Origin of the sequence: Streptomyces sp. NPDC005202 (assembly GCF_040608235.1) — a bacterium.
Classification (GTDB): domain Bacteria; phylum Actinomycetota; class Actinomycetes; order Streptomycetales; family Streptomycetaceae; genus Streptomyces.
The window spans coordinates 36,686-94,356 of record NZ_JBEXHW010000004.1; the positions used below are offsets into that span (position 1 = coordinate 36,686).

Annotated in this window: 48 protein-coding genes, 5 pseudogenes and 1 riboswitch (1 of these 54 cut by a window edge); of the genes and pseudogenes, 36 read left to right on the plus strand and 17 right to left on the minus strand. The window is 70.3% G+C overall.

Annotation, left to right across the window (positions count from 1 at the left end):
• Positions 1 to 176 precede the first annotated feature (176 nt).
• Together ABZV31_RS09130 and ABZV31_RS09135 are read right to left on the minus strand one after the other, a co-directional pair.
• Positions 177 to 491, minus strand: a complete 315-nt coding sequence (locus ABZV31_RS09130) for an AzlD domain-containing protein (RefSeq protein ID WP_355890234.1) — start codon at positions 489 to 491, stop codon at positions 177 to 179.
• A 40-nt stretch (positions 492 to 531) separates the two neighbouring features.
• On the minus strand, positions 532 to 1,239 hold the full coding sequence (locus tag ABZV31_RS09135; RefSeq protein WP_355890237.1) for an AzlC family ABC transporter permease: 708 nt from the start codon (positions 1,237 to 1,239) through the stop codon (positions 532 to 534).
• 68 nt (positions 1,240 to 1,307) lie between these two features.
• Here ABZV31_RS09135 and ABZV31_RS09140 point away from each other — a divergent pair, with 68 nt between their 5' ends.
• Positions 1,308 to 1,889 (plus strand): XRE family transcriptional regulator, encoded by a 582-nt coding sequence (locus tag ABZV31_RS09140; protein ID WP_355890240.1) that lies wholly within the window; start codon positions 1,308 to 1,310, stop codon positions 1,887 to 1,889.
• 137 nt (positions 1,890 to 2,026) lie between these two features.
• Here the strand turns inward: ABZV31_RS09140 and ABZV31_RS09145 are convergent, their stop codons facing one another.
• Positions 2,027 to 2,230 carry a cold-shock protein gene (locus ABZV31_RS09145; RefSeq protein WP_004984723.1) on the minus strand — a complete coding sequence of 68 codons (204 nt, stop codon included), beginning with the start codon at positions 2,228 to 2,230 and terminating at the stop codon, positions 2,027 to 2,029.
• A gap of 301 nt (positions 2,231 to 2,531) precedes the next feature.
• Between ABZV31_RS09145 and ABZV31_RS09150 the strand changes: the two genes are divergently transcribed.
• From ABZV31_RS09150 to ABZV31_RS09165, 4 genes are all read left to right on the plus strand, one after another.
• Positions 2,532 to 3,380, plus strand: a complete 849-nt coding sequence (locus tag ABZV31_RS09150; RefSeq protein ID WP_355890244.1) for a menaquinone biosynthesis protein — start codon at positions 2,532 to 2,534, stop codon at positions 3,378 to 3,380.
• Positions 3,381 to 3,663: 283 nt separating this feature from the next.
• Entirely contained in the window at positions 3,664 to 3,816 is a 153-nt protein-coding gene (locus tag ABZV31_RS09155) for a hypothetical protein (RefSeq protein ID WP_355890247.1), read from the plus strand.
• Between the two features lie 301 nt (positions 3,817 to 4,117).
• On the plus strand, positions 4,118 to 5,317 hold the full coding sequence (mqnC, locus tag ABZV31_RS09160) for a cyclic dehypoxanthinyl futalosine synthase (protein WP_355890250.1): 1,200 nt from the start codon (positions 4,118 to 4,120) through the stop codon (positions 5,315 to 5,317).
• A gap of 7 nt (positions 5,318 to 5,324) precedes the next feature.
• Positions 5,325 to 5,771, plus strand: a complete 447-nt coding sequence (locus ABZV31_RS09165) for a hypothetical protein (protein WP_355890252.1) — start codon at positions 5,325 to 5,327, stop codon at positions 5,769 to 5,771.
• 11 nt (positions 5,772 to 5,782) lie between these two features.
• Here the strand turns inward: ABZV31_RS09165 and ABZV31_RS09170 are convergent.
• Positions 5,783 to 6,806: pseudogene (locus ABZV31_RS09170) on the minus strand (chitinase).
• Between the two features lie 307 nt (positions 6,807 to 7,113).
• On the opposite strand from ABZV31_RS09170, the gene ABZV31_RS09175 reads away from it, so the two are divergent.
• The 4 genes and pseudogenes from ABZV31_RS09175 (at position 7,114) to ABZV31_RS09190 (ending at position 11,818) form a co-directional block, all read left to right on the plus strand.
• Entirely contained in the window at positions 7,114 to 7,560 is a 447-nt protein-coding gene (locus ABZV31_RS09175; RefSeq protein WP_355890255.1) for a hypothetical protein, read from the plus strand.
• Between the two features lie 17 nt (positions 7,561 to 7,577).
• Positions 7,578 to 9,965, plus strand: a pseudogene (locus ABZV31_RS09180) (bifunctional polysaccharide deacetylase/glycosyltransferase family 2 protein).
• The gene (locus ABZV31_RS09185; RefSeq protein WP_355891186.1) at positions 9,911 to 11,092 is read left to right on the plus strand and encodes an acyltransferase; all 1,182 of its coding nucleotides are present in this window, start codon (positions 9,911 to 9,913) and stop codon (positions 11,090 to 11,092) included. The pseudogene ABZV31_RS09180 and the gene ABZV31_RS09185 overlap by 55 nt, the downstream one beginning before the upstream one ends.
• Before the next feature lie 30 nt (positions 11,093 to 11,122).
• On the plus strand, positions 11,123 to 11,818 hold the full coding sequence (locus ABZV31_RS09190; protein ID WP_355890262.1) for a demethylmenaquinone methyltransferase: 696 nt from the start codon (positions 11,123 to 11,125) through the stop codon (positions 11,816 to 11,818).
• 133 nt (positions 11,819 to 11,951) lie between these two features.
• Here ABZV31_RS09190 and ABZV31_RS09195 read toward each other — a convergent pair whose 3' ends face one another.
• On the minus strand, positions 11,952 to 12,290 hold the full coding sequence (locus tag ABZV31_RS09195; RefSeq protein ID WP_355890264.1) for a PASTA domain-containing protein: 339 nt from the start codon (positions 12,288 to 12,290) through the stop codon (positions 11,952 to 11,954).
• A 93-nt stretch (positions 12,291 to 12,383) separates the two neighbouring features.
• Complete coding sequence (locus tag ABZV31_RS09200; protein WP_355890267.1) at positions 12,384 to 12,890, minus strand: GNAT family N-acetyltransferase; 507 nt, start codon at positions 12,888 to 12,890, stop codon at positions 12,384 to 12,386.
• 99 nt (positions 12,891 to 12,989) lie between these two features.
• Between ABZV31_RS09200 and ABZV31_RS09205 the strand changes: the two genes are divergently transcribed.
• Together ABZV31_RS09205 and ABZV31_RS09210 are read left to right on the plus strand one after the other, a co-directional pair.
• Entirely contained in the window at positions 12,990 to 14,273 is a 1,284-nt protein-coding gene (locus ABZV31_RS09205; RefSeq protein WP_355890270.1) for a geranylgeranyl reductase family protein, read from the plus strand.
• Between the two features lie 124 nt (positions 14,274 to 14,397).
• Entirely contained in the window at positions 14,398 to 16,233 is a 1,836-nt protein-coding gene (locus tag ABZV31_RS09210; protein ID WP_355890273.1) for an FAD-dependent oxidoreductase, read from the plus strand.
• A gap of 198 nt (positions 16,234 to 16,431) precedes the next feature.
• Here ABZV31_RS09210 and ABZV31_RS09215 read toward each other — a convergent pair whose 3' ends face one another.
• On the minus strand, positions 16,432 to 17,244 hold the full coding sequence (locus tag ABZV31_RS09215; protein ID WP_355890276.1) for a C40 family peptidase: 813 nt from the start codon (positions 17,242 to 17,244) through the stop codon (positions 16,432 to 16,434).
• A 1,171-nt stretch (positions 17,245 to 18,415) separates the two neighbouring features.
• Here ABZV31_RS09215 and ABZV31_RS09220 point away from each other — a divergent pair.
• From ABZV31_RS09220 to nuoN, 14 genes are read left to right on the plus strand one after another with little or no spacing between them, the layout of a single operon-like run.
• Positions 18,416 to 18,775 carry an NADH-quinone oxidoreductase subunit A gene (locus ABZV31_RS09220; protein WP_007383963.1) on the plus strand — a complete coding sequence of 120 codons (360 nt, stop codon included), beginning with the start codon at positions 18,416 to 18,418 and terminating at the stop codon, positions 18,773 to 18,775.
• 13 nt (positions 18,776 to 18,788) lie between these two features.
• Positions 18,789 to 19,343, plus strand: a complete 555-nt coding sequence (locus ABZV31_RS09225) for an NADH-quinone oxidoreductase subunit B (protein WP_023547484.1) — start codon at positions 18,789 to 18,791, stop codon at positions 19,341 to 19,343.
• On the plus strand, positions 19,340 to 20,110 hold the full coding sequence (locus ABZV31_RS09230) for an NADH-quinone oxidoreductase subunit C (protein WP_355890279.1): 771 nt from the start codon (positions 19,340 to 19,342) through the stop codon (positions 20,108 to 20,110). Before ABZV31_RS09225 ends, ABZV31_RS09230 begins: the two co-directional genes overlap by 4 nt.
• Positions 20,107 to 21,447, plus strand: coding sequence for an NADH-quinone oxidoreductase subunit D (locus tag ABZV31_RS09235; protein WP_355890282.1), 1,341 nt, complete (start codon positions 20,107 to 20,109; stop codon positions 21,445 to 21,447). Before ABZV31_RS09230 ends, ABZV31_RS09235 begins: the two co-directional genes overlap by 4 nt.
• Positions 21,444 to 22,367 (plus strand): NADH-quinone oxidoreductase subunit NuoE, encoded by a 924-nt coding sequence (nuoE, locus tag ABZV31_RS09240; protein WP_355890285.1) that lies wholly within the window; start codon positions 21,444 to 21,446, stop codon positions 22,365 to 22,367. The genes ABZV31_RS09235 and nuoE overlap by 4 nt, the downstream gene beginning before the upstream one ends.
• Positions 22,364 to 23,713, plus strand: coding sequence for an NADH-quinone oxidoreductase subunit NuoF (gene nuoF / locus ABZV31_RS09245; protein WP_355890288.1), 1,350 nt, complete (start codon positions 22,364 to 22,366; stop codon positions 23,711 to 23,713). Before nuoE ends, nuoF begins: the two co-directional genes overlap by 4 nt.
• The gene (locus ABZV31_RS09250; protein WP_355890291.1) at positions 23,710 to 26,214 is read left to right on the plus strand and encodes an NADH-quinone oxidoreductase subunit G; all 2,505 of its coding nucleotides are present in this window, start codon (positions 23,710 to 23,712) and stop codon (positions 26,212 to 26,214) included. The genes nuoF and ABZV31_RS09250 overlap by 4 nt, the downstream gene beginning before the upstream one ends.
• Positions 26,211 to 27,575 (plus strand): NADH-quinone oxidoreductase subunit NuoH, encoded by a 1,365-nt coding sequence (gene nuoH, locus ABZV31_RS09255; RefSeq protein WP_355890293.1) that lies wholly within the window; start codon positions 26,211 to 26,213, stop codon positions 27,573 to 27,575. The genes ABZV31_RS09250 and nuoH overlap by 4 nt, the downstream gene beginning before the upstream one ends.
• Entirely contained in the window at positions 27,568 to 28,209 is a 642-nt protein-coding gene (nuoI, locus tag ABZV31_RS09260; protein WP_355890296.1) for an NADH-quinone oxidoreductase subunit NuoI, read from the plus strand. Before nuoH ends, nuoI begins: the two co-directional genes overlap by 8 nt.
• On the plus strand, positions 28,206 to 29,048 hold the full coding sequence (locus tag ABZV31_RS09265) for an NADH-quinone oxidoreductase subunit J (protein WP_355890299.1): 843 nt from the start codon (positions 28,206 to 28,208) through the stop codon (positions 29,046 to 29,048). The genes nuoI and ABZV31_RS09265 overlap by 4 nt, the downstream gene beginning before the upstream one ends.
• The gene (nuoK, locus tag ABZV31_RS09270) at positions 29,045 to 29,344 is read left to right on the plus strand and encodes an NADH-quinone oxidoreductase subunit NuoK (RefSeq protein WP_003974374.1); all 300 of its coding nucleotides are present in this window, start codon (positions 29,045 to 29,047) and stop codon (positions 29,342 to 29,344) included. Before ABZV31_RS09265 ends, nuoK begins: the two co-directional genes overlap by 4 nt.
• Before the next feature lie 15 nt (positions 29,345 to 29,359).
• The gene (nuoL, locus tag ABZV31_RS09275) at positions 29,360 to 31,306 is read left to right on the plus strand and encodes an NADH-quinone oxidoreductase subunit L (protein WP_355890302.1); all 1,947 of its coding nucleotides are present in this window, start codon (positions 29,360 to 29,362) and stop codon (positions 31,304 to 31,306) included.
• 5 nt (positions 31,307 to 31,311) lie between these two features.
• Positions 31,312 to 32,883, plus strand: a complete 1,572-nt coding sequence (locus ABZV31_RS09280; RefSeq protein ID WP_355890304.1) for an NADH-quinone oxidoreductase subunit M — start codon at positions 31,312 to 31,314, stop codon at positions 32,881 to 32,883.
• Positions 32,880 to 34,529: an NADH-quinone oxidoreductase subunit NuoN gene (gene nuoN, locus ABZV31_RS09285; RefSeq protein ID WP_355890307.1), complete on the plus strand. Its 1,650-nt coding sequence runs from the start codon at positions 32,880 to 32,882 to the stop codon at positions 34,527 to 34,529. The genes ABZV31_RS09280 and nuoN overlap by 4 nt, the downstream gene beginning before the upstream one ends.
• A gap of 85 nt (positions 34,530 to 34,614) precedes the next feature.
• On the opposite strand, the pseudogene ABZV31_RS09290 reads toward nuoN, so the two are convergent.
• Positions 34,615 to 35,215, minus strand: a pseudogene (locus tag ABZV31_RS09290) (Uma2 family endonuclease).
• Positions 35,216 to 35,418: 203 nt separating this feature from the next.
• On the opposite strand from ABZV31_RS09290, the gene recQ reads away from it, so the two are divergent.
• On the plus strand, positions 35,419 to 37,422 hold the full coding sequence (gene recQ / locus ABZV31_RS09295; protein WP_355891189.1) for a DNA helicase RecQ: 2,004 nt from the start codon (positions 35,419 to 35,421) through the stop codon (positions 37,420 to 37,422).
• Positions 37,423 to 37,514: 92 nt separating this feature from the next.
• Here recQ and ABZV31_RS09300 read toward each other — a convergent pair whose 3' ends face one another.
• The 6 genes and pseudogenes from ABZV31_RS09300 to fahA form a co-directional block, all read right to left on the minus strand.
• Complete coding sequence (locus tag ABZV31_RS09300; RefSeq protein ID WP_355890310.1) at positions 37,515 to 39,077, minus strand: HEAT repeat domain-containing protein; 1,563 nt, start codon at positions 39,075 to 39,077, stop codon at positions 37,515 to 37,517.
• 104 nt (positions 39,078 to 39,181) lie between these two features.
• A pseudogene (locus tag ABZV31_RS09305) lies at positions 39,182 to 39,388 on the minus strand (ABC transporter substrate-binding protein); the annotation flags it as partial.
• A 16-nt stretch (positions 39,389 to 39,404) separates the two neighbouring features.
• Positions 39,405 to 39,632, minus strand: coding sequence for a ferredoxin family protein (locus tag ABZV31_RS09310; RefSeq protein WP_355890313.1), 228 nt, complete (start codon positions 39,630 to 39,632; stop codon positions 39,405 to 39,407).
• 44 nt (positions 39,633 to 39,676) lie between these two features.
• Positions 39,677 to 40,448: pseudogene (locus ABZV31_RS09315) on the minus strand (GntR family transcriptional regulator).
• A gap of 275 nt (positions 40,449 to 40,723) precedes the next feature.
• Positions 40,724 to 41,662, minus strand: coding sequence for a M56 family metallopeptidase (locus ABZV31_RS09320; protein ID WP_355890316.1), 939 nt, complete (start codon positions 41,660 to 41,662; stop codon positions 40,724 to 40,726).
• Between the two features lie 440 nt (positions 41,663 to 42,102).
• Positions 42,103 to 43,314, minus strand: a complete 1,212-nt coding sequence (gene fahA / locus ABZV31_RS09325; protein WP_355890319.1) for a fumarylacetoacetase — start codon at positions 43,312 to 43,314, stop codon at positions 42,103 to 42,105.
• Between the two features lie 251 nt (positions 43,315 to 43,565).
• On the opposite strand from fahA, the gene ABZV31_RS09330 reads away from it, so the two are divergent.
• From ABZV31_RS09330 to ABZV31_RS09345, 4 genes are all read left to right on the plus strand, one after another.
• Positions 43,566 to 44,813: an ATP-grasp domain-containing protein gene (locus ABZV31_RS09330; protein WP_355890322.1), complete on the plus strand. Its 1,248-nt coding sequence runs from the start codon at positions 43,566 to 43,568 to the stop codon at positions 44,811 to 44,813.
• A 169-nt stretch (positions 44,814 to 44,982) separates the two neighbouring features.
• Positions 44,983 to 46,185, plus strand: coding sequence for an FAD-dependent oxidoreductase (locus ABZV31_RS09335; RefSeq protein ID WP_355890324.1), 1,203 nt, complete (start codon positions 44,983 to 44,985; stop codon positions 46,183 to 46,185).
• Positions 46,186 to 46,281: 96 nt separating this feature from the next.
• Positions 46,282 to 46,740 carry a carboxymuconolactone decarboxylase family protein gene (locus ABZV31_RS09340; protein ID WP_355890327.1) on the plus strand — a complete coding sequence of 153 codons (459 nt, stop codon included), beginning with the start codon at positions 46,282 to 46,284 and terminating at the stop codon, positions 46,738 to 46,740.
• A gap of 109 nt (positions 46,741 to 46,849) precedes the next feature.
• Positions 46,850 to 47,662, plus strand: a complete 813-nt coding sequence (locus ABZV31_RS09345; protein ID WP_355890329.1) for an HAD family hydrolase — start codon at positions 46,850 to 46,852, stop codon at positions 47,660 to 47,662.
• Positions 47,663 to 47,759: 97 nt separating this feature from the next.
• Here the strand turns inward: ABZV31_RS09345 and ABZV31_RS09350 are convergent, their stop codons facing one another.
• Positions 47,760 to 48,248 carry a transglycosylase SLT domain-containing protein gene (locus tag ABZV31_RS09350; RefSeq protein WP_355890331.1) on the minus strand — a complete coding sequence of 163 codons (489 nt, stop codon included), beginning with the start codon at positions 48,246 to 48,248 and terminating at the stop codon, positions 47,760 to 47,762.
• Positions 48,249 to 48,252: 4 nt separating this feature from the next.
• Positions 48,253 to 48,441, minus strand: a riboswitch (cyclic di-AMP (ydaO/yuaA leader).
• Between the two features lie 686 nt (positions 48,442 to 49,127).
• On the opposite strand from ABZV31_RS09350, the gene ABZV31_RS09355 reads away from it, so the two are divergent.
• The 5 genes from ABZV31_RS09355 to ABZV31_RS09375 all read left to right on the plus strand — a co-directional run bounded on the left by ABZV31_RS09355 (position 49,128) and on the right by ABZV31_RS09375 (position 54,787).
• Entirely contained in the window at positions 49,128 to 50,138 is a 1,011-nt protein-coding gene (locus ABZV31_RS09355; RefSeq protein ID WP_355890334.1) for a polyprenyl synthetase family protein, read from the plus strand.
• 265 nt (positions 50,139 to 50,403) lie between these two features.
• On the plus strand, positions 50,404 to 51,399 hold the full coding sequence (locus ABZV31_RS09360) for a CHRD domain-containing protein (RefSeq protein WP_355890336.1): 996 nt from the start codon (positions 50,404 to 50,406) through the stop codon (positions 51,397 to 51,399).
• Positions 51,400 to 51,690: 291 nt separating this feature from the next.
• A complete protein-coding gene (locus ABZV31_RS09365; protein ID WP_355890338.1) occupies positions 51,691 to 52,890 on the plus strand; it encodes a DUF2092 domain-containing protein in 1,200 nt (399 codons plus the stop codon).
• Positions 52,891 to 52,923: 33 nt separating this feature from the next.
• A complete protein-coding gene (locus ABZV31_RS09370; RefSeq protein WP_355890341.1) occupies positions 52,924 to 53,904 on the plus strand; it encodes an ABC transporter ATP-binding protein in 981 nt (326 codons plus the stop codon).
• A complete protein-coding gene (locus ABZV31_RS09375) occupies positions 53,891 to 54,787 on the plus strand; it encodes an ABC transporter permease (RefSeq protein WP_355890343.1) in 897 nt (298 codons plus the stop codon). Before ABZV31_RS09370 ends, ABZV31_RS09375 begins: the two co-directional genes overlap by 14 nt.
• 6 nt (positions 54,788 to 54,793) lie before the next feature.
• Here the strand turns inward: ABZV31_RS09375 and ABZV31_RS09380 are convergent, their stop codons facing one another.
• Both ABZV31_RS09380 and ABZV31_RS09385 read right to left on the minus strand, forming a co-directional pair.
• On the minus strand, positions 54,794 to 55,378 hold the full coding sequence (locus ABZV31_RS09380) for an NAD(P)H-dependent oxidoreductase (protein WP_355890345.1): 585 nt from the start codon (positions 55,376 to 55,378) through the stop codon (positions 54,794 to 54,796).
• Positions 55,379 to 55,446: 68 nt separating this feature from the next.
• Positions 55,447 to 55,968, minus strand: a complete 522-nt coding sequence (locus ABZV31_RS09385) for a DUF6668 family protein (RefSeq protein ID WP_355890346.1) — start codon at positions 55,966 to 55,968, stop codon at positions 55,447 to 55,449.
• 276 nt (positions 55,969 to 56,244) lie between these two features.
• Here ABZV31_RS09385 and ABZV31_RS09390 point away from each other — a divergent pair, with 276 nt between their 5' ends.
• A protein-coding gene (locus ABZV31_RS09390; RefSeq protein ID WP_355890349.1) for a tetratricopeptide repeat protein crosses the window boundary here: on the plus strand, positions 56,245 to 57,671 show its 5' portion. It continues 241 nt past the right edge of the window; 1,427 of the gene's 1,668 nt are visible here — the first part of the coding sequence; it begins with the start codon at positions 56,245 to 56,247; the stop codon falls past the right edge of the window.

Here is a 57,671-nt window from a genome sequence, read left to right on the forward strand (position 1 = left end):
CCCTACAGCCGACCGCCCCTGACGGGCCATGCCCGCCTACAGCCGACCGCCCCTGACGGGCCAGCCCGCCTACAGCCGACCGCCCCTGACGGGCCATGCCCGCCCACAGCCGACCGCCCCTGACGGGCCATGCCCACCTCCCGACAGGCCACGCCCGCCTACAGCTGACCGCCCCCTCACGTCACCCCGACCGCCCGTAGCGCCGCCGTCGTCACCGCCGCGCCCAGCACCACCACCGCGAACGGCGCCCGCCGCCACGCCAGAACGGCGCCCGCCAGCACCCCGGCCGGCCGCGCCCACCCCGCGAAGCCGCCGCCCTCGGTCAGCGCCCCCGTGGCGAGCAGGGCGACGAGCAGGACGACCGCACCGGCGGACAGCAACTCCTGCACCCGTACGGGAAGCTCGATCCGCCCGTGCAGCATCGGCCCCACCAGCCGGAAGGCATACGTCCCGACAGCCAGGGCCAGGATCACGGCCACCGTCGAGCTCACGCGGCCCACCTCCGCCGGCGGAGGACGAGCTCGGTCACCCTCACGCCGCCCGCCTCCTGCCGTACGAGCCGTACAGGACGAGCCCCGTCAGCGCCAGCAGCACCGGCACCCCCGCCGGGACGGCCGGCGTCGCCGCCAGGGCCACCGCCGCGCCGAGCAGTGCGGCCCGTCGTACGGCCCCGTCCTTCCGCAGGACCGGCAGCACCAGGGCGACCAGCACCGCCGGGAAGGCGGCGTCCAGGCCGTACGTGTCCGTGTCGCCCAGCGCGCTCCCGGCGAGCGCCCCGGCCAGCACGCCCGTGTTCCACACGGCGAACAGGCCGAGCCCGGAGATCCAGAACGCCGCCCGCCGCCGTACCGGGTCCGTCTGGGCCAGCGCGAAGGCCACTGTCTCGTCGGTCACGAGGTGGGCGCCGAGGAGGCGGGCCAGGCGGACCCGGCCGAGGATGTCCGCGACGGCGAGGCTGAAGGCGGCCGTGCGGGTGTTCAGCAGCAGGCCCGTGGCCGCCGCGGCGAGCGGGCCGCCGCCGGCCAGCAGCACGCCGACCGCGCTGAACTGGGCCGAGCCCGCGTACACCACCAGCGACATCACCACCGGGACCCAGACCGGAAGGCCGCCGGCGACCGCGATGGCGCCGAACGACACGCCGACGACCCCGCCGGCGACGCAGACGAGGGCCACGTCACGGAGCAGCTCGGGGTCACGGGCGGCCGTGGGGACGCGGGATGTTCGCTGTGCCGAACGCATGTTTTCTGCAATGGACAGCAACCGTCGCGTTCGTCAAGCCGAACAGTCGTACTTCTGGAGCGAACGACATGTCCGATACCCCGGCGCCCTCACCGCCCCCCTCCCGCCTTCCGCTCGACTGGATCGCCGCCTCTCTCCGGCGCGAGCGCACCCGCGCCGGGCTGTCCCTGACCGAGCTGGCCAAGCGGGCCGGCATCGCCAAGTCCACGCTGTCGCAGCTGGAGGGGGCGGGGGGCAACCCGAGCATGGAGACGATCTGGGCGCTGGCGGTGGCGCTCGGCGTGCCGTTCAGCGCGCTGGTGGAGCCGCCGGCTCCGGCCGTTCAGGTGATCCGCGCGGGCGAGGGGCCCACCGTCCACTCCGAGCAGTCCAGCTATCTCGCGACGCTGTTGTCGGCGAGCCCGCCGGGGGCGCGGCGCGACCTTTATTACGTATGGCTGGAGCCCGGCACCGTCCGCGATTCGGATCCGCACATTCCCGGGACGGTGGAGCACATCGTGGTCAGCGCGGGGAAGGTGAAAGCGGGGCCACGTGGGGAAAGCGTGGAGCTCGAGGCCGGCGATTACATGTCGTATCGCGGTGACCTGCCGCACGCGTACGAGGCACTGGCGCCGGGGACGAAGTTCGTGCTGGTTATGCAGCACGTGTGAGAGACGAAGGATTTCGCGGAGAATTCACCGAACGGACGACAGGGATTCCCGCAAGGCAGGAGCCCCGTCGCCTGATGGCGCGGGGCTCCTTGGGTTCTGCTATCCGTTCCGGATCAATGGTCGGAGACTCGGGAGTCTCAGACCGGGGTGACGTTCTCCGCCTGCGGGCCCTTCGGGCCCTGGGTCACGTCGAAGGAAACCTGCTGGTTCTCTTCGAGGGAGCGGAAGCCGGTCGCGTTGATCGCGGAGTAGTGGACGAAGACGTCGGGGCCGCCGCCTTCCTGGGCGATGAAACCAAAGCCCTTTTCGGCGTTGAACCACTTCACGGTTCCGGTAGCCATAAGCCCTCCTTGGGCCCAAAGGGTCGCCCTGCTCCAGAACCTGCAAGTGTGATACCGGCACCGCCGCACCAACTGCATACGTCTGAAAACGACCAGAGCCCGCGGTCACATGCTCCGCAGGCTCTGTACTGCAAGGGAAACCAAACTGCAACTTGCGGCGAGCCTAGCACGCGGGCACGCGAAAGCAATAGAGGCCAAGATCACGTCACCCAGATGTTTGAAGGCTCTGGGGAGAGGTTGACGCAGAGGGGGAGGAGGGGGTGGAGGCCGGTCCGGGCGGCGCACGGTCTAGCCTCCCGATGTGGACAATTCTCGCACCCGGCCGCGTGTCGGCCACATCCAGTTCCTCAACTGCCTGCCCCTGTACTGGGGGCTCGCGAGAACGGGCACGCTCCTCGACTTCGAGCTCACGAAGGACACCCCGGAGAAGCTCAGCGAGCAGCTGGTGCAGGGAGACCTCGACATCGGACCGATCACCCTCGTCGAGTTTCTCAAGCACGCGGACGACCTCGTCGCCTTCCCCGACATCGCCGTCGGCTGCGACGGCCCGGTGATGTCCTGCGTGATCGTCTCGCAGGTCCCGCTGGACCGGCTGGACGGCGCCCGGGTCGCGCTCGGCTCGACCTCCCGCACGTCCGTCCGCCTCGCCCAACTGCTGCTGGCTGAGCGCTACGGTGTACGACCGGACTACTACACCTGCCCGCCCGACCTGAGCCTGATGATGCAGGAGGCGGAGGCCGCGGTGCTCATCGGGGACGCGGCCCTGCGCGCCAACCTGCTCGACGGGCCCCGTTTCGGGCTCGACGTGTACGACCTGGGCGCCCTGTGGAAGGAGTGGACGGGGCTGCCGTTCGTGTTCGCGGTCTGGGCGGCGCGCCGGGACTACCTCGAGCGTGAGCCGGTCATCACCCGCAAGGTGCACGAGGCCTTCCTCGCCTCCCGCAACCTGTCGCTGGAGGAGGTCGGCAAGGTCGCCGAGCAGGCGGCCCGCTGGGAGGCCTTCGACCAGCAGATCCTCGAGCAGTACTTCACCACCCTCGACTTCAGCTTCGGCGGCCCGCAGCTGGAGGCCGTCGCGGAGTTCGCCCGCCGGGTCGGGCCGACGACCGGCTTCCCGGCGGACGTGAAGGTGGATCTGCTGCAGCCATAAGGGGGGCGGCCCTTCGGCACTACCCTGCTGGGAGAGGCGTACGGGGGAGGGGTGGACGCCATGCAGCCGCTCGAAGTCGACGAACCCACCGTCGTGGGGCCCTACCGGCTGCTCGGCCGGCACTGTCACCGCGCTCGGACAGGATCTGCCCGGCGGCACCTACGACATCGTCATCCGTCAGGGCAGGCTCGGCGGGGTCGTCGGTTCGGTCACCCAGACCGACGCCCTCGGGGGCGCGTGCGTCGACGTACTCACTCTCAAGTCGGCCACGGTCGGGGAACTGGTGGCCGTCGGGCGCGGGAAGCAGGGCAATCCGTCGCACTGCGTCCAGGACGCCCACCAGGTGCGTCTGCGCCCCGACGGCAAGGCGCTGGAGTTCACCTCCGTCGACCCGAAGGCCGGCAACCCGAAGGCCCGCGTGGAGCGCTTGGACTGAGCTCGGATTCGAGTGCCCGGTGACCCGGAGATGGGCCGGTGGACCCGGAGACGGCCTGGTGGACCCGGAGACGGGCCCGTGAGCCCCGAGACGGGCGATCCCCTCTGCTTCGACTACGTCGCGGTCTCCGACGAAATGCCGTACTGAGCCGCCTGATCGGCGCGTATGCGGCCTGACGTCGGCCCGGGAAACGGCTGGCGTAGTCTGGATCGGTCCGTCCGCCCACCGTCTCCCACCACCACCCTTGTACAGAGCGCTTCGCGCACAGTCCATGATCAACCCTTACGAAAGGGACGCTCCGGTGACCGAGAAGGCCGACCTCCAGTCCGTCCTCGACCGTGCCGCCGCGGGCGGGCGGATCACCCCCGAGGAGGCGCTCGACCTCTACCGTCACGCGCCGTTGCACGCCCTCGGCGCCGCCGCCGACGCCGTGCGCCGCCGCAAGTACGCGGGCACCGAGCACATCGCCACGTACATCATCGAGCGCAACATCAACTACACGAACGTGTGTGTCACGGCGTGCAAGTTCTGCGCCTTCTACGCGGCCCCCAAGGACACCGAGAAGGGCTGGACGCGGGACCTGGACGACATCCTGCGCCGCTGCGCCGAGACCGTCGAGCTCGGCGGCACGCAGATCATGTTCCAGGGCGGTCATCACCCGGACTACGGCGTGGAGTACTACGAGAAGCACTTCCGCGCCATCAAGGAGGCGTTCCCGCAGCTGGTGATCCACTCGCTGGGCGCGTCCGAGGTGGAGCACATGGCGCGGATCTCCGGCGTGAGCGTCGAGGAGGCCATCAGCCGGATCCACGCCGCCGGTCTCGACTCCTTCGCCGGCGCCGGCGCCGAGCTGCTGCCGGAGCGGCCGCGCAAGGCCATCGCCCCGCTGAAGGAGTCCGGCGAGCGCTGGCTGGAGATCATGGAGACGGCGCATCGGCTGGGCGTGGAGTCCACCTCCACGATGCTCATGGGCACCGGCGAGACCAACGCCGAGCGCATCGAGCACCTGCGGATGATCCGTGACGTCCAGGACCGCACGGGCGGCTTCCGGGCCTTCATCCCGTACACCTACCAGCCGGAGAACAACCACCTGAAGGGCCGCACCCAGGCCACGATCTTCGAGTACCTGCGGATGATCGCGATCGCGCGCCTCTTCCTCGACAACGTGATGCACATCCAGGGCTCGTGGCTGACCACCGGCAAGGACGTCGGCCAACTGACCCTGCACTACGGCGCCGACGACCTCGGCTCGATCATGCTCGAGGAGAACGTCGTCTCCTCGGCCGGCGCCAGGCACCGTTCCAACCGACTGGAGATCATCGACCTGATCAGGAAGGCGGGGCGGGTTCCGGCGCAGCGCTCCACCACGTACGAGCACCTCGTCGTGCACGACGACCCGGCGAACGACCCGGTCGACGACCGCGTGATGTCCCACATCTCCTCCACGGCGATCGAGGGCGGGACGGCTCACCCGGAGCTGAAGCTGCTCGCGTCCAACTGACCGGCCCGTGCTGACGATTCACGCCGCGGACGAGGTCCGGTACACCTGGGACTCCGAGCCTGTGAAGGAGGGTGCCGTCGCCGTCGAGGGCACCCGGGTCGCCGCCGTGGGACCGCTCGCCGAGCTGACGGAACGTTTCCCGTCGGCGCGCGTACGGCGCTGGACGGGCGTCCTCGGGCCCGCGCGCGTCCACGAAGGGCCGCTCCCCGACGCGCCGAGTCCGCGTGAGCGCGTCCACGCGGTGCTGAAGCTCGGGGCGACGGCGGTCCTGGAGGAGTACGTCGACGCGCCCGAACTCCGGGCCGCCGCCGAACGGAACGACGTCGGTGTCCTTCCGCGTACGCGACCGGCGGTCGTCGGGGAGGGCGGCCGCGCCGACCTCGCCGCCTTCGACGAGACCGGCGCCTGCATCGCCACGGTCTGCGCGGGGCGGCTCGTCCACCGCCGCCGCTGACGCCTCAACCCTCATCCCGAGAACGCCTCCGCGAACGCCCCCGAACTCTGCGTCACCCCGCTGCAGTCGGTGGCCGCGCCGTCCGACTCGCCCTCCGTGCACTGCTGGTCCCGGAAGGCCGACCACATCGACACCCAGGCGATCTTCTTCTCCTCGGCGAAGGAGCGCACCTGGGCCGCGTCGGAGAGCGTGAAGGTCTCGCCCCGGATGTCGTTGACGCCGATCATCGAGGTGAGCGCCATGCCCTGCCAGGCGCCCTCGTCCGACAGCCCGAAGGCCTTCTTCAGCTGGGTGTGGGCGGCCTTGGCCGCGGTGACGGCGTAGTCGCCCATGTCGCCGGTGTACGACTCGCCGTAGTTCATGGTCATGAGGTCGACGGTGGAGACCTGGACGTCGTACTTGTTCGCGGACTCCAGCAGGGCCAGGCTGCCGGCGTCCAGGCCGGACGGCATCACCGGGAGCGTGAAGGAGACCTTCAGGGCGGGACGCTCCTCTGCAACTGCGCGATCGCCCGGGAACGCAGGGCGACGGAGGCGGAGTCGGTCAGCTCGTCGCCCTCGACGTCGAAGTCGGCCTGGGACGAGCCCGCCGCGTCCAGCGCCTCGCCGTAGGCCTCGGCCAGCGCGGACGCGCTGTCACAGGTCGCCGCCAGCTCCTTGCCGGAGGCTCCGCCGAAGGACACGCGCACCGTGGCGCCGGACTCCTTCAGCTGCGAGATCCGGGACTTCACCGCCGGGTTGCCGATGGCGTGGGTGCCCCGTTCCACTTCGGGGTGCAGCCGCTGCCGTCCGAGACCACGAAGGCGAGGTTGTACGTCGTCGGGGAGCCCGCGGAGTCGGTGTCGGACGCCGTGGTGGCGCTGACGTAGGGGGCGTAGGAGGTGCTCGACGCCGCCGCCTGGGACGGCGCGGCGCTGGTGTGCTCCGGCGCCGCGGGGGCCGCGTCCGAGGTGCCGCCGGAACCCGAGGAGCACCCCGTGACGGTCAGGGTGAACAGGCAGGTGAGCCCGGTTGCCGGCTTCAGGAAAGTCCTCATTGCGCATGCACCAGCTCTCGTGATGTCCGTCTCAGGATCGAAACAAAGTGGGATTCCGAAGTGGAAATGTCTCACACGGGGCTGGGGGTGCCGGGCACAGGAATCGCATGGCCGCCACCTGAATGAGTGGCTGCAAATCGGGCAAATCGAGTGCGCGAATAGGGTGTTTCGGGTGTATCGGTCGGGCTGCGGTTGTGCAGGTGTTCATGGATTCTCTTGGCGAAGAGACAGGTTTCCGGTTTTTTCATGGACGGCTCACAAGAATCCCAGAGATATGGAAAAACAAAGCCTGCCTAATATCCGTGGAATGAATTCCGAGCCTGCCATCGATAACCGCGCCGCAGCGCGCGGGCGCCGCCGCAAACGCGGCAACGGGTCCACCGAGGGGCCCGTGTTCGTTGACACCTCCGGACGCCGGTCGAAGGTGCTGCGCCGGATCGGCCTCCTCGTGGGCCTCGCATGCCTCGCGTACGCAGTCGTGCTCGGCGCGGCCTTCATGGGCTGGGGGACCTCGCTGAACCCCTCCTCGCTGCTGCCCTTCGGAGGTGCCCGGAGCGGCGAGGGCCCGGGCGGCTTCCGGCCGCAGGGCGGCCTGGGCCGCCAGGCCGGCCTGCCCAGCGGCACCCCGTCCGCGCCGCCCTCGGGCGCCGCCACCCCGTCGGCCCTTCCCACGGGCGCCGCCACCTCGTCGGCTCCTTCCACGGGAACCGCCACCCCGTCCTCGTCCGCGTCCGCCGCCGCGGCCGCCAAGTGACCGGAACGCAGCTCCTCATGACTACGACGACGTCCTCACGCGGCCGCAGGCGTGCCCCCACCCGCATCGAGCGGGCGGCAGGCAAGGCCGCGGCGCTGCAGAAACCGCGTGTCATCCTCGCCCTGCTGCTCCTGCTGGCGCTGACCTGCGTGATGCTGCTCGACGGCTATCTGCGCGCCGAGGTCGGCGGCGACCAGCGGGTGCGCACCGGCGCCGGCTCCGGCAACGTGCCGGACATCCTCGACGGCGGACCGATCCTGACCTTCCGGGGCGGGCAGGCCACGACCGTCTCCGTGCCGGACAGGACGATCGTGCTCACCTTCGACGACGGCCCGAACCCCACCTGGACGCCCCAGGTCCTGAAGATCCTTCGGGAGAACGACGTACCCGGCACGTTCTTCCTGGTCGGCTCGATGGTCTCGCGCTATCCGAGCATCGTGAAGACGATGGTCGAGCAGGGCAACGAGGTGGGCATCCACCCCTTCACGCACGTCGACCTGTCGTACCAGAGCGACACCCGCATCGACCGCGAGATGGAACAGACGTAGCTCGCGCTCGCGGGCGCGGCCGGCATCACGACCACGCTGTTCCGTGCGCCGTACTCCCCGGAGACGGACGCCATCGACAACTACAGCCGGCCCGTCTACAAGAAGCTCGGCCAGGACGGCTACACCAGCGTCTTCGTCGACACCGACAGCGACGACTGGAAACGGCCGGGTGTGGCGAACATCGTCAAGTGGGCGACGCCGAAGGGGACCAAGGGTGCGTTGGTCCTCTTCCACGACGCGGGCGGCGAGCGGTCGCAGACGATCAAAGCGCTGCCGCAGTACATCAAGCAGATGAAGGCGAAGGGCTACACCTTCACCACCATCAGCGGGGTCGTCGAGAAGCAGAACGCGGCCGCCCGGCAGGCGGCGGGCACGGCCGCCGGGCAGCAGCAGGCCGCCGGGCAGCAGCAGGCCGGTGAGCCGCAGCAGGCCGGTGGGCAGCAGCAGGCCGGTGAGCCGCAGCAGGCCGGTGGGCAGCAGCAGGCCGGTGGCGCGGCGGAGGCCGGCGCGACCGGCGGGCAGCCCGGTACCGCACCGAACGGGCAGGGCACCGCGGCCGCCACGGCCCGCCTCCAGGCCGCCCACCGCAAGGCCACCGGCACCACCCTCTACGAGCGCAAGGCGCTCATCATGGCCGTCGCCGTCGCCGAGTGGACGGTACCCGCGTTCTCGGCCGGGCTGGTCGTCGTCGGCGTCGCGGTCATGGGCCGCTTCGGCATGATGCTGATCCTCGCCCGCCGCCACTACCGGCAGCGCAACAAACGCCGCTTCACCTGGGGACCGCCGGTCACCCGGCCGGTGAGCGTGGTCGTCCCGGCGTACAACGAGAAGGAGTGCATCGCCAACACCCTCAACTCGCTGGCCCGGAGCACCCATCCGATCGAGATCATCGTCGTCGACGACGGCTCGACCGACGGTACGGCCGACATCGCCGAGTCCCTCGGCATGCCCAACGTGCGCGTCATCCGCCAGGAGAACGCGGGCAAGCCGGCCGCGCTCAACAACGGTGTGGGCAACGCCCGTTACGACATCATCGTGATGATGGACGGCGACACCGTCTTCGAGCCGGACACCGTACGGCAGTTGGTGCAGCCCTTTGCCGACGCCGAGGTCGGCGCGGTCGCCGGCAACGCCAAGGTCGGCAACCGCAACACCGTCATCGGGTCCTGGCAGCACATTGAGTACGTGATGGGCTTCAACCTCGACCGGCGCATGTACGACCTGCTGCGCTGCATGCCGACGATCCCCGGTGCCATCGGCGCGTTCCGGCGGGACGCGGTGCTCCAGGCCGGCGGCATGAGCGAGGACACCCTCGCCGAGGACACCGACATCACCATCGCCATGCACCGCGCGGGATGGCGGGTCGTTTACCAGGAGCACGCGCGTGCGTGGACCGAGGCGCCCGGTTCGCTCAGACAGCTGGGGTCGCAGCGGTACCGGTGGTCGTACGGCACGATGCAGGCGCTGTGGAAGCACCGCTGACGGACAAGGGGCCGTCGGGCCGCTTCGGGCGCGTCGGCATGCCGCTGGTGGTGATCTTCCAGATCGTCACGCCGGTGTTCGCCCCGCTGATCGACGTGTTCACCGTCTACTCGATGATCTTCGTCGACTTCCGGGCGGCCCTGCTGGCGTGGCTGGCAGTGCTGGGCGTCCAGCTGTTGTGCGCCGCGTACGCCTTCCGTCTGGACCGCGAGAAGTACCGTTACTTGCTGATGATGCCGCTGCAGCAGCTGGCGTACCGCCATGATGTACCTCGTCCTCATCCACTCCTGCATCACCGCCCTCACCGGAGGCCGCCTGCGCTGGCAGAAGCTGAAGCGCACGGGCGAGGTCGGGACGCCGGCGGGGGTGAGCTGATGGGGGCGCACAGCAAGGGGGCGGTCCGGAGGGGGGGTGCCGTTGCCGGCACCGCTCACTCGCCTCGGGCGGAATCCCCGCCCCGGCCGAGGACCACCGGACGGGACCGCTACTTCGACACCCTCCGTGCGGTCGCCCTCGTCCGCGTGGTCACCTATCACACCTTCGGGTGGGCCTGGGCCGGCATGGTCTTCCCCTCCATGGGGATCATGTTCGGCCTGGCGGGGACCCTGATGGCGAAGTCCCTTCAGCGCCCGGCGTTCCAGGTGCTCAGGAGCCGCCTGCGCCGGCTCCTGCCGCCCTTCTGGTTCTGGGGCCTGTTCGTGGTGATGGCGATGCTGGTCCACGACTGGATGCCGGGCTGGCAGATCGTCTACTGGGTCGTGCCGCTCGGCGACCCGCCGGGCAACGCCTGGGGCGAGCAGGCCTGGGAGATCCTGTGGTACCTGCGGACGTACCTGTGGTTCGTTCTGCTCTCCCCGCTCTTGCTGCGCGTGTTCCGGCTCGCCCCGGTACCCGTCCTGCTGCTGTCCCTGGCCCCGATCGCCGCCTTCCAGTTCGCCTGGCAGCCGCCGGACAACCGCTTCGGCAGCGCCCTGTGGGACTTGGCGACGTACCTCTTCTGCTGGATCCTCGGCTTCGCCCACCGCGACGGCGTGCTGCAACGCCTGAAGCCGGCCGCGGTCGTCGTGCTCTCGCTCGCCGCGATCGGCTACGGCGGCTGGTACGCCTTCGCGCACCAGACCGTGTACGGCACCTACGACCTGGACGAGAACCCGCTCGCGCAGGCCTTCTGGTCGGCCGGCTTCGTGACGCTGCTGATGTACGTCAAGGCACGCTTCCGCATCGACTTCGCGTGGCTCACCCGCTTCCGGCGGCTGGACCGGTTCGTCACGGTGTTCAACGCGCGGGCGGTGACGATCTACCTCTGGCACGAGATCGCGCTGATTCTGGCCGTCCCGCTGATCGACCGGTTCTGGAACGTGCCCGCCTTCGAGAAGTACCTGCCGCTGGACAGCCAGTGGTTCATGTTCGGCATCGGCTGGATCCTGATCTTCGCGTTCATCCTGCTGTGCGGGTGGGTGGAGGACGTGGCTGCGAAAAAGAAGCCGAGGCTGCTGCCATGATGCCGCACCCCGTACTGCCACAATGGGACGGTGACCCGCGCATCCCTGGACAAGCAGCCGCACGAAGTCGCCTCGATGTTCGACGGCGTGGCGGAACGGTACGACCTCACCAACGACGTGCTGTCCCTCGGTCAGGCCCGGCTGTGGCGCAAGGAGGTCGCGAAGGCGGTCGACGCGCGCCCCGCGCAGAAGGTCCTGGACGTGGCGGCCGGTACGGCGACCTCGTCGCTCCCCTTCACCCGCACGGGCGCGTACGTCGTCCCCTGTGACTTCTCGCTCGGGATGCTCCAGGTCGGCAAGCAGCGGCACCCCTGGCTGCCGTTCACGGCGGGCGACGCGACGCGGCTACCGTTCCAGGACGATGTCTTCGACGCCGTGACGATCTCCTTCGGGCTGCGGAACGTGCAGGACACGGACGCGGCCCTGCGCGAGCTGTACCGGGTGACGAAGCCCGGCGGGCGGATCGTGATCTGCGAGTTCTCGCACCCGACGTGGGCGCCCTTCCGCACCGTCTACACCGAGTACCTGATGCGCGCCCTGCCGCCGGTGGCGCGGGCGGTGTCGTCGAACCCCGAAGCGTACGTCTACCTCGCCGAGTCCATCCGGGCCTGGCCCGACCAGCCCGCACTGGCCGAGCGGCTGCGCACGGCGGGCTGGTCGAAGGTGGCGTGGCGGAACCTCACCGGCGGGATCGTGGCCCTGCACCGGGGGTTCAAGGCGAGCTGACCGCTGCGGGCGGGGCCGGGCCGCTTCAGCCGACGATCGCGTACGGCGGCGTACGGATCAGCCGATGACCGTCTGCGGTTCAGCCGACGATCGCGTGCGGCGGCGTACGGATCAGCCGATGACCGTCTGCGGTTCAGCCCATGACCGCGAATGGAACGCCCGGCTTGTCGAGCTCGCGTTGCAGCCCGCCACTGGGCGGATGCGGCACGCGCGGCTCGCGCACCCCCGCGCCTCCGCCGCCCTCGCCCTCACCGAGGTCGAACCAGACGGTGACGACGGCACCGCGCGGCACCTCGACGCCTGGCTGCGGGGACTGCCGTACGACGTAGTCGACGACGGTGCGGTGGAAGTCGGGCCGGTCGGGCGCGGCGAGCAGCACGCCCCGCGCCTCGGCCGTCTCGCGCGCGTCCACGGCCATCAGTCCGACCAGGCGCGGTACGCGCACTTCGGGTGTCTTGGGTGTTATGTGCACAGACGTCACCCCCAGCGGTACTGGCAGGGTAACTCCCGCCGGGTACCGGCCGGAAGCGTCTTGTGTCTTTCCGTGACCCCCGATTACTCTGGGTTACAGATCGAGTCGGTAGCAGTGTCCCTGCTGCTTCGACGCGGGCGTCACGAAGGTCTCGACCAGGCGCATGCCCAGCCGTTGGGTGACCGCGATCGACCGGGCGTTGCGGGCGTTGACCATCGCCACCACGCTCGGGACGCCCGCCGCCCGAAGCCGCTCCAGCGTCATGTGCGCGGCCGCGGTGACATACCCCTTGCCCCAGTGCGCCCGCCCGAGCCGCCAGCCGATCTCTATTTCGCCGGTGGGACCCCAGTCGCCCGGCCAGGGCTGGGCACCGGTGAACCCGATGACCTGGTCCGAGTCGCCCAGCATGGTCCACAGGCAGAAGCCGTGCTCGGCGTCGTGCCGGCGCTGGCGGGCGGTGAGCTCCTCGTAGACGAACAGCTCCGCGGACCTGCCGCCGTGGAACTCCATGACCTCCGGGTCGTCGAAGATCCGGTGCCAGGCGACGGCGTCCTCGTCGGTGGGGACGCGGAGCCGTACGACGGGGAGAGCTCTGTTCACGGGGGGCAGCCCTTCAGCCGGGTGATCAATTCTGCTGAATAGACTGCCCATGTCCAGTGCCGGTCGGCACGCAGATTTCGAACTTGGGGAGATCCCGCCGTGACCGAGCCCCTCTCCGACAACACCGCCGATGTGATCGTCGTGGGCGCGGGGCCAGCCGGCTCCACCACCGCGTACCACCTGGCCCGGGCCGGACTCGACGTACTCCTGCTGGAGAAGACCGAGTTCCCGCGGGAGAAGGTCTGCGGCGACGGGCTCACCCCGCGCGCCGTCAAGCAGCTCGTGGCGATGGGCATCGACATCTCGGAGGAGGCCGGCTGGCTGCGCAACAAGGGCCTGCGCATCATCGGCGGCGGGGTCCGCCTCCAGCTGGACTGGCCTGATCTCGCCTCCTTCCCCGACTACGGACTCGTCCGCAAGCGCGACGACTTCGACGAGCAGCTCGCCCGGCAGGCCCAGAAGGCGGGCGCGCGCCTGTACGAGCGCTGCAACGTCTCCGGCCCGATCGTCGACGACCGCACCGGCCGCATCACCGGCGTGACCGCCAAGCTGGGCGAGGAGAAGCGCGAGGTCACCTTCCACGCGCCGCTCGTCGTCGCCGCCGACGGCAACTCCACCCGGCTGTCCCTGGCGATGGGCCTGCACCGCCGCGAGGACCGGCCGATGGGCGTCGCGGTCCGGACGTACTTCACCAGCCCGAGGCACGACGACGACTACCTCGAGTCCTGGCTGGAGTTGTGGGACCGGCGCGGCCCGCAGGACCGTCTCCTGCCCGGCTACGGCTGGATCTTCGGCATGGGCGACGGGACCTCGAACGTGGGCCTGGGCGTCCTGAACACCTCCGACTCCTTCAAGGAGCTGGACTGGCGTGAGGTGCTGAAGGCCTGGTGCGCGTCGATGCCGGAGGACTGGGGATACACGCCGGAGAACATGACGGGTCCCATCCGGGGCGCCGCCCTGCCCATGGCCTTCAACCGCCAGCCCCACTACACCAAGGGCCTGCTGCTCGTCGGCGACGCCGGCGGCCTGGTGAACCCCTTCAACGGCGAGGGCATCGCCTACGCCATGGAGTCCGGCCAGATCGCCGCCGACGTCATCGTCCAGGCGCAGGCGCGATCGACGCCTGCCCAGCGCGAACTCGCCCTGCAGCGCTACCCGCGCGTCCTCAAGGACACCTACGGCGGCTACTACACGCTGGGCCGCGCCTTCGTGAAGCTCATCGGGAACCCGAAGGTCATGCAGATCGCCGCCCAGCGCGGTCTGACCCATCCGCTTCTGATGAAGTTCACCCTCAAGCTCCTCGCCAACCTCACCGACCCGACGGGCGGTGACGCGATGGACCGCATCATCAACGGGCTGAGCAGGGTGGCGCCGAAGGCGTGAGCCGGACAGGTTCTCCGGGGGCGCTCGCTGTGCGGTGAGCGCCCCCTGCGCGTTGTGAGGATGCTGTGGGTGGCTGGGATTGGGGCTTCCTCCCTCGGGAGCCCGTCCCTACCCTCCGGTTCTCATGACAACAGAACACACTGAGCAGCCTCAGGAGCTGACCGGCCACACCCGGAGACGGTTCCTCGCGGGTGCCGGGGCGGCGGTCGGTGCCACCGCCTTATGGCCCGCCGCCACTTCGGCCGCCGCCACCTCAACCGCCGCCACTTCGGTTGCCGGGAAACGCGTCGCCGTCCTCGGCGGCGGTGTCTCCGGTCTCAGCGCCGCCCACGAACTCGCCGAGCGCGGCTACGCCGTCACCGTCTACGAGTACTACGACACCCTCGGCGGCAAGGCCCGCTCGATGGACGTCCCCGGCACGGGCACGGGCGGCCGCAGACCACTCCCCGGCGAGCACGGCTTCCGCTTCTTCCCCGGCTTCTACCGGAACCTGCCGGACACCATGCGCCGCATCCCCGTCCCCGGCAACGCGCACGGCGTCCACGACAACCTCCGCAGCGGCACCGAGGCCCTCTTCGCACGCGGATCCGGCCGACCCGACCTGCACTTCCCGCTCCGCCGGGTCACCACCCCGCCCGCGCCCGGCGACATCACCCCCTCCTGGATCCGCGACCAGATCCTCTCTGTCCTGGACCTGGGCACCCGCCTGCCCGCGCACGAGGCCGCCTACTTCGCCGACCGTCTCCTCGTCCACCTCACCAGCTGCGACGCCCGGCGCGAGGGCCAGTGGGAGAAGGTCTCGTGGTGGGACTTCATCCGCGCCGAGGAGATGAGCGAGGAGTACCGGACCCTCCTCGGTATCGGGCAGACCCGCAACCTCGTCGCCACCCGCGCCGAGGTCGCCTCCACCCGCACCGTCGGCCGTGTCATCATCGAGGCCCTGATGCTGTGGGGGCTGCTGGGCCGCGGCATGGACGGCGACGCCGACATCGACCGCGTCCTGAACGCCCCCACCAGCGAGGCCTGGATCGACCCCTGGGAGCGGCATCTGCGCTCCCTCGGCGTCGATTTCGTCCTGGGCACACAGGTGCGGGAGGTGGTGTACGAGGGCGGCCGGGTGACCGGCATACGCGTCTCGGCCCGCGACGGCGGCCAGGAACGCACCGTCACCGCCGACCACTACGTCTCCGCCCTGCCCGTCGAACACGCCCGACTCACCTGGGGCCCGGCCCTGCGCGCGGCCGATCCGCAGCTCGCCAAGTGCGACGCGCTGAAGACGGACTGGATGACCGGCGTGATGTTCTACCTGCGCACGCCCACCCCCGTCGTGCACGGCCACATCAACTGCCTCGACTCGCCGTGGTCCGTGACCGCCATCGGGCAGGCCCAATTCTGGGACGTACGGGACTTTTCGCGGGACTACGGTGACGGGCACGCCCACGACTGCCTGTCCGCGATCATCTCCGAGTGGGACAAGCCGGGCATCCTGTACGGCAAGACGGCCCGCGAGTGCACCAAGGACGAAATCGTCGCCGAGCTCTGGGCCCAGCTGAAGGACGGCCTGAACGACTCCGGCAGGACGACGCTCCGGGACGACGACCGGCTCGGCTGGTTCATGGATCCGGCGGTCACGGGCCTGGGCGGCCCCGACCCGCAGAACCGCGAGCAGCTCCTCATCCACCCGACCGGCACCCTCTACAACCGCCCCTCCGCCCGCACGAAGGTGCCGAACTTCTTCCTCGCGGGCGACTACGTCCGCACCGACGTCGACCTGGCCACGATGGAGGGCGCCAACGAGTCCGCGCGACGGGCCGTCAACGCCCTGCTCGAAGCGGACCATTCGGACGCCGAACGGTGCCGCATCTGGGAGCTGTACCGCCCGCCGGAGATGGAGCCCCTCAAACGCATCGACGAGGTGCGCTACCGGCTCGGTCTGCCCAACACCTTCGACCTGGGATGAGCAGGAATGCGGCGAAGTCGCCCGGATTGACCGGGAGATGCCGGGATGAGCCGTGGGAATGAGCCGTGGGAATGAGCCGTGGGGATGAGCCGTGGGGATGAGCCGTGGGGATGTACCGGAAGGGCCGCTGCCCCCGAGCGGCTGCGGCCCTTCACCCCGTACGGCTTGTGCGTGGATGTCCTTTGTGTGGAGGTGTCCTCAGAGCACCCGGACCGCGCCGGTCGGCGGGTCGTAGGACAGCGGCTTCTCGACGACGCCGGTGGACGGGTTCTGCGCGCCGACGAACATGCCGTCGCCGACGTACACCGCCACGTGGTAGGCGCTGCCGGCGCTGCCCCAGTAGAGGATGTCGCCCGGCTGCAGGTTGCTCAGGGAGACCTGGGTGCCGGCGGTCGACTGGTCCTGCGACACGCGCGGCAGGTTGACGCCGATCTCCTTGAAGGCGGTCTGCACGAGACCGGAGCAGTCCCAGGAGTTGGGGCCGGTGCCGCCGGAGACGTAGGCGTCACCGATCTGTGCCTTGACGAAGGCGATGACGGCGGCGGCCGAACCGGTCGCCGTGGAGCTGCTCGTGGAGGAGCTCGAGGAGCTCGCCGGGGCGGCGAGGGTGGTCCGCTCGGCGCTGCGCGAGGCGCGCTCGGCGGCGGCCTTGCGGGCGGCCTCGGCGGCCTTCTTCTTGGCCTCCGCCTTCCTCTTCGCCTCGGCCAGGTCCGCCTTGGCCTGCTTTGCGGCCTTCGCGGCGGCCGCGTCACGCTCGGCCTGCAGCTCGTAGTTCGCGGCGGCCTGCTGTGTGGCGTCCGCGGACTGGGCGACCTGAGTGGCCAGGTCGGTCGTCAGGGTGGGCAGTTCGAGGGTCTGCGTCACGGGCTCGGCGGCGTTCGCCGACGAGGCGGACGCACCGGCCACTGCCAAGGTGCTGAGGACACCACCGGCAACTCCGGCCCGCATCGCGATTTTCGACGCGCTACGGCGGGGCTTCCGGTGGCTGCGTATGTGAGCGGTGTGGGACATGGGAACAACCGGTATCAGGGGCTCCTTCATATCTTCAAGAAACGTGTGGTGCGCCACATTTGCTCAATCGGGAGCCCGAATCCCCGGCGCGTCGTTCTTTATTGACGCCGTAACGGACATTACGGGCCCAGGTGATCATGCCTGTGATCATGGGCTTTCGCTGTTACGCCCGAATTGCCCCCCGCCTACCATTGGTTGGGGCCGTTGGCCAAGCCCGCTTCTCAGGCGGCTCTCATGAATGTGGCCGAGGTCACGGAACGGTCACCGGGGCGCCAGCGTTCTGCAACACGCGGCTCGGCTCCCGGCTCGCCCGGGGCCGGCCCCGGCATCTCCCGGTGGCCGGCCCCGGCATCTCCTGGTGGCCGCGGAGCCTCACCGGACGCCGTGCACACGAGACCGCGGCCCCCTGTGGCGCCGGACGCCGTGCACACGAGACCGCGGCCCCCTGTGGCGCCGGGCGGTGTGTGCACGCGACCGTGTCGAGCGGCTCTGGCTTCCGGATCCCCTTTGTGACCTCCGGATCCCCTTTGTGACCTTAGTGACCTCCGGATCCCCTTTGTGACCTCCGGATCCCCTTTGTGACCTCCGGATCCCCTCTGTGACCTCCGGATCCCCTCTGTTCCTGTAGCCCCAGCCGTCACAGGCCGGTGAAGGACTGAAGGGTGTGCGAGCCGGGCGCGGACGAGATCGTCTCCGGGTGAGGTCGTGGGCCGCCCCGGAGGTGGCGCCTGGCTTGTGAAGAGACGAACGTGTCCACTTCGCGGTTCGGTCGTCCCTCCGATGTGTGAAAAGCAGCCCTATACCAAGGGGTTGACGCCGTCCGCCACTTTGCACCGGACGCAGTGCATCTGGTAATGCGCAACCCCTTCGACCAGCGATGACGAGCGAAAGTGTCACCGCTCGTGATCACGTAGGTGCTTCGCGTGTGAAGATCACTGCTCATCCGACTTCATGATCGTTCGTCAGGTGGTGGAGATCACAAAGCTTGTGCAATACCTCGTGTCGCAGATCACAGACCGCCGGGCATAAGATGCGAGGCAGTTGGGCTTGTGACCTGCTTCACATGTTCCCGATCTTCGCCGGGACGAGCGAGGTTCACGGGACAGGTGAGGCAGACGTGAGCCCAGCGCAACCGCCAGCAGTCAGTGCCGACTGAGAGGAGCGAGGAGCGGTGAACGCGTATGCGCCCATCCTCGTACTGGGAGCCCTCGGGGCAGGCTTTGCGATCTTCTCCGTGGTCATGGCCACGCTGATCGGACCGAAGCGGTACAACCGCGCCAAGCTCGAGGCCTACGAGTGCGGTATCGAGCCGACCCCCACGCCGGCCGGCGGCGGGCGCTTCCCCATCAAGTACTACCTGACGGCGATGCTCTTCATCGTCTTCGACATCGAGATCGTCTTCCTCTACCCCTGGGCCGTCACCTTCGACGCCCTGGGTGTTTTCGGGCTCGTGGAGATGCTGCTCTTCGTGCTCACCGTCTTCGTCGCGTACGCGTACGTATGGCGGCGCGGCGGCCTGGAATGGGACTGAGGGGCCTTTAGACATGGGACTCGAAGAAAAGCTGCCCAGCGGTTTCCTGCTGACCACCGTCGAGCAGGCCGCGGGCTGGGTGCGCAAGGCGTCCGTCTTCCCGGCCACCTTCGGCCTGGCCTGCTGCGCGATCGAGATGATGACCACCGGCGCCGGCCGCTACGACCTGGCACGCTTCGGCATGGAGGTCTTCCGCGGATCGCCCCGCCAGGCGGACCTGATGATCGTCGCCGGCCGCGTCAGCCAGAAGATGGCGCCCGTCCTGCGGCAGGTGTACGACCAGATGCCCAACCCCAAGTGGGTGATCTCCATGGGCGTCTGCGCCTCCTCGGGCGGCATGTTCAACAACTACGCGATCGTCCAGGGCGTCGACCACATCGTCCCCGTCGACATCTATCTGCCCGGCTGCCCGCCCAGGCCCGAGATGCTGATGGACGCGATCCTCAAGCTCCACCACAAGATCCAGACCTCCAAGCTCGGCGTGAACGCCGAGGAAGCGGCCCGCGAGGCGGAGGAGGCGGCGCTCAAGGCCCTGCCGACGATCGAGATGAAGGGGCTGCTGCGGTGAGCGACGCGAACGGCAACGGAACGAACGGTGCGACCGGGGCGGAGAACGGCGTGAACCCCGAGAAGGACCTCGCCACCGACAACCTCCCCGGCCAGCGTGGCCAGGGCGGCGAGGAGATCCGCGTCCAGCGCGGCATGTTCGGCGCCAACAACGGCGGCGACACCTCCGGCTACAGCGGCTTGGTCCGCTCGGTCCGACTCCCGGGACCGGCGAGTCGCCCCTACGGCGGCTGGTTCGACGAGGTCGCCGACGAACTCGAGGGCGCGCTGGAGGAACAGGGCCTCCTCCCCGAGAACGCGATCGAGAAGACGGTCGTCGACCGTCGCGAGCTCACCTTCCACATCGAGCGCGAGCACCTGGTCCGCGTCGCCCGCACCCTGCGCGACGACCCGGCCCTGCGCTTCGAGCTGTGCACCGGCGTCAGCGGCGTCCACTACCTGCACGACAAGGGCCGCGAGCTGCACGCCGTGTACCACCTGCGCTCGATCACCCACAACCGGCTGATCCGCCTCGAGGTCAGCGCCCCCGACAGCGACCCGCACATCCCGTCGCTGGTCTCCGTCTATCCGACGAACGACTGGCACGAGCGCGAGACCTACGACTTCTTCGGGATCGTCTTCGACGGTCACCCGGCCCTGACGCGGATCATGATGCCGGACGACTGGCAGGGCCATCCGCAGCGCAAGGACTACCCCCTCGGCGGCATCCCCGTCGAGTACAAGGGCGCCCAGATCCCGGCTCCGGACCAGCGGAGGTCGTACTCGTGAGCACGCAGTCAGCATCTGCCGCGTCCGCCGCTTCGGCGCGCGAGACCACGGAAGGCACCGTCTACACGGTCACCGGTGGCGACTGGGACGAAGTCGTCCAGTCCGCGGCCCGCGCCGACGACGAGCGCATCGTCGTCAACATGGGTCCCCAGCACCCCTCCACCCACGGCGTGCTCCGCCTGATCCTGGAGATCGAGGGCGAGACCGTCACCGAGGCCCGCTGCGGCATCGGCTACCTGCACACCGGGATCGAGAAGAACCTCGAGTTCCGCACGTGGACGCAGGGCACCACCTTCGTCACGCGCATGGACTACCTGACGTCCTTCTTCAACGAGACCGCCTACTGTCTCGCCGTAGAGAAACTTCTCGGCATCGAGGACCAGATCACCGAGCGGGCCAAGATCATCCGGGTGCTCCTGATGGAGCTGAACCGGCTGTCCTCCCACCTGGTGTGCATCGCCACCGGCGGTATGGAACTCGGCGCCACCACGATCATGATCTACGGATTCCGTGATCGTGAAATGATTCTCGACATCTACGAGCTCATCACGGGCCTGCGGATGAACCACGCGTACATCCGCCCCGGCGGACTCGCCCAGGACCTGCCGCCCGGCGCGGTGGACCAGATCCGCGAGTTCGTGAAGAAGATGAAGAAGAACCTCCCGGAGTACGACAAGCTCGCCACCGGGAACCCCGTCTTCAAGGCCCGCATGCAGGACATCGGCTACCTCGACCTGGCCGGCTGCATGGCCCTCGGCGCCACCGGCCCCATCCTGCGCGCCACCGGCCTGCCGCACGACCTGCGCAAGGCCCAGCCGTACTGCGACTACGAGACGTACGACTTTGACATCCCGACCGCCGACACCTGCGACGCCTACGGCCGCTTCCTGATCCGCCTGGAGGAGATGCGCCAGTCGCTCAGGATCGTCGAGCAGTGCCTGGACCGGCTGCAGCCCGGCCCAGTCATGGTCGCCGACAAGAAGATCGCCTGGCCCGCCCAGCTCGCCCTGGGACCGGACGGACTGGGCAACTCCCTCGACCACATCAAGAAGATCATGGGCACCTCCATGGAGGCCCTGATCCACCACTTCAAGCTCGTCACCGAAGGCTTCCGCGTTCCGCCGGGACAGGCGTACGTGGCGGTCGAGTCGCCCAAGGGCGAGCTCGGGGTGCACGCCGTGTCCGACGGCGGCACCCGCCCCTACCGGGTCCACTTCCGCGACCCGTCCTTCACCAACCTGCAGGCCATGGCGGCGATGTGCGAAGGCGGCCAGGTCGCCGACGTCATCGTCGCCGTCGCGTCCATCGACCCCGTGATGGGAGGCGTCGACCGGTGACCACCAGTTCTTCGGAGCGGGGCGTCAGCCTGGGCATGCCCGAACTGCCCGCGCCCGACTACCCGGACGACGTCCGCACCCGGCTCGAGCGGGACGCGCGCGAGATCATCGCCCGCTACCCGGACTCCCGGTCCGCCCTCCTGCCGTTGCTGCATCTCGTGCAGGCGGAGGAGGGGCATGTCACGCGCACCGGGATGCGGTTCTGTGCGGACATGCTCGGCTTGACCACGGCCGAGGTCACCGCGGTCGCCACCTTCTACACCATGTACCGGCGCAAGCCGAGCGGCGACTACCAGGTCGGTGTGTGCACCAACACGCTGTGCGCGGTGATGGGCGGGGACGCGATCTTCGAGGCCCTCCAGGAGCACCTCGGCGTCGGCAACGGCGAGACCACCGACGACGGCAAGGTCACCCTGGAGCACATCGAGTGCAACGCGGCCTGCGACTACGCGCCGGTCGTGATGGTCAACTGGGAGTTCTTCGACAACCAGACCCCGGCGAGCGCCAGGCGCCTCGTCGACGACCTCCGCGCGGGACGGTCGGTCACGCCGACGCGCGGGGCGCCGCTGTGCACCTTCAAGGAGACCGCCCGGATCCTGGCGGGCTTCCCCGACGAGCGGGAGGGGGCGACCGAGGCCGGCGGCAGCGCGGGTCCCGCCTCGCTGGTGGGCCTCCGCCTGGCCAGGGGAGAGGCCGCACCCGCGCGCGTGGTCCACCCGCGCGACGGCGGACCGCACGACGAGCCCCGGGACAGGGCCGTGCACGAGCCGTCACCGACGGAGCACCTGAGCTCCCACGACGCGCCGCAGGACACATCGGCCTCCGATCCCGCCCACCCGTCGCCCACCACCACCCGTGATGGAGGGGCTTCGCCCCGCACCTCTGATGCGGCGGGACCTGTCGCCGAGGAGGGGGAGTGATGACCTTGGCACCCGAAATCGACGAGACCAGCCCTGAGAAGCTGCTCGTACCCGTGCTGTCGGCCTTCTGGGACGAGGACAGGTCCTGGACGCTGGACGTGTACCGGAGGCACGAAGGGTACGAGGGACTCCGCAAGGCACTCGCCATGTCGCCGGACGACGTGATCGCGTACGTCAAGGACTCCGGTCTGCGCGGGCGCGGCGGCGCGGGATTCCCGACGGGAATAAAGTGGCAGTTCATTCCCCAGGGTGATGGAAAACCGCACTATCTAGTTGTCAACGCCGACGAGTCGGAGCCCGGAACCTGCAAGGACATCCCGCTCCTCTTCGCGAACCCGCACAGCCTCATCGAGGGCATTGTCATCGCGTGTTATGCCATCAGGTCGTCGCAGGCCTTCATCTATCTGCGTGGTGAAGTCGTCCCCGTGCTGCGGCGGTTGCACTCGGCCGTGCGCGAGGCCTACGCGGCGGGCTACCTCGGCAAGAACATCCTGGGCAGCGGACTCGACCTCGAACTCACCGTGCACGCGGGCGCGGGCGCGTACATCTGCGGTGAGGAGACCGCACTGCTGGACTCGCTCGAAGGCCGCCGTGGTCAACCGCGGCTCCGTCCCCCCTTCCCTGCGGTCGCGGGCCTCTACGCGTGCCCGACTGTGGTGAATAACGTCGAATCGATCGCGTCAGTTCCCGCCATCCTGAAAAACGGCAAGGAATGGTTCAGGTCGATGGGCAGCGAGAAGTCCCCGGGCTTCACGCTCTACTCGCTCAGCGGCCACGTCGCGAGCCCCGGACAGTACGAGGCCCCGCTCGGCATCACGCTGCGCCAGCTGCTGGACATGAGCGGCGGCATGCGGCCGGGCCACCGGCTGAAGTTCTGGACGCCGGGCGGCTCCTCGACGCCGATGTTCACCGACGAGCACCTCGACGTCCCCCTCGACTACGAAGCAGTGGGGGCCGCGGGTTCCATGCTCGGCACCAAGGCCCTGCAGTGCTTCGACGAGACGACCTGCGTGGTGCGGGCCGTGACCCGCTGGACCGAGTTCTACGCCCACGAGTCCTGCGGCAAGTGCACGCCGTGCCGCGAGGGGACGTACTGGCTCGTGCAGTTGCTGCGCGACCTGGAGGCCGGCAAGGGCAAGATGTCCGACCTCGACAAGCTCGCCGACATCGCCGACAACATCAACGGCAAGTCCTTCTGCGCCCTCGGCGACGGCGCCGCCTCGCCGATCTTCTCCTCGCTCAAGTACTTCCGCGAGGAGTACGAGCAGCACGTCACGGGCCGGGGCTGCCCCTTCGACCCGGCCAAGTCCACGGCCTGGGCCGACCGCACGGAGGTGAACGCATGACCGTGACCACGAGCGCTCCCTCGGGCGGGGGAGAGGCGACGGTCCCGCCGGAGGATCTCGTAACGCTGACGATCGACGGCATCGAGATCAGCGTGCCCAAGGGCACCCTGATCATCCGGGCCGCCGAACAGCTCGGTATCGAGATTCCCCGGTTCTGCGACCACCCCCTGCTCGACCCGGCCGGCGCCTGCCGCCAGTGCATCGTCGAAGTCGAGGGCCAGCGCAAGCCGATGGCGTCCTGCACGATCACGTGTACGGACGGGATGGTCGTGAAGACTCATCTGACCTCGCCGGTCGCCGAAAAGGCCCAGCACGGGGTGATGGAGCTGCTGCTCATCAACCACCCCCTGGACTGCCCGGTCTGCGACAAGGGTGGCGAGTGCCCGCTGCAGAACCAGGCCATGTCGCACGGCAACGCCGAGTCCCGCTTCGAGGGCAGGAAGCGGACGTTCGAGAAGCCCGTCCCGATCTCCACGCAGGTGCTGTTGGACCGCGAGCGGTGCGTGCTGTGCGCCCGCTGCACCCGGTTCTCCAACCAGATCGCGGGCGATCCGATGATCGAGCTGCTGGAGCGGGGCGCGCTGCAGCAGGTCGGCACCGGCGAGGGCGACCCCTTCGAGTCGTACTTCTCCGGCAACACCATTCAGATCTGCCCGGTCGGCGCGCTGACGTCGGCGGCGTATCGCTTCCGCTCCCGGCCCTTCGACCTCGTCTCCTCGCACACCGTCTGCGAGCACTGCTCCGGCGGCTGCGCCACCCGCACCGACCACCGGCGCGGCAAGGTCATGCGGCGGCTCGCCGCCAACGATCCCGAGGTCAACGAGGAGTGGATCTGCGACAAGGGGCGGTTCGCGTTCCGGTACGCGCAGCAGAGGGACCGGCTGGAGACGCCGCTGGTTCGCAACGCCGAGGGTGAGCTCGTACCGGCGTCCTGGCCGGAGGCCTTGGAGATCGCCGCACAGGGACTCCTGGCGTCGCGCGGCAGGACCGGTGTGCTGACCGGCGGCCGCCTCACCATCGAGGACGCCTACGCGTACAGCAAGTTCGCGCGCGTGGCACTCGGCACCAACGACATCGACTTCCGCGCGCGCGTGCACAGCAGCGAGGAGGCCGACTTCCTGGCCGCCCGGGTCGCCGGACGCGGACGGGACATCGACGGTACGGGCGTCACGTACTCCGCATTGGAGAAGGCGCCCGCCGTCCTGCTCGCCGGCTTCGAGTCCGAGGAGGAGGCTCCCGGCGTCTTCCTGCGGCTGCGCAAGGCCTGGCGCAAGCACGGGCAGAAGGTGTTCTCGCTGGCCACGCACGCCACCCGGGGTCTGGAGAAGGCGGGCGGCACGCTGCTGCCGGCCGCGCCCGGCACCGAGACCGAGTGGCTGGACGCGCTCGCGGGCGGCGTCGGCCTGGACGAGGACGGCGCGAAGGCGGCCGAGGCGTTGCGCACGGAGGGCGCGGTGATCGTCGTCGGCGAGCGGCTGGCCGCTGTCGCCGGTGGCCTCACCGCGGCCGTACGGGCCGCGTCCGCAACCGGCGCCCAACTGGTGTGGATCCCGCGCCGGGCGGGCGAGCGCGGCGCGGTCGAGGCGGGCGCACTGCCGTCGCTGCTGCCGGGTGGGCGCCCCGCGACGGACCCGCGCGCCCGGGAGGAGGTCGCCGCCGTCTGGGGCGTCGCCGAACTCCCGCACCGCTACGGCCGCGACACCGGCCAGATCGTCGAGGCCGCCGCGGGCGGCGAGCTTCAGGCGCTGGTCGTCGCGGGCGTCGAGGTCGCCGACCTGCCCGATCCGGCACGCGCGCGTGAAGCACTCGCCGAGGTCGGCTTCCTGGTGTCGCTGGAGCTGCGGCCCAGCGAGGTCACCGAACTCGCGGACGTGGTCCTTCCCGTCGCCGCCGTCGCAGAGAAGGCCGGCACCTTCCTCAACTGGGAGGGCCGGGTGCGCTTCTTCGAGGCCGCACTCAAGCCCGACCAGATGATCCGCCGCCTCGCGCCCACCGACGCGCGCGTGCTGCAGATGCTGGCCGACGCCATGGACGTCCACCTGGGTCTGCCGGACCTGCGGACCGTGCACGCGGAGCTGGACCGGCTCGGCGCCTGGACCGGGCCGCGGGCCACCGATCCGCTGGAGAGCGCGAGCGCGCTGCCGCGGCCCGCCGCCGGGGAGGCCGTGCTGGCCGGACACCGGCTGCTGCTCGACCAAGGCGTCCTGCAGGAGGGCGACGAGGCGCTCGCCGGGACACGGCACGCCGCACGCGCACGCGTGTCGCCCGCCACGGCCGCCGAGGCGGGCGTCGCGGACGGCGACGTCATCGCCGTGACCGGCCCGGCCGGAGCGGTCGAACTCCCGCTGGAGATCACCGAGATGCCCGACCGGGTGGTCTGGCTCCCGCTGAACTCCGTCGGCGGGGGCGTCGCCTCCGACACCGGGGCGCAGCCCGGATCCCTCGTCCGCATCGGCCCGGCGACGCTCGCCACCGAGGCCCCCAAGGAGGTGGAGGAATGAGCCCGTACCTCGCCGCTGAAGACCTCTCGATGTTCGGCCGCGACCCCTGGTGGCTGGTCGTCATCAAGGCGGTGTTCTGCTTCGCCTTCCTGATGGTGACCGTGCTGTTCTCCATCGTCTGGGAGCGCAAGGTCGTCGCCTGGATGCAGCTGCGCATCGGCCCCAACCGGCACGGCCCCTGGGGCATGCTCCAGTCGCTCGCCGACGGCGTGAAGCTGATGCTCAAGGAAGACATCATCGTCAAGCGTGCGGACAAGGTGGTCTACGTCCTTGCGCCGATCGTGGCGGCCATCCCGGCCTTCATGGCGATCGCGGTGATCCCCTTCGGGCCCGCCGGCAACGAGATCTCGATCTTCGGCCACCGCACCGCGATGCAGCTGACCGACCTGCCGATCGCGGTGCTCTACATCCTCGCGATCGCCTCGGTCGGCATCTACGGCATCGTCCTTGCCGGTTGGAGCTCCGGATCCACCTACCCGCTGCTCGGCGGCCTGCGCTCCTGCGCGCAGATGATCTCGTACGAGATCGCCATGGGCGCCGCGTTCGCCTCCGTGTTCCTCTACTCGGGGTCGATGTCGACGTCGACGATCGTCCAGCAGCAGCACGATCGCTGGTACATCCTGCTGCTGCCGGTCTCCTTCATCCTCTACATCGTCACGATGGTCGGCGAGACCAACCGCGCCCCCTTCGACATGCCGGAGTCCGAGGGCGACCTGGTCGGCGGTTTCAACACCGAGTACTCGTCGATCAAGTTCGCGATGTTCATGCTCGCCGAGTACGTGAACATGGTGACGGTCTCGGCCGTGTCGACGACGCTCTTCCTGGGCGGCTGGCGGGCCCCGTGGCCGATCAGCACCTTCTGGGAGGGCGCGAACCACGGCTGGTGGCCGCTGCTCTGGTTCGTGATCAAGGTCCAGCTGCTGCTGTTCTTCTTCATCTGGCTGCGCGGCACGCTCCCGCGGGTCCGCTACGACCAGCTGATGAAGCTCGGCTGGAAGGTCCTCATTCCGGTCTCCGTGACCTGGCTGATGCTCGTCGCCACCGTGCGGACCCTGAGGAACGAGAACTACGACTTCGCCGACATCGCCCTCTACGTCGGCGGCGGGATCCTGGCCCTGCTGCTCCTGTCCTTCGTCGCCGACATGTTCCGCGAGAAGGCGAAGACGGCCGAGCGGCCCGCCGAGGAACCGGCCGCCTTCGACCCGATGGCCGGCGGGTTCCCCGTACCACCGCTGCCGGGGCAGGAGCTGCCGCCGGTGCCACGGCGCCGCTCGCGCCGCGAGCGGGAGTTGATTGTCAGTGGTGGGTCGGATACTGCCAGTGACGGATCTCTGGATGGAAAGGAGGCGTCCGATGGCTGAGGAGCCCAAGGAGACCAAGTCCGGTTTCCAGAACCCCGTGGCCGGCTTCGGCGTGACCTTCAAGGCCATGTTCAAGAAGCGGCTGACCGAGCAGTACCCGGAGCAGAAGAAGACCACGGCTCCGCGCTTCCACGGACGGCACCAGCTCAACCGCCATCCGGACGGCCTGGAGAAGTGCGTCGGCTGTGAGCTGTGCGCCTGGGCCTGCCCCGCCGACGCCATTTATGTGGAGGGCGCCGACAACACCGACGAGGAGCGCTACTCGCCGGGCGAGCGATACGGCGCGGTCTACCAGATCAACTACGCCCGCTGCATCCTGTGCGGCCTGTGCATCGAGGCGTGCCCCACACGCGCGCTGACGATGACCAACGAGTACGAGCTCGCCGACTCCAGCCGCGCCAACCTCATCTACACCAAGGAGCAGCTGCTCGCCGGCCTCGAAGAGGGCATGGTCGACACGCCGCACGCGATCTACCCGGGGATGGACGAGCAGGACTACTACCGGGGCCTGGTGACGGAGGCCGCGCCCGGCACGGTACGCCAGGTCGCCCTCTCCAAGGGCGAGGTCCCGCAGGAGGCGTCCTCCACCTCCGGTGAGAGCGAACCCGCCTCGGAGAAGGTGATCGGCCGATGACCGCACAGCTCGCCGCCTACTCCACCTCCACCGGAGAGGCCTTCCAGTTCTGGGTCCTCGGCACCGTCGCGGTGATCGGCGCCCTGGGCACCGTCTTCATGAAGAGGGCCGTGCACAGTGCGCTCTGTCTCGCCGGCACCATGATCGCCCTGGCGGTGTTCTACCTCGCCAACGGCGCCTACTTCCTGGGCATCGTGCAGATCGTCGTCTACACCGGCGCGATCATGATGCTGTTCCTGTTCGTGGTGATGCTGGTCGGCGTCACCGCCGCGGACTCCCTGAAGGAAACCATCAAGGGCCAGCGCTGGCTGGCCCTCCTGTGTGGGGCCGGCTTCGGCGTCCTGCTGATCGGGGGCATCGCCAACGCCTCCCTGAAGGAGTTCAACGGCACCGGCAAGGCGAACGCGAACGGCAACGTGGAGGGCCTGGCATCCCTCATCTTCACCAAGTACGTCTTCGCCTTCGAAATCACCGGCGCCCTGCTCATCACGGCCGCCGTCGGCGCCATGGTGCTCACCCACCGCGAGCGCACCGAGCGGGCCAAGACCCAGCGCGAGCTGTCCGAGCAGCGCATCCGGGAGGGCAAGTACATTCCGCCGCTGCCGGCGCCCGGCGTGTACGCGCGGCACAACGCCGTCGACATCGCGGGCCTGCTGCCCGACGGCACCCCGTCCGAGCTCACGGTCAGCAAGACGCTGCGCGAGCGCGGTCAGGTCCGTGACGTGTCGGTTGAGGCGCTCAACGACCTGCGGGCCCTGGAAATGCGGGTCGAGGAGCGGCTGGAGCGTAAGGCGGTCGAACCGCCGCACTTCAAGCGGGCCGAGGAGGCGTCGAAGTGAACCCCGTCAACTACCTCTATCTCGCCGCTCTGTTGTTCACGATCGGCGCCACCGGCGTGCTGATCCGGCGCAACGCCATCGTGGTCTTCATGTGCATCGAGCTGATGCTGAACGCCTGCAACCTCGCGTTCGTCGCCTTCTCCCGGATGCACGGCAACCTCGACGGTCAGATCATCGCCTTCTTCACGATGGTCGTCGCCGCCGCGGAGGTCGTGGTCGGGCTCGCGATCATCGTGTCGCTGTTCCGTTCCCGCCACTCGGCCTCGGTCGACGACGCCAGCCTGATGAAGCTGTAAGGGGTCGGAAGAATCGTGGAGAACCTGATTGCGCTGCTGATCGCGGCGCCTCTGCTCGGAGCGGCCGTCCTCCTGGTCGGCGGCCGGCGGCTCGACGCCGTCGGCCACTGGCTCGGCACCCTCCTGTCGGCCGTCTCCTTCGTGATCGGCCTGGTCCTCTTCGCCGACCTGCTCGGCAAGAGCGCCGAACACCGGACCCTGATGCAGCACCTGTTCAGCTGGGTCCCGGTCGCCGGCTTCCAGGCGGACATCACCTTCCGGCTCGACCAGCTGTCGATGACCTTCGTGCTGCTGATCACCGGCGTCGGCTCCCTGATCCACCTGTACTCGGTCGGATACATGGAGCACGACGAGCGGCGCCGCCGCTTCTTCGGCTATCTGAACCTGTTCCTCGCGGCGATGCTGCTGCTCGTCCTCGCCGACAACTACCTGCTGCTGTACGTCGGCTGGGAGGGCGTCGGTCTGGCCTCCTACCTGCTGATCGGCTTCTGGCAGCACAAGCCCAGCGCGGCCACCGCCGCGAAGAAGGCCTTCTTGGTCAACCGCGTCGGCGATATGGGCCTGTCCATCGCGATCATGATGATGTTCGCGACGTTCGGGACCTTCGCCTTCGGGCCGGTTTTCAGCCACGTCGGAGACACCTCCGAGGGCAAGCTCACCGCCATCGGCCTGCTGCTGCTGCTCGCCGCCTGCGGCAAGTCCGCCCAGGTGCCGCTGCAGTCCTGGCTCGGGGACGCCATGGAGGGCCCGACCCCGGTCTCCGCCCTCATCCACGCCGCGACGATGGTGACCGCGGGCGTCTACCTGATCGTCCGCTCCGCCGCGATCTTCAACGCCGCGCCCGACGCACAGCTCGCGGTCACCATGGTCGGTGCCGTCACTCTCCTGTTCGGTGCGATCGTCGGTTGCGCGAAGGACGACATCAAGAAGGCGCTGGCCGGCTCGACGATGTCGCAGATCGGCTACATGGTGCTGGCCGCGGGCCTCGGCCCCATCGGCTACGTCTTCGCGATCATGCACCTGGTGACGCACGGCTTCTTCAAGGCCGGGCTGTTCCTCGGCGCCGGTTCCGTCATGCACGGCATGAACGACGAGGTCGATATGCGCAAGTACGGCGGCCTGCGCAAGTACATGCCGATCACCTTCGTCACCTTCGGCCTCGGCTATCTGGCCATCATCGGCTTCCCGGGCCTGTCCGGCTTCTTCTCCAAGGACAAGATCATCGAGGCCGCCTTCGCCAAGGGCGGCACCGAGGGCTGGATCCTCGGCGGCGCGGCCCTGCTGGGCGCGGCCATCACGGCGTTCTACATGACGCGCGTGATGCTGATGACGTTCTTCGGCGAGGAGCGGTGGCGGAACCAGCCGACTCCCTCGCCGGCCGAGCCCGGCGTGGAGCCGGCAGCCGAGGAGCGCGGTCGGCACGCGGAGCCGCACCCGCACGAGTCGCCCAAGGTCATGACGATCCCCATGATCGTGCTGGCCGTCGGGTCGGTCTTCGGCGGCGCGGTCTTCAGCGTCGGCGACCGCTTCCTGCACTGGCTGGAGCCCATCACCGGGCACAGCGAGGGGCACTCCCCGGTCAGTGCCTGGACGGTCACCGGCGCGACCATGGTGTGCCTGGTCATCGGCGTTGCCATCGCGTACGCGCAGTACGGCCGCAAGCCCGTCCCCGCCGTCGCCCCGCGCGGGTCGCTGCTCACTCGGGCCGCCCGGCGCGACCTGCTCCAGGACGACTTCAACCACGTCGTCCTCGTCCGCGGCGGCGAGCACCTCACGCGGTCCCTGGTGTACGTCGACCACACCCTGGTCGACGGCGTCGTCAACGGCACGGCGGCCTCGGTCGGCGGCCTGTCCGGGCGGATGCGCCGGCTGCAGAACGGCTTCGTGCGCTCCTACGCGGTCTCGATGTTCGGCGGTGCGGCACTCCTCGTCGCCGCGACCCTGCTGATGAGGGCGGTCTGATACCGATGTCCTTTCCCCTGCTGACAGTGACGGCGGTGCTCCCGGCCATCGGGGCCGTCGCCACGGCCGCCGTGCCGGCCGCGCGGCGCACCGCCGCCAAGTGGCTCGCGCTGGTCGTCTCGCTCGCCACGCTCGTGCTGGCCGGGGTCGTCCTGGTCCGCTTCGACCCGGGCGGCGCCCGCTACCAGCTCACCGAGTCCCACACCTGGATCAAGGACTTCGGGGTCAGGTACGAGCTGGGCGTGGACGGCATCGCGGTGGCGCTCATCGCGCTGACCACGCTGCTGATCCCGTTCGTGATCCTGGCGGGCTGGCACGACGCCGACCCGCTGGAGACCGGAAGCCGCCGCTGGCGGCCGACGCAGGGCTTCTTCGCCCTCATCCTGGCCGTCGAGGCGATGGTGATCATCTCCTTCGAGGCCACCGACCTCTTCCTCTTCTACATCTTCTTCGAAGCCATGCTCATCCCGATGTACTTCCTCATCGGCGGCTTCGGGGACCATGCCCACGAGCACGGCGAGGAGGCGGCGTCGACGCAGCGGTCGTACGCGGCGGTGAAGTTCCTCCTCTACAACCTGGTCGGCGGTCTGATCATGCTGGCCGCGGTGATCGGCCTCTACGTGGTCGCCGGGAACTTCTCGCTCACCGAGATCGCGCAGGCCCGGGCCAACGGTTCGCTGCACATGGCGACCAGCACCGAACGCTGGCTGTTCCTCGGCTTCTTCTTCGCCTTCGCCGTGAAGGCACCGCTGTGGCCGCTGCACACCTGGCTGCCCAACGCCATGGGGGAGGCGACCGCCCCGGTCGCCGTCCTCATCACGGCGGTCGTCGACAAGGTGGGCACCTTCGCCATGCTCCGCTTCTGCCTCCAGCTGTTCCCGGAGGCGAGCAAGTGGGCGACGCCCGTCATCCTCGTCCTGGCGCTGATCAGCATCATCTACGGGGCGCTGCTCGCGGTCGGCCAGCGGGACATCAAGCGGCTGGTGGCGTACGCGTCGATCTCGCACTTCGGCTTCATCATCATGGGCATCTTCGCGATGACCAGCCAGGGCCAGTCCGGGGCGACGCTCTACATGGTCAACCACGGGCTCTCGACGGCCGCGCTCATGCTGGTGGCCGGCTTCCTGATCTCCCGGCGCGGCTCGAGGCTCATCGCCGACTACGGAGGCGTGCAGAAGGTCGCTCCGGTGCTCGCCGGCACGTTCCTGATCGGCGGCCTGGCGACCCTGTCCCTGCCGGGTCTCGCGCCCTTCGTGAGTGAATTCCTGGTCCTGGTCGGCACGTTCACGCGCTACCCGGCGATCGGCATCATCGCCACCTTCGGCATCGTGCTCGCCGCGCTGTACACCCTCGTCCTCTACCAGAGGACGATGACGGGCCCGGTGAAGCCGGAGGTCTCCGCGATGCCGGACCTGCGGGTGCGGGAGCTGGTGGTCGTGGCCCCGCTGATCGTGCTGCTGATCTTCCTGGGCGTCTACCCGAAGCCCGTCACGGACATCGTCAACCCGGCGGTCAAGCAGACCATGTCCGACGTACACAAGACCGATCCCAAGCCCGAGGTGGAGGCGGCCAAGTGAGCACAGCAGCCATCCACAGCCTGTGGACAACCGCGGCCGATCCGATCTCGAAGATCGACGCGCCGAAGATCGAATACGGGCAGTTGTCGCCCACCCTGATCGTCGTGGGCGCGGCGATCGTCGGGGTGCTGGTCGAGGCCTTCGTCCCGCGCAAGTCCCGTTACTACGCACAGGTGTTCGTGTCCGTCGTCGCGCTCGCTGCCGCCTTCGCCGCGGTGGTCGCGCTCGCGGCGGACGGGTACGGCACGACCAAGGCGCACATCGCGGCGATGGGCGCCATCGCCGTCGACGGGCCGTCGCTGTTCCTGCAGGGCACGATCCTGCTGGCGGCCCTGGTCGGCCTGTTCACCTTCGCCGAGCGGCGCCTGGACCCGACGGCGCACGGCAACCGGGTCGACTCGTTCGCCGCGCAGGCCGCGTCCGTGCCGGGCAGCGACAGCGAAAAGGCCGCGGTGAAGGCCGGGTTCACCACCACCGAGGTCTTCCCGCTGCTGCTCTTCGCCGTCGCCGGCATGCTGGTCTTCCCCTCGGCCAACGACCTGCTGACCCTGTTCGTGGCCCTGGAAGTCTTCTCGCTGCCGCTGTACCTGCTGTGCGCCCTGGCCCGCCGCAAGCGGCTGATGTCGCAGGAGGCCGCCGTCAAGTACTTCCTGCTCGGCGCGTTCGCCTCGGCGTTCACGCTGTTCGGCATCGCGCTGCTGTACGGGTACGCCGGCTCGGTGTCGTACGCGACGATCGCGCAGGTCGTCGACGGCACGGTCCCCAACGTAGACCCGGCGCTGGCCAACACCATGGGCAACGACGCGCTGCTGCTCGTCGGCGCCGCGTTGCTCGTGATGGGCCTGCTGTTCAAGGTGGGCGCGGTGCCGTTCCACATGTGGACGCCGGACGTCTACCAAGGCGCGCCGACCCCGGTCACCGGGTTCATGGCGGCGGCCACCAAGGTGGCGGCGTTCGGTGCGCTGCTGCGGCTGCTGTACGTCGTGCTGCCGGGGATGCGCTGGGACTGGCGGCCGGTCATGTGGGCCGTCGCGATCCTCACCATGCTGGGCGGTGCGATCGTCGCGATCACGCAGACCGACATCAAGCGGCTGCTGGCGTACTCCTCGATCGCGCACGCGGGCTTCATCCTCGCGGGTGTCATCGCGACCTCGAAGGACGGTGTGTCGTCCGTCCTCTTCTACCTGGCCGCGTACTCCTTCGTGACGATTGGGGCGTTCGCCGTGGTGACGCTGGTGCGCGACGCGGGCGGCGAGGCGACGCACCTGTCCAAATGGGCCGGCCTGGGCCGCCGTTCGCCGCTGGTGGCAGCCGTGTTCGCGGTGTTCCTGCTGGCCTTCGCGGGCATTCCGCTGACCTCCGGATTCGCCGGGAAGTTCGCCGTGTTCAAGGCGGCTGCGGAGGGCGGCGCGGCCCCGCTGGTCGTGATCGGTGTGATCTCGTCCGCGATCGCCGCGTTCTTCTACATCCGCGTGATCGTGCTGATGTTCTTCAGCGAACCGCGGCCGGAGGGGCCGACGGTGGCCGTGCCGTCGCCGCTGACGATGACCGCGATCGGGCTCGGCGTGGTGGTCACGCTGGTGCTCGGTGTGGCGCCGCAGTACTTCCTCGACCTGGCGAGCCAGGCGGGGGTCTTCGTCCGCTGAGCGGCCCTGCCCGTACGCGGCGGCCCGGTTCCCCTCATGCGGGGAGCCAGGCCGCCGGTGCTTCATGCGGTACAGGTCGTGCAGGTCACTCGCCGTCTCCCCCGCGCGGTTTGATCATGGTGAGATCCAGGTCGACCGGGAACGGGGCGGCCAGCTTCATCCGCTCGCGGAAGATGCCCACGCTGGTGTAGGTACCCGTCGTCGGCTCCAGTTCGAAGGCGTGCACCACGGCGAGGCCCTTCTCGTTCTCGACCCGCCCGTAGTGGGAGATCTTCGCCCGGGCGTACTTCAGCGGCTTGGTCTCGCGGTCCCGGGACACCGAGTCGGCCGAGACGACCTCGATGGCCAGCACGACGGCCTCTGCCGGGAACCGGGTCTGCTCCGGGTCCTCCACCACGTCTGCGCGGACCACGACCACGTCCGGTTCGGGACGGTTCTGGCGGTCGATGTCGATGGTGAACTCGCGGATGACCTCGAAGTCCGCCGGCGCCAGGGACTGGAGTTGCCAGGTGAAGAAGTCGACAGCGCGTGAGTGGAAAAGTCTGCGGACTCTCGAAGACCAGGCTCCCGTCGATCAGTTCCGTGTGCGGAGGCAGATTCGGAAGCCGGTCCAGGTCGTCGGCGGTCCAGCCGCCCTCCGGCGGGATCGGCCAGCTGGGTGTGGACGCCTTCGGTGCGACGCTCATCAGTGCTCCCACGGGACGGAGTCTCGCCGGTCCATTCAGACTATCGGCCGGAAACGGGCAGGTCTCCCGCGTACGTGTGAACGACTGTCGTGTCCTTGACCCGGCTCGCCCGGGGGCCGGCCTGTGGATAACTCCCGGGGCTGTCGGCGCGGACCCCTATCGTGGTGGCAGTGGTCGAGGGACGACGTACGGGGGACACGACGATGGGCGGGACGGGCGGTATCACCGAGATGCCAGTGACGGAGAACGAGGCGCTGGCCACGCTGCGCCGGGTCTTCGGGTACGAGGCCTTCCGGGGCGAGCAGCAAGCGGTCATCGAGCATGTGGTGGCGGGCGGCGACGCCGTCGTCCTCATGCCGACCGGTGGTGGCAAGTCTCTGTGCTACCAGATCCCGGCCCTGGTCAGACCCGGTACGGGCATCGTGGTCTCCCCGCTCATTGCGCTGATGCAGGACCAGGTGGACGCGCTGCAGGCGCTGGGCGTGCGCGCCGGGTTCATCAACTCCACGCAGGACTTCGACGAGCGGCGCGTGGTGGAGGCGGAGTTCCTGGCGGGCGAGCTCGACCTGCTCTATCTGGCGCCCGAGCGCCTGCGCGTGGAGGCCACGCTCGACTTGCTGTCCCGCGGCAAGATCGCGGTCTTCGCGATCGATGAGGCGCACTGCGTGTCCCAGTGGGGCCACGACTTCCGCCCCGACTACCTGGCCCTGTCGCTGCTCGGCGAGCGCTGGCCGGACGTGCCGCGGATCGCGCTCACGGCGACCGCCACGCGTGCGACGCACCAGGAGATCACCCAGCGGCTGAACATGCCGCGGGCCCGGCACTTCGTGGCGAGTTTCGACCGGCCCAACATCCAGTACCGGATCGTGCCGAAGACCGACCCCAAGAAGCAGCTGCTGACCTTCCTGCGCGAGGAGCACGCCGGGGACGCGGGCATCGTGTACTGCCTCTCGCGCAACTCGGTGGAGAAGACGGCGGAATTCCTGACCCGCAACGGCATCGAGGCGGTCCCCTACCACGCGGGCCTAGACGCGGGCACGCGCGCGGCACACCAGTCCCGCTTCCTGCGCGAGGACGGCCTGGTCGTGGTCGCCACGATCGCCTTCGGAATGGGCATCGACAAGCCGGACGTGCGCTTCGTCGCCCACCTGGACCTGCCGAAGTCGGTCGAGGGCTACTACCAGGAGACCGGGCGGGCCGGGCGCGACGGCCTGCCGTCCACGGCATGGATGGCGTACGGGCTGAACGACGTCGTACAGCAGCGCAAGCTGATCCAGTCCGGCGAGGGCGACGAGGCGTTCCGCCGCCGGGCCGCCGCTCACCTGGACGCGATGCTCGCGCTGTGCGAGACGGTCCAGTGCCGCCGCGGCCAGCTGCTCGCCTACTTCGGGCAGGACCCGGACCCGGCGGGCTGCGGCAACTGCGACACGTGTCTGACCCCACCCGAGACCTGGGACGGCACGGTCGCGGCGCAGAAGGTGCTGTCGACGGTGGTACGGCTGCAGCGGGAGCGGGGACAGAAGTTCGGCGCGGGCCAGATCATCGACATCCTGCTCGGAAAGCGCACGGGCAGGGTGATTCAGTTCGACCACGACCAGCTGTCCGTGTTCGGCATCGGCGAGGAGCTGACCGAGGGCGAATGGCGGGGCGTCGTACGGCAGTTGCTGGCGCAGGGGCTGCTCGCGGTCGAGGGCGAGTACGGCACGCTGGCGCTGACCGACGCGAGCGCCTCGGTGCTGCGGCGCGAGCGGGAGGTGCCGTTGCGCAAGGAGCCGAAGAAGCCGGTGACCTCGCGGCCGGCCTCGTCGTCCGCGGCGGCCTCGGGCCGGGCCAAGCCCAAGGCCGCGGCGGCCGAACTGCCCGAGGAACTGCTGTCTGCCTTCGAGGCCCTGCGCGCCTGGCGCGCCGAACAGGCTCGCGAGCAGGGCGTCCCGGCCTACGTCATCTTCCACGACGCCACCCTCCGGGAGATCGTCACGGTCTGGCCGACGTCGGTGGCGCAACTGGGCACGGTCAGCGGCGTCGGGGAGAAGAAGCTGGCGACGTACGGGGAGGGGGTGCTCCGGGTCCTCGGGACGCTCGGCGGGCCGTCCGGGGACGGACCGGCGCAGGCGACCGGCGACACACCGGACGCGGCAGCGGAAGAGGACTGGCCGGACATGGACACGGACACGGAGCCGGAGCCGGAGCCGGACGACTGGATATGACCGGCGACGGGCGGCCGGGCATGACCGGCGGGCGGTCGCGGCCCGTGGCCCCCGGAGCGGAAATCACGGGCGCGGTCCGGGAGCAGTCACCGTCACAGGCCGCGTGACGCGTACGCCCTGACGTCCGCGTCCGAGTCCGTCGTGACCGTGGCGAGAGCGGCGCGGGCGGCTTCCGAGGCGGTGTGCCGGGCCAGGGCCAGGACGGCTGCCTTGCGGACGTCCGCGTTGGGGTCGGCGAGGGCCTTAGCCAGGGCCGGTACGGCGACCTCGGCGTCCGCGGCGGACAGGGCGGTCGCGGCGCCGGAACGGACCTGCCAGGCGGAGTCGCCCAGAGCCGCCACGGCGCGCTCGGTCAGCGCGGCCGGGCCGCCCGCGGAGGCCAGCGCCTCGAACGCGGCGCCGCGGACCAGGGGATCCGCATCCCCGGTCAACCGGTCCAGGGCGGTCTCGGTCAGACGCACGCCGCGGAGGTTGGCCAGCGCCTTGGCCACCGCGACGCGGACCTCGCGGGACGGATCGCCGGCCGCACGCGCCAGCGGTTCGGCGGCGTCGACCGAGACGAGGGCGCGTACGGCCTCGATGCGGACGGCGGTGTCGGCGTCGGCGAGGGCGCCGGCGAACAGTTCGGTGTCGCCGAGACGCAGGGCGCGCAGCACGTCGAGCGCGGCCGCCCGCACCACCGCGTCCGGTGCGGCCAGGGCCTCGGTGAGGCCGTCGCGCAGGGCCGGGTCGGGCGGCAGCGTCTCGACCAGTTCGCGCAGTGAGGCCGCTGCCGCGGCGCGGACGTCGCCGTGCGGGTCGTGGAGGGCGGCGGCGAGGGCGGGGCCGGTCCCGGCCGGCACGGTCTCGGTGAGCACGCCCACCGCGGCCCGCCGGACGTTGGCGTCCGGGTCGGTCAAGTAGGGGTGGAGAACGGCCAGTTCGGGCTCGTCGTCGGCCAGGGCGACCAGCTCCAGCAGCCGCGCGGAGGCGCCCGCGTCCCGGATCACCGAGACCCCCGCCGCGCCCAAACCGGCGGGGCCGGGCGCGCGGGTACCGCCGAGCGGCGCGACCGCCGCGTCGCGCGACCCGGCGGTCGCCACGTCCTCGGCGTGGACCTCGCCCAGGTGCCGGGAGGGACCGCCCACGGGGGCGAAGCCCTCCACCGGGACCAGATACGGAGCCACGGGACGGGCCGTGAACTCCATCGCACCGGAGGGGGACTTGTGCAGATCGAGATGGTGGAACCAGGACGCGTCGTGGCGATGGGGATGGTCGAGGCGGTCGTGGTAGAGGCCCCAGCGGGACTCCGTGCGGGCCAGGGAGGCGCGGGCGGCCATCTCCGCGCAGTCGCGGATGAAGGTGACCTCCGCGCAGCGCATCAGCTCGTGCGGAGTGCGGGCGCCCATCGAGGCGATGTCGGCGCGCATCCGCTCGAAGGCTTCCAGCGCCAGGGACAGCCGGGCGCCGGACTTCGGCGGGGCCACGTAGTCGTTCACGAAGCGGCGCAGCTTGTACTCGACCTGGGTCTGCGGCGGGCCGTCCGGGTTGCGCAGAGGGCGGTAGATCAGCTCGTGCGCCTCGCGCAGCTGGTCGTCGGGCAGCTCGCCCTCGTAGGCGTGGTACTGGGCCGCGTCCTCACCCGCCAGCTCGCCGTAGACGAACGCGCCGATCATGTAGTTGTGCGGGACGCAGGCCAGGTCACCGGCGGCGTACAGCCGGGGGACGGTCGTACGGGCGTGGTCGTCGACCCGGACGCCCGAGGCGAGTTGCAGGTGTGGCCGTCGTGGAGGGCGTTGAGTTCCTTCTCGAAGTAGCCCAGGGAGCGGAGGAGGGTTCCGGCGGTGACGGTGTTGATGGTCTTGGACTGGTAGCCGACGGTGACCGTGACGGTGGAGCCGTCGCCTCCGGCCGCCGCGTGGCCGCCGCAGGCGGACAAGGGGAGGAGCAGAGCGATCGTGCTCAGGGCAACTGTCGTGCGCTTCATGGGGTGTTGGTGCCTCTCACCGGAGCAGATAGGGCATGTTGACCGTGACGGCTCCGGTGGGACAGCGGGCCGCGCACGGGCCGCAGTACCAGCACTCGTCGACGTGCATGTAGGCCTTGCCGCTGCTCTCGTCGATCGCGAGCAAGTCCAGCGGGCACATGTCCACGCAGAACGTGCAGCCGTCGATGCACTTCGACTCGTCGATGGTCACGGGCACGTCGGCCCGCTGGGGCGCCAAGGGCATGGCGGTCTCCAGGGAGGTCGTACGTAAGAGAGGGGGAGGGCGGGTCAGAGGGAGCGGTGCAGCAGGCCGCTCATGGTGATGCGGTCGCCGCGGAAGCGGATGAACTCCAGGTCGACCGGGCGGCCGTCGGCGAGGTGCGTGAGGCGTTCCAGCATCAGGACGGCCGCGCCGCGCGGGGCCTCGAGTACGGCGGCGGAGTGGGTGTCCGCGTTCACCGCCTCCAGGGTGATCTCGGCGTGGCCGAGCCGCTGGCCGGTGACGGCCTCCAGGAGGCGGAAGACGTCGGTGTTCTCCAGGTCGGCGCCGAGCAGGGCGGTGCCGATGTCGAGCGGGATGTAGGTCAGGTCGAGGGAGAGCGGCAGGCCGCCCAGACGGCGCAGCCGTTCGATGTAGAGGACGTCTGTGCCCGGTGGGGACGCGGAGGCGTTCGGCGACCGGGGCGGGGGCGGGGCCCATGGTGCGGATCTCGTTGGTGACGCGGCCGTGTTCGCGGAGGGTTTCCGCGAGGCCCATCAGACGGTCGAGCCCGTGCGGGTACTTCTGGGCGACGACCACTGTGCCCACGCCCGGGAGGCGTTCCACGAGGCCTTCGGCGCGGAGCAGGTCGAGGGCCTGGCGGACGGTGTTGCGGGAGGCGGCGAGGGTGGACTCGTGGGGGAGTGTGCCGGGGAAGGCGCCGGTGAGGAGCTGGTGGCGGAGCAGGTCGGCGAGCTGCCGGGCCCGGTCGGCGCGCAGTCGGCGCCGGGCCCGGTGGGCGGCGACGGTGGTCGCGGCGCCTTGGGCGGCGTGGTCCCGGATGTGGTCGGTGGGCGGCATGTTTCGGACGATACCGACGGCGGCGGGGGAGTGGTGTTGCTGGAGTGTTGCGCCAGGTTTTGAGCCGGGCAAGGAGACGCTGACCTGGGGTTTCTTGGTGCCGGCTGGGAAGATCTGCCAGTGCCGGTCGGTATCGGTCGGTCCGTCTGGGGCCCCTGCTCGAAGAGCTTGGGGGAGTTCGAGGACGAGACTGTTCAGGCCGAGGCGGGGGTCCGGTGGCGCCGGCATCCCGCTTCGGCCTGAAGCGGGGTCTGGTGGCGGCAGCTCCCAGGCGGTCAGCTCAACGCCGTCAGCCCGGGAGCGAACGTGATCAGCAGCGGGAGCAACGGCACCAGCGCCGCCACCGACGTCGTAAGGGCCCGGTGCCGGCGGCCCAGGCGCGGCGGGGGTTCCAGGAGGCGGTCCACGCGCTCGCCGAGCAGGCGGTGGCTGGAGGCGCAGGAGAGGACCCCGCGGTGTTGGTTGAGCTCGATCAGGGCCAGGGCCGTGGTGAGGTTGCCATGGCGGCGGGAGGCCGTGTCGTCCGCGGCCAGTTCGACCAGGCGGTGGGTCTGGTCGCAGAAGTGGGCGAACAGCGGGACGCGCGGAAAGCCGGTCGCCAGCGCGGTCGACAGATGCAGCAGCCAGTCGTGGTGGGCGCGGGCGTGACCGCGTTCGTGGGCGAGGACGGCGTCGAGCTGGTGACCGGTGAGGCGGTGCAGGGCGCCCGTGGTGACGATGAGCTGGGGCGGGTGACCGGGCAGCCACCAGGCGTCGGGGTACTCGTCCTCCAGCACCAGCAGGGGGCCGCGGGCCGCCGGCAGGCCCGCGGGCAGGTCGGGGGCGCGTTCGCGCAGGTGCGCGCGGGTCTGGCCGCGGCGCCGGCGCGCCTCGGCGAGCTCGCGGGCGAGCATCGCGGTGGTCCAGGTGGCCCCGCACGCCAGCAGCAGGGTGAGGGCGGCGGCCCAGGGCGGGGAGGCCGAGAGGTCGTACGCGGCGGTCACGGCGGGCGGCGCGGGGGCGAAGACCCGGTCGCGTACGGTGTGGAAGACGGCCGCGGCACCCAGCACGAGGGCGGCGAGGCAGCACAGCAGGACGGTGGCGACCAGGCACTGCCACACCCACAGCGCGACGACGGGTTCCCGCTCGGGCCACACGGCCCGGGTCAGCGCGCGGGGGACTGGCACGGCGGCCGTCACGGCGACGACGCTCAGCAGGAGCAGGCAGACGGTCATGCCACGGACTCCGGATCCTGATCGGAGGTGGGCGGGTGTCGGGGTCTTGCTGTGGGGCGGTCGACGCGGCGCGCGCACGGCCTGCCGCCAGTATGACGGCGGCAGGGGGCGGGAGTCAGGGCTCGGCGGCAACCAACCATCGGGCACACCAGCCACGCCAGCCACACCAGCCAGCCACGCCAGCCACACCAGCCACACGGTCACACGGCCGCACAGCCACACAAAATCCCGCCCACGGCCGGCCTCCGCCCGCATCCCGCGAGCCTCCGTCTCACCACGCATGCGGGTCTGCCTCAGCACCTACGCGGGCTGCCGCGGCACCTACGCGCACCTCCGCCCGTCACCCGGCCACGATCCTCCGCCCGTCACCCGGCCACGATCCTCCGCCCGTCACCCGGCCACGATCCTCCGCCCGTCACCCGGCCACGAGCCCCCGCCCGTCACCCCGCCACGATCCGCCCGGTGACCTCCCCGAGCCCCACCCGCATACCGTCCGCTCCCGGGGCCCAGGCCGACAGCGTCACCACGTCCCCGTCCTCCAGGAAGGTCCGCTTGCCGTCCGGGAGGTCGAGCGGGTCCCGCCCGTTCCAGGTCAGCTCCAGCAGCGAGCCCCGCTGGGCCGGCTCCGGCCCGCTGACCGTCCCCGACCCGTACAGGTCGCCCGTGCGCAGCGAGGCGCCGTTGACCGTCATGTGGGCCAACTGCTGCGCGGCCGTCCAGTACATGGTGGAGAAGGGCGGCTCGGACACCACGTGTCCGTTGACCGCGATGGAGATCCGCAGGTCGTAGCCGCCGGGCTCCTCCTCCGTGTCGTCCAGGTAGGGCAGCAGCGGGTGCGTCCGCTGCGGTGGCGCCACCCGCGCTTCCTCCAGCGCGTCCAGCGGGGTGATCCACGCCGACACCGACGTGGCGAAGGACTTGCCGAGGAACGGGCCGAGAGGGACGTACTCCCAGGCCTGGATGTCGCGCGCCGACCAGTCGTTCAGCAGGCACAGCCCGAAGACGTGCTCCCGGAAGTCGCCCAGCGGTACCGGCGTGCCCAGCCGGGAGGGCACGCCCACCACGAAGCCGACCTCCCCCTCGAAGTCGAGCCGGACGGACGGGCCGAAGACCGGCGCCGGGTCCGTGGGCGCCCTGCGCTGCCCCGAGGGCCGCACGACGTCGGTCCCCGACACCACCACCGTCCCCGAGCGGCCGTGGTAGCCGATCGGCAGGTGCTTCCAGTTGGGGGTCAGCGAGTCCTCGGCGTCCGGGCGGAAGATCTGCCCGACGTTCCGGGCGTGGTTCTCGGAGGCGTAGAAGTCGACGTAGTCCGCGACCTCGAAGGGCAGGTGCAGGGTCACCGAGGACAGGGGATGCAGGAACGGCGCGACGGTCTCCTGGTGGGACGGCACCGTGACCCATGCCGTCAGCGCCCGCCGGACGTCCGACCACGCCGTGCGGCCCGCGGCCAGCAGGGGGTTCAGGGACGGCCGTGCGAGCAGGGCGGCGTACGGCGAGCCGAGGGCCCGTGCCGCCGCGCCCGCGTCGAGGACGTGGTCGCCGAGGCGGACCCCGACGGTCCGTTCCTCGGACCCGGCGCGGGAGAAGACGCCGTAGGGAAGGTTGTGCGGACCGAAGGGGTCGCCCTCGGGGGCCTCGAAGGGGGGCATGGGGTACTGCCTCTCTTTCGTGCAGCCGGGCACGGGACGCCTGCCGTGCGCGCCGTGCGTTCCATGTGGTCGCGCCACACGTTACGGGTGCGTTGGCTGTCTTGGGCAGTGTCTAAAGAGTTTGCAATGTCCGAATTGGGGTTGTGGGAGGGTTCAATTCCGGCTTAGCGTCCTTTGGGGGACGCGGACGGGGTGGGTCCGCTCCGTAGGGGGGACACGTGGGGGGACCCGTGGCCAGGAATGCCGTCAGTGTGCCTTTCCGGGCGGACCGTGACGTGCCGGGCCTGATCGTGAAGTTCGGCGACTACCCGCTGCACCACGGCGGCGTGGGCGCGATCCGCAGCCTGGGCCGTCTGGGCGTCCCCATGTATGCGATCACCGAGGACCGTTACACACCCGCGGCCTCCTCCCGCTACCTCAGGCGAGCGTTCGTCTGGCCGACGAGGGGCACGGAGGAGCCGGACCACCTGGTGGAGGGCATGCTGCGCATCGGCCGCCGCATCGGCCGGCCCACCGTCCTCATCCCCACCGACGAGGAGGCCGCCGTTCTGATCGCGGAGCACCAGGACGAACTCAAGGGCCACTTCCTCTTCCCGCGCGTCGCCCCCGACCTCCCGCGCCGCCTGGCCAGCAAGCAGGGTCTGCACGAACTGTGCGTGGAGCACGGCATCCCGAGCCCCGCGGCCGCGTTCCCGCAGTCGTACGACGACGTCGCCGCGTTCGCCGACCAGGCCCGCTTTCCGGTGGTGGCCAAGAACCGCGAGGCCTTCGTACGGCGCAGCCGGCCCGCCGTGAACGGCACGACGAAGATCACCACCCGCGAGGGTCTGCTCATGCTCGCCCGCGACTGGGGCGAGCAGCCAGGAGTGATCCTCCAGGAGTACCTGCCGCGGGAGGTGGCCGAGGACTGGATCGTGCACGCCTACTTCGACGCGGACTCCATCCCTCTCGCGATGTTCACCGGCGTCAAGGTCCGCTCCTGGCCACCGCACGCGGGCATGACGGCGAACGCGTACGTCGTCGACAACCCGGAACTCGCCGACCTCGCCGCGCGTTTCATCAAACAGATCGGCTTCAGCGGTGTCATCGACCTCGACCTGCGCTTCGACCGGCGCGACGGACAGTACAAGCTCCTCGACTTCAACCCGCGCATGGGCGCCCAGTTCCGGCTCTTCGAGAACGAGTCGGGGGTGGACGTCGTCCGCGCCATGCATCTCGATCTGACCGGGCGCCCCGTTCCGGAGGGGGAACAGCGGTCCGGTCACCGCTACATCGTGGAGAACATCGACCTGCCCGCCCTCCTCGCCTACCGCCGCAGCGGCTATACGACGCCGCACGCGCCGGCCCGGGCGAGCGGGACGGAGCTGGCCTGGCTCGCGGGTGACGACCCACTGCCGTTCTTCACGATGCTCGCGCGCTTCGTGCGGCCGGGCGCGAAGCACCTCTATCAGCTGTGGCGGACCAACCGCCGCGGCAGCACGACCGGTTCGGGCAGCTGACTCGACTGCCGACTCGACTGTCCACTCGACTGTCGACTCGACTGCCGATAACTGCCGATGACTGCCGACTCCACTGCCACGAGCCGGCGGCACGACCAGTTCGGCAGCCGGTCCCGCTGCCCGAGCCGGCCTACGAAGTGACGAACAGTACGTCCTGGGGAGGGACTTCGTGAACCAACCGGTAGCAGTCATCGGTGCAGGGCCGTTCGGCCTGTCCACCGCCGCGCATCTGCGAGCGCGCGGCATCCCGGTCCGCGTCTTCGGCGAGCCCATGGTCAGCTGGCGCGACCACATGCCCGCCGGAATGCTCCTGAAGTCGACCCCGGTCGCCTCCGCCATCGACGCCCCGCAGCGCGGCCACACGCTCGCCGACTACTGCGACGCGGCGGGCATCAAGCGGCTGGTGACGGACGAGGACATCATCCCGGTCGAGACCTTCCTCGCCTACGGCGAGTGGTTCCAGCAGAAGCTGGTGCCCGAGCTGGAGCGGGTGCGGGTGGTGTCGGTCGACCGGCGGCCGGGCGGCGGATTCGAGCTGAAGCTGGACTCCGGCGAGCAGTTCACGGCCCGGGCGGTCGTGGTGGCGACGGGTCTGTCGGGCCTGGCGCACCTGCCTTTGGAGCTGGCCGGGGCGGTGCCCGACGGCCCGACCCCCACGGGCCCGGTCTCCCACAGCTCCCAGCACCACGACCTGGCCAGGTTCGCCGGCAAGGAACTCATCGTCGTCGGCGCGGGACAGTCCGCGCTGGAGACGGCGGTGCTCGCGGCGGAGGCCGGCGCCCGGGTGCGGGTGGTGTCGCGGGGCCGCGGCAAGGTCGCCTTCGGCGCCCCGCCGTGGGACCAGCCGAAGCTGCGTCCCGAGTCGCCCTTCGGCCGCGCCTGGTCGCTGTGGGCGCTGAGCTACTACCCGCACCCCTACCGCTACCTGCCGGCCCGGACCCGCCACTACCTGGTCCGCCGCGTCCTCGGCCCGCTCGGCGCGTGGTGGCTGCGCGAGCGCTTCGAGGGCAGGGTGCCGGTCCACGAGGTGACCCGCATCGCCCGCGCCGAGGCCACGGACGGCCGCCCGGCGCTCACCGTGCAGACCCTCGGCGGCAGCACCCAGGAACTGGCCGCCGACCATGTCATCGCGGCGACCGGCTACCGCGTCGACATCGCGGCGATGGACTTCCTCGGCCACGAGCTGCGCACCGAACTCGCGGTGAGCCGCGGCGCCCCGAAGCTCGGCGCGGGCTACGTCTCCTCGGTTCCCGGTCTGTACTTCACGGGCCTGCCCGCGGCCGCCTCGTACGGCCCGGTGATGCGCTTCGTGTGCGGCACGGAGTTCGCCTCCCCGAGGCTGGCCAAACACCTGGCGGCGGCGCACGGCTGAGAAGTTTTTCCCGGCCGGCCGTCACATCTCGCGCCCCGGCTCCGTCAGTGCAGTGAGAGCAACACCCCGCTGATCACTGACACAGGAGGCACCACCATGCAGGCTCGGATGAAGAACCCGGCGTACGTCCTGCCCACCGCCATGAAGGGCATCGGCAGCATCATCCAGGCGATCGGTGAGGGCGGCCTCCCCCAGGAGCTGGCGGAGATCGTCGGGCTGCGCGCCAGCCAGATCAACGGCTGCAGCGCGTGCGTGCACGGGCACACGGTGAACCTGCGCAAGGCCGGGGCGAACGAGGAGCGCATCGCGGCCGTGGCCGCCTGGCGCGAGGCGCCCTGCTTCACGGACGCCGAGCGTGCCGCGCTGCAGCTGGCCGAGCGGATGACCCGCCTCGCCGACCGGTCGGAGGAGGCGGTGCCCGACGCCCTGTGGGACGAGGTGGCCGACCACTTCGACGAGAAGGAGCTGTCTGCGCTGCTCCTCGTGATCTCGCTCACCAACATGTTCAACCGGCTCAACACCACCATCAAGGAGCCCGCGGGCACCACCTGGTGAAGAGCCGGAGTACGAAAGGCAGTTGCGGGGGACGCGGCCGGGACAGCGGTGTACGCCGCTGTCGTCCGGTTCCCGTCGGGCCGGTGGGGCGGGTCCGTATTCTCTGATCATGGCCGCTCCCCTCGCATATGCCCTCATCGCCACTGACCTGGACGGAACGCTGCTGCGCGGCGACGACACCCTGTCCGAACGGTCCCTCGCCGCGCTCGCGCGGGTGGCGGCGGCCGGTGCCCGGCACCTCGTGGTGACCGGACGGCCGGCGCCGAGGGTGCGGCCGCTGCTCGACGACCTGGGCAGCACGGGGCTCGCGGTGTGCGGTCAGGGCGCGCAGCTGTACGACGCCGGGGCGGACCGTCTGCTGTGGTCGGTCACCCTGGACCGGGAGCTGGCCGAGACCGCGCTCGGCAAGATCGAGGCCGAGGTGGGGCAGGTCTACGCCGCGGTCGACCAGGACGGGGTGGACGGGCTCACGCTCATCGAGCCGGGGTACCTCATGCCGCACCCCACCCTGCCCGCCGTACGGGTCGAACGGCGCGACGACCTGTGGTGCGCGCCCATCAGCAAGGTGCTGCTGCGCCATCCCACCCTGTCCGACGACGAGTTGGCGACGGCGGCCCGGAACGTGGTCGGTTCCCTCGCGACGGTCACCATGTCGGGCCCGGGGACCGTCGAACTTCAGCCATGCGGCATCACCAAGGCGACGGGGCTGGCGCTGGCCGCAGAACACCTGGGGCTGAGCCGCGAACACGCCCTCGCCTTCGGCGACATGCCGAACGACATCCCCATGTTCCAGTGGGCCGCCCGCGGCGTCGCCATGGCCAACGCCCACCCCGAACTCAAGGCGGTGGCCGACGAGGTCACCTTGTCGAACGAGGACGACGGCATCGCCGTCGTCCTCGAGCGGTTGTTCCCGGGCCGGTAGGCGCCAGGAGGAGGCATCAGGGGGCGCGCCGTACGTCAGTACGCCGCGTCCGGGGGCGCACCGTAGGTCAGTACGCCGTGTCCGGGGCGCGCCCAGGTCAGTACGCGCCGAAGACGTTGTCGATCGAGCCGTACCGCGCGGCCGCGTAGTTGCAGGCGGCCGTGATGTTGGCGACCGGGTCGTAGATGTCGTACGACGTGCCGGGCACGTGGTAGGCCCTGAACGTCGGGTCGATGACCTGGAGCAGGCCCTTGGACGGGATGCCCGCGCGGGCGTTGGAGTCCCAGAGGTTGATGGCCCGCGGGTTGCCCGACGACTCGCGCATGATGTTGCGGTAGATGCCGTTGTACGTCCCCGGGATGCCCCTCTGCGCCATGATCGCCAGCGACGCCCGGATCCACCCGTCGAGGTTGTTCGGGTACGAGACCGCGGTCGCGGCGGTCGTGGTGGACGTCGTGGTGGCCGCGGAGGCGCTGGTCGCACCGATCAGCGGGAGGGCGAGGACGGCGGCACCCGTGCCGGCGACGGCGAGGGTGCGGGCGAGACGAGCGGTGCGGGCACGGCGGGGCTGAGCCTTGACGGGCATGGCAGATTCCTCTCCGTCGCCTGCGAGGTGAGCTGTCGGGTTCGGGCTGGGAGGTGCCCGGCCGCGCCCGGAAGAGCGCGACTTCACCCCAAGCCGTTCCGGCGCGACGTACGACGTGGGACGTACGACGTGCGGATCGGCGACTTACCTGGGTCCCCCGCTCCTGCCGTGAGTGGTTCGGTCGACGGGTTCCGGGCGGCGGCAGGATTCGGCGTCCGCCCGACGGCCGGGAACGTATGCGAGAGCACATGTCCGAAACAAGTGCCGGAGTCACACATCGCCCTAGTTGACCTTGATGTGAGGCGTATAAGACGCTTGATCCTTTGCGGTTGCCAAGCCTCAACTCGCTTGCAGGGGAAGGGGAAACGAGGGTGAGGGGGTGCAGGACATCGGCGGCTGACCGTGACTCAATTCACTGTTTGAGCGGCCGAAGGGCATTCAAGACCAAGGGGAATTCAATCCCCAATAGGGGTGAATCGGGCACCCGCAGTCCGGTGAAGCGGGCACCCCCGGGGTGCGCGTGATGGTCGCCACGTCGACGGAGGGCCGGGTCGGCTCGCCGGCCCGGTGGTGGGCGGGCGGCGTGTCGCGACGCTGATCGTCCCGTAGCCCGTTCGGATGCCCTGTGGGTCGTTTCACAGAAGAATGGCGTACGGATGTATGGGGGAGCGCAGAGCGAACAGGAGGGGTAAGTCAATAGATATGCGTTCTTATCAGATGATCAAAAACATACCGGGCGTGATCCGATACCGCCTGGCCTGTATCGGTGGGCGTTATCGGTGATCGAAACGTGACCGGATACGCTGACTCGAGTGATGGCAGCGACCTATCGACAAACCGTGTAACCGCCAGCAGACACCAGCAGACAGGAGACCCCTCGTGACCGTCGTCGGGCCGTTCGGGCTGAGCGTGCGGGACCAGGCTCTCGAAGCCGATGTCCAGGCCGGGTTGGCGGCTGTCGAGGAAGGGTTGCTCGAAGCCACCAAGAGCGAGGTTCCCTTCATCACGGAGGCCGCGCAGCACCTCGTACGGGCGGGCGGGAAGCGGTTTCGGCCGCTGCTCGTGATGCTCGCTGCGCAGTTCGGGGACCCGTACGCGCCGGGGGTCGTGCCGTCGGCCGTGGTCGTGGAGCTGACGCACCTGGCCACGCTGTACCACGACGACGTGATGGACGAGGCTGCGGTGCGGCGCGGGGTGCCCAGCGCGAACACCCGCTGGGGGAACTCGGTCGCGGTCCTCACCGGGGACTTCCTCTTCGCCCGGGCCTCGCAGATCCTCGCCGACCTCGGCCCCGAGGCCGTGCGGGTGCAGGCCGTGGCGTTCGAGCGGCTGGTCACCGGGCAGATCCTGGAGACGGCGGGGCCGACGGACGGGCGCGATCCGGTCGAGCACTACCTGGACGTGCTGGGCGGCAAGACGGGGTCGCTGGTGGCGGTGTCGTGCCGGTTCGGGGCGATGATGTCCGGGGCTGACGAGACGGTCGTGGACGTACTGACGCAGTACGGCGAGCGGCTGGGGGTCGCCTTCCAGCTCGCGGACGACGTGCTGGACATCGCTTCCGACTCGCACGAGTCCGGGAAGACGCCGGGGACGGATCTCCGGGAGGGGATCGCGACGCTTCCGGTGCTGCGGCTGCGGGAGCGGGCGGCACGGCTGGGGCTGGCCGAGGACATCGCGCTGTGCGAGCTGCTGGACTCCGACCTGAGTGACGACGTGCGGCACGCGGAGGCGCTGGCGGCGCTGCGGGTGCACCCGGCGTTGGAGCAGGCGCGGAGGGACACCGTGCGGTATGCGGAGGAGGCGCGGGCTGCGCTGGCGCCGCTGCGGGAGTGCGACGCGAAGAGGGCGCTGATGGAGCTGTGCGATGCGGTGGTGCACCGGGCGGGCTGACCCGCCTTCGTTGACCCGCCTTCTTCCACCTCGCCTTCTTCCACCTCGCCTTCTTCCACCTCGCCTTCGTTCACCCCGCCTTCGTCCACCCCGCCTTCGTTCACCCGCCCGGGCCGACTCGCTCGGGTGAGGAGCGAGCCACCGCTGCATGTGATATGGCTCACATGATTGGACTGAGTCCAATCTAAGATCGCCTCCGTACTCATGCCCAGAAGCTGACGCAGGGGGCGTCGGCCAAGATACGGGGAGAAAAAAGAACATGGGCATGAACACGACGTTCTCGAAGCGCCGTAAGAGCCTGATCGTCACCGGTGTCGCCGTGGCCGCCGCGGTGGGGGTCGCCGGAGCGGCGATTCCGGCGTTCGCTGCCGGGAACCAGGGGATGGGCCACGCCGACCACGTGGGCCACGCCGACCACGTGGGCCACGCCGACCACGTGGGCCAGGCTGGAACCGTCCTTGCAGCCGGTCTGAGGGGCGCCAACGAGGTGCCCGCGCAGGGCGGGCCCGCCGTGGGAGACAAGGACGGCACCGCTCTCGAGTTCATCAAGGTCAAGGGTGCCAAGGTGTCCGTCGCCGTGACCTGGCGCGGCACCGGCAGGCCGATCATGCTCCACATCCACCAGGGCGCCAAGGGCACCAACGGCGGCGTCAAGATCGACTTCAGCAAGCTGCTGGACCACGTCAAGGGGCACAGTGTCGTCGGGAGTGTCAAGGTCGCCGACCCCGCCCTGCTCAAGCAGGTCACCACCGACCCCGGTTCCTTCTACGCCAACCTGCACACCGCCGAGTTCCCCGGCGGAGCCGCCCGCGGGCAGCTGCACAAGGTCACCACCGCCTTCGACTTCCGGCACGTCCTGGACAACTTCCAGGCCTCCGTCGTCAAGGGCAGGCAGATCTACGAGTGCAAGCCGGCCGACGGCGGCGGCCACGCCTTCGCCCAGCGGGACGTCAGCGCCCTGCTCGGCGGCGGCATCCGGCACTCGTTCGTGAAACCCAACTCCGGTACCCCGCAGTGGGTGGCGCCGGACGGCAGCGCCGTCACCGGGGCGTTCCTCACCAAGACACCGAACGGCGACGGCAACATCCCGGAGCTCGACCTCAAGGCCACCGGGGCCGGCCGCCACCACGGCCTGCTCGTGAACACCGCGGAGATCCTGCGGCTGAACACCGTCGGCGGCACCGCGCCGACCGGCTCCTGCATCCCGGGCACCATCGTCGGCGTGCCGTACCAGGCCGACTACGTGTTCGTGCAGCACTGAACAACCCGGTCCACCCGGGCGGCGCTCTCCTCCACGACCCCTACGGGGTGGGGGAGGCTCCGCCCCTCCGTGTCATACCGCAGGCGTACGCGGAGTTGGCTCCGCGGTCTGATGCTTTCTCACGGCTGATTTGGTCAGATGGAAACCACGGACAACACCACTGCTCACCGATTCGGGTGAGAATGGCGGCTCGGGGTGTCGGGGCACCTTCCTGCTCGAGCGAAGGCGAGAGCTTGGGGGAGAGTGCACGCGAGAAGGACAGCCGCCGCCGACGACGGAGGTAAGGCACACATGGCACCGTACGAATCCGACGACAGCACAGGCGCCGAGGAGATCGACGACCTGCGCTCGGGGCGGCGCAAGGCCGCGCGCTACGTCGTCCCGGTCGCGGTGGTGGGGGTGGCGGCGGCGACCATCGGGCTCGTCCCGGCGCTCGCCGACTCCGGCGACCCCAACCTGCCGAAGATCACCGCGCAGCAACTCATCGAGAAGATAGCCAAGTCGGACGTCCAGCAGCTGTCCGGCACGGTGAAGATCAGCACGGACCTCGGTCTGCCCGACCTCGGCGGCCTGGAGGGCAGCATCGCCTCCGGCGCCACCAAGGGCGGCGACGGATCGTCGGCCGACCCGACGTCCAAGCTCACCGAGCTGGCCTCCGGCACGCACACCCTGCGCGTCGCGGCCGACGGCCCGGACCGGCAGAAGCTCTCCCTCATCGAGAGCGCCGCCGAGTACAGCATCATCCACAAGGGCAAGGACGTCTGGGGCTACGACAGCAAGTCGAACGAGGTCTACCACGGCACCGCCTCCGAGGACGGGAAGAAGCACAAGGACGAGGCGCCCGCCACGCCCAAGGACTTCGCCGACGAGGCCCTGAAGTCGGTCGACGACACCACATCGGTGACCGTCGACGGCACCGCACAGGTCGCCGGTCGCGACGCCTACAAGCTGGTCGTCAAGCCGAAGCAGTCCGGCACCACGGTCGGGGCGATCAGCATCGCGGTGGACGCGAAGACCGGGCTGCCACTGAAGTTCACGCTCACTCCCGCGAGCGGCGGCGCCGCCGTCGTGGACGCCGGCTTCACGCAGATCAGCTTCTCCAGGCCGGCCGCCTCCACCTTCGACTTCACTCCGCCCAAGGGCGCGAAGGTCACCGAGCACGAGCACGGCAGCACCAGGGCGCCGGAGCACGCGCCGAAGTCCGACGAGGACCTCGCCAAGGGTCTCGACGGCCTCAAGGTCCTCGGCAAGGGCTGGAACTCCGTCGCCACCTTCGACACCGGCAGCAAGGGTGGCGTCCCGTCGGCCTCGGGCAGCGGGAACCTGAGCGGCCTCCTCGGCTCGCTCGGCGACCAGGTGACCGGCAGGTTCGGCAAGGGCACGGTCTTCTCCACCCGCCTGGTCAACGCCCTGATCACCGATGACGGCAAGGTCTACGTCGGTGCCGTCACCAAGGGTGCGCTGGTGAAGGCGGCGAACGCCGGGCAGTAAGTACCGTACGCATACGACGATTCGAGGGAGCCGATGGACGAAGCGTCCGCCACGGAGCCGGAGCCGGATGCGCAGGGCGCGGGTGACAGCGTCATCCACACCCGCGCGCTCACCAAGCGCTACCGCGGCGGACAGCTCGCCGTCGACGGTCTCGACCTGACCGTCCCGGCGGGCAGCGTCTTCGGCTTCCTCGGTCCGAACGGCTCCGGCAAGACCACCACCATCCGCATGCTGATGGGCCTGATCGAACCGACATCGGGCACGGCGCGGGTGCTGGGCCGGCCGATGCCGCGCGCTTCACGCGCCGTGCTGCCGCACGTCGGCGCGCTCATCGAGGGGCCGGCCCTGTACGGCTTCCTCTCCGGCCGGGACAACCTGCTGCGCTACGACGCCGCCGACCCGACCGCCGACCCGCGCACCCGGCGCACCCGCGTCGCGGCCGCGCTGGACCGGGTGGGTCTGACGGCCGCCGCGGGCAAGAAGGCGAAGGCGTACTCCCTGGGCATGAAGCAGCGCCTCGGCCTCGCGGCCGCGCTGCTCCAGCCGCGGAAACTGCTCGTACTCGACGAGCCGACCAACGGCCTCGATCCGCAGGGCATGCGCGAGATCCGCTCCCTGGTCCGGGAGCTGGCCTCCGACGGGACGACCGTCTTCCTCTCGTCCCACCTCCTCGACGAGATCGAGCAGGTGTGCACCCATGCGGCCGTCATGGCGCAGGGCCGGCTGATCACACAGGGCGCGGTGGCCGAACTGGCCGCCGGGGCGCGCGGCCGGCTGGTGGTGACCACGCCCGACACGGGGGACGCAGCCCGGGTGCTGAAGGAGCAAGGGGTCGGCGACGTCGTCGTCACCGAGGACCGGGTGACCGGCGAACCACCGGACCGGGACCTCGCCGACGTGAACGCCGCGCTGGTGACGGCGGGCGTCCGCGTCCGCGGCTTCGGGGTCGAACGGGCCTCGCTGGAGGACGCGTTCGTGGCGCTCACGGGGGAGGGGTTCGATGTCGCAGGCTGAGGTCTCGATGCCGCGGGCCGAGGTCGGCGTCCGCTCCCCGAGCCCGCTGTGGACCTTCGGGCTGCTGCGCAGCGAGCTGGTGACCACCTTCCGGCGCTGGCGCACGCTCGCGCTGCTGGGCGTGCTGGCCGCCGTACCCGTCCTGGTCGGGGTCGCCGTCAAGATCGAGACGAGCGGCGGCTCGCCGGCCGGCCGCGGAGGTGGCGGCGAGGGGCCGGCGTTCATCGCACAGATCACCAACAACGGTCTGTTCCTGGTCTTCACCGCGCTGGCCGCGACGCTGCCGTTCTTCCTGCCGATGGCGATCGGCGTGATCGCGGGCGACGCGATCGCCGGCGAGGCGAACGCGGGCACGCTCCGCTATCTGCTGGTCGCCCCGGCCGGCCGCACCCGCCTGCTGCTCACCAAATACGCCACGACCATGGCCTTCTGCCTGGTCGCCACCCTCGTGGTCGCCGTCTCCGCCCTCACCGTGGGCGCGCTGCTCTTCCCGCTCGGCGACCTGACGACCATCTCCGGCACGCAGATCACCTTCGCCGAGGGCCTGGGCCGGGCCCTGCTGATCGCCCTGGTCGTCGCCGCCTCGCTGGTCGGCGTGGCGGCCCTCGGCCTGTTCGTCTCGACGCTGACCGACAGCGGCATCGCGGCGATGGCGACCACCGTGGGCCTGCTGATCACCGTCCAGATCCTCGACCAGATCCCCCAGCTCCACGCGATCCAGCCGTACCTCTTCCCTCACTACTGGCTGTCCTTCGCCGACCTCATGCGGGACCCGGTCTACTGGGACGACCTGGTGAAGAACCTGGACCTGCAGGCCCTGTACGCGGCGGTGTTCGGCTCGGCGGCGTGGGCGCGGTTCACGGCGAAGGACATCACCGCGTAGCCGGTGTCAGGCCGCTTCGTGCGCGAAGCGGGCGAGCGGCGCCTCCTGCGCGAAGAACGTCTTGGCGCGCGCCAGTGCCTCCGTGTCCTTCAGTACGTCGCCGGGCGCACTGCCGTTGCCGAGCAGGACCCCGCCGAAGCGCATCCCCAGGTATGCGGCCGAGTTGTTGAGCGTGCCGACCAGCGGGTCGGCGACCGCAGGCTCGTCGTCCGCGAGCGCGGCGACCCCCCACAGGGTGCGTCCGGCCAGGGTCGCCTTGAAGTCCACGCCGGGGGTGCGCAGCCAGGCAGACCAGTGGTCGAGGTAGCGCTTGGTGTGGCTCGACACCGAGTACCAGTACAGCGGCGAGGCGATCACGATGTCCGTCGCTGCGAGTGTGGCGTCGAGCAGCAGGGACGCGTTGCCGCCGGTGGGGCGTACGTGGTCGCTGTCGTGCCGCAGGTCCGCGAAGTCGGGCAGCGGATGGTCGACGAGGCGTACCCACTGCTGCTCGACGTGGGCGGGCAGTTGTTCGGCGGCCCGGCGGGCCAGGAGTTCGGTGTTGCCCTCTCGGCGGGCACTGCCCAGTACGAACAGGAAGCGGCGGGTCATGGGTCCCCCAGGTGTGACGCGACAGGTGCGTCTGCATTATATGCGTACGCAAGAAAATGCGCCGGGGTTCACCGGCCCCGCCCCGCCGCACCCGTGAGGCGGGCCAGCGCCTCGGTCTCGCGCGGCGGCTGCCCGCTCAGGTCGCCGACGCGCCAGGCCGCTACCCACGGGACGCGGTAGACGTCGATGACGGACTCGATCAGCTTCACGTGCTGGGCGAGTTGCCGCGGCAGCCGGCCCGGCGCGTCCGCGACCAGCACGACGGCGTCCAGGTCGAGCCCGGCCGGGGCCTCGCCCCTGCGGAACACCTCGAGTGCCCGGGTGACGGCCTCCAGCCCCGCCGCGTGCGTCCGGGCGACGAGCAGCACCGACTGCGGATCCTCAGGCCCGGGCCAGTCACGCCCGCAGTCGTGACCGCCGTAGACGGCCGCGAGCGTGGTCGTGCCCGCGCCGCCGTGCGTGGCCACCCACGAGAAGCGCCGGGGTGTGACGGGCATGCCGGTGGGCCGATCGGGCGTACGCTCCGCCGCACCGGTGCCGACCGGCCCGCGGATCCAGATCTCCGGTCCCTGCTGCACGCCTGTCCCCATGCCCGCTCCCTCCCTCGTCATCCCGACGATCTTCGCGCTCCCGGCGCCGCCCGTGTCACCGGGTCAGGGTTCCTGGTGCGAGTCTGTGACGTCGCGGTGACGTGTGGACCGCAGGCGAGCGGAGAGACTCGGCAGTGGGCGTACGACCGGATCTTGACGCCGGGGGCGGGGACCCGGCGGCGGGTATGAGCACGATGGGCCCAAGGACTACTGAAGGACCATGGAACCCGTACCCGCCGGCCGCCGCCCGACCCACGCATCCGAGTGAGGGAGCCGATGTCTCGACTCAGCCGCGAGAAGAAGCGGGAACACAAGCGCGCCGCGCGCTCGGCGGCATCCATGGCGACGCCGATCGCCGTCCACGTGCCCGCGGACGGCGCCGGTGCCTCCGTCGGCGGCGTACCCGTGCTCACGGCTCCCGGCGAGGAGATCCAGCACGCCGTCCTGAACCACCTGCACCGCCTCGCCCTCGCCACCGGTCAGCCCGTCCTCGCCACGGTCACCGACGAGCGCATCGGCTACGTAGTCCCGCTCCGTGTTCACGGCGACGGCTCCAGCATCTTCACGGCAGAGCCCCTGCGGACGGCTCCGCCGGAGGGGCCGGGAGATGCGCCGTGGGCGGGCGGAACCGAGCGCCGGCTGGAGCCGACGTCTCTGCCTGCGGCGCCGGGTCGGACAGGAGCGCCGGGCTCGGCAGGGTTGTCGGAGCAGGCGCATGCATCGGGGGAGGCTGCGGTTTTCGCGCAGGTCCGTGCATCGGGGGAGGCCGGGGTTTCCGGGCAGGCCGAAGTGCCGGCCTCGCCTGCCGGGCCGGAGCCCGCCGACGCGCCTGCACCGCCCCAGGCCCCTGCGCCCGCATCGCCCCAGGCCTCCGTGCCTGCACCGTCTCAGGCCCCCGCGCCTGCCGCGGAATCGTCGCAGTCGTCGCGGGACAAGGCGACGCACGTCCTGCAGCAGGTGCCGGAGCCGGTGCGGGAGTCCGCGCCGACGTTCCCGTTGCGTGCGGTGCCGGAGCCGCAGCCGCTGGGGGAGGCTGCACCCACGTTTCCGTTGCGCGCGGTACCCGAGCCGCAGCCGTTCGCGGAGCCCGCGCCGACGTTCGCGCTGCGGGCGGTACCGGAATCGGCTGAGGGCACGGCCCCCGGTACGGTGGCGGCCCCGACGGGGGAATTCGGCCCGCCTCCGGTGATGGACGCCAGGCCCGCCGATGCCAAGCCCGCCGATGCCAAGCCTGCCGATGCCAGGTCCGCCGATGCCAGGTCGGCCGATGCCAGGCCCGTCGAAGCCAAGCCCGCTCCCCCCGTCCCGACCCCGACCCCGGCCCGGAAAGCCCAACTCCCCACAGCGCCACTTCTCCACCACCCCGACCCGGAACCCGAGCCCGACCCCAAGCCCACCCCCGCCCGCGGCTTCGACGCCGTCGCCGAAGCTGTGCTCGGGGACGACCCCAGGACCACGGCCGGCGAAGGAGGGACAGTTCTGCTCGCCGAGCCCATGGCGCGGATCAACGAGGCCGTGAAGGCGGGTCGGATCGAGGCGGCGGCGGACCTGGCGGAGCGCACCGTCACGGAGGCATCCGGCACGCTCGGCCCGGAGCACCCCGAGGTGCTGCGGCTGCGCGAACTCACCGCGTACATCGCCTACCTGGCGGGCGACCCGCTCCGTTCCTTCGGTCTCTCCCTCGACCTGGCCCGCATTCGCCG

Bases quoted from the DNA above. Each gene is read 5' to 3' on its own strand.
- ABZV31_RS09380 (WP_355890345.1), bottom strand. From the start codon at position 55,378: ATGACCCGCCGCTTCCTGTTCGTACTGGGCAGTGCCCGCCGAGAGGGC.
- ABZV31_RS09135 (WP_355890237.1), bottom strand. From the start codon at position 1,239: ATGCGTTCGGCACAGCGAACATCCCGCGTCCCCACGGCCGCCCGTGAC.
- fahA (WP_355890319.1), bottom strand. From the start codon at position 43,314: ATGCCCCCCTTCGAGGCCCCCGAGGGCGACCCCTTCGGTCCGCACAAC.
- ABZV31_RS09370 (WP_355890341.1), top strand. From the start codon at position 52,924: ATGGACGAAGCGTCCGCCACGGAGCCGGAGCCGGATGCGCAGGGCGCG.
- ABZV31_RS09175 (WP_355890255.1), top strand. From the start codon at position 7,114: ATGAATTCCGAGCCTGCCATCGATAACCGCGCCGCAGCGCGCGGGCGC.
- ABZV31_RS09265 (WP_355890299.1), top strand. From the start codon at position 28,206: ATGACCGCACAGCTCGCCGCCTACTCCACCTCCACCGGAGAGGCCTTC.
- ABZV31_RS09360 (WP_355890336.1), top strand. From the start codon at position 50,404: ATGAACACGACGTTCTCGAAGCGCCGTAAGAGCCTGATCGTCACCGGT.
- ABZV31_RS09210 (WP_355890273.1), top strand. From the start codon at position 14,398: ATGACAACAGAACACACTGAGCAGCCTCAGGAGCTGACCGGCCACACC.
- nuoI (WP_355890296.1), top strand. From the start codon at position 27,568: ATGGCTGAGGAGCCCAAGGAGACCAAGTCCGGTTTCCAGAACCCCGTG.
- nuoH (WP_355890293.1), top strand. From the start codon at position 26,211: ATGAGCCCGTACCTCGCCGCTGAAGACCTCTCGATGTTCGGCCGCGAC.
- ABZV31_RS09145 (WP_004984723.1), bottom strand. From the start codon at position 2,230: ATGGCTACCGGAACCGTGAAGTGGTTCAACGCCGAAAAGGGCTTTGGT.
- ABZV31_RS09375 (WP_355890343.1), top strand. From the start codon at position 53,891: ATGTCGCAGGCTGAGGTCTCGATGCCGCGGGCCGAGGTCGGCGTCCGC.
- ABZV31_RS09215 (WP_355890276.1), bottom strand. From the start codon at position 17,244: ATGTCCCACACCGCTCACATACGCAGCCACCGGAAGCCCCGCCGTAGC.
- ABZV31_RS09280 (WP_355890304.1), top strand. From the start codon at position 31,312: ATGTCCTTTCCCCTGCTGACAGTGACGGCGGTGCTCCCGGCCATCGGG.
- ABZV31_RS09320 (WP_355890316.1), bottom strand. From the start codon at position 41,662: ATGACCGTCTGCCTGCTCCTGCTGAGCGTCGTCGCCGTGACGGCCGCC.
- ABZV31_RS09300 (WP_355890310.1), bottom strand. From the start codon at position 39,077: ATGATCGGCGCGTTCGTCTACGGCGAGCTGGCGGGTGAGGACGCGGCC.
- ABZV31_RS09140 (WP_355890240.1), top strand. From the start codon at position 1,308: ATGTCCGATACCCCGGCGCCCTCACCGCCCCCCTCCCGCCTTCCGCTC.
- ABZV31_RS09345 (WP_355890329.1), top strand. From the start codon at position 46,850: ATGGCCGCTCCCCTCGCATATGCCCTCATCGCCACTGACCTGGACGGA.
- ABZV31_RS09385 (WP_355890346.1), bottom strand. From the start codon at position 55,968: ATGGGGACAGGCGTGCAGCAGGGACCGGAGATCTGGATCCGCGGGCCG.
- recQ (WP_355891189.1), top strand. From the start codon at position 35,419: ATGGGCGGGACGGGCGGTATCACCGAGATGCCAGTGACGGAGAACGAG.
- ABZV31_RS09310 (WP_355890313.1), bottom strand. From the start codon at position 39,632: ATGCCCTTGGCGCCCCAGCGGGCCGACGTGCCCGTGACCATCGACGAG.
- ABZV31_RS09225 (WP_023547484.1), top strand. From the start codon at position 18,789: ATGGGACTCGAAGAAAAGCTGCCCAGCGGTTTCCTGCTGACCACCGTC.
- ABZV31_RS09250 (WP_355890291.1), top strand. From the start codon at position 23,710: ATGACCGTGACCACGAGCGCTCCCTCGGGCGGGGGAGAGGCGACGGTC.
- ABZV31_RS09365 (WP_355890338.1), top strand. From the start codon at position 51,691: ATGGCACCGTACGAATCCGACGACAGCACAGGCGCCGAGGAGATCGAC.
- ABZV31_RS09350 (WP_355890331.1), bottom strand. From the start codon at position 48,248: ATGCCCGTCAAGGCTCAGCCCCGCCGTGCCCGCACCGCTCGTCTCGCC.
- ABZV31_RS09340 (WP_355890327.1), top strand. From the start codon at position 46,282: ATGCAGGCTCGGATGAAGAACCCGGCGTACGTCCTGCCCACCGCCATG.